53 protein-coding genes and 7 pseudogenes (1 of these 60 running past the window's edge) are annotated in these 57,032 nt (G+C 49.7%); 28 read left to right on the top strand and 32 right to left on the bottom strand.

Going from position 1 to position 57,032, the window contains the following annotated elements; genetic code table 11:
- The 4 genes from ACMGGE_RS22515 to ACMGGE_RS22500 all read right to left on the bottom strand — a co-directional run.
- On the bottom strand, positions 1-180 hold the start of the coding sequence (locus tag ACMGGE_RS22515; RefSeq protein ID WP_420290664.1) for a hypothetical protein. The gene continues 378 nt to the left of window position 1, outside the view; the window shows 180 of its 558 coding nt (coding positions 1-180); it begins with the start codon at positions 178-180; its stop codon lies off the left edge, out of view.
- A gap of 70 nt (positions 181-250) precedes the next feature.
- Entirely contained in the window at positions 251-5,185 is a 4,935-nt protein-coding gene (locus ACMGGE_RS22510; protein ID WP_420294204.1) for an AIDA repeat-containing protein, read from the bottom strand.
- A gap of 11 nt (positions 5,186-5,196) precedes the next feature.
- A complete protein-coding gene (locus ACMGGE_RS22505) occupies positions 5,197-6,366 on the bottom strand; it encodes an autotransporter strand-loop-strand O-heptosyltransferase (RefSeq protein WP_420290662.1) in 1,170 nt (389 codons plus the stop codon).
- Positions 6,367-6,601: 235 nt separating this feature from the next.
- Positions 6,602-7,399, bottom strand: a complete 798-nt coding sequence (locus ACMGGE_RS22500) for an EAL domain-containing protein (protein WP_420290661.1) — start codon at positions 7,397-7,399, stop codon at positions 6,602-6,604.
- Positions 7,400-7,724: 325 nt separating this feature from the next.
- On the opposite strand from ACMGGE_RS22500, the gene ACMGGE_RS22495 reads away from it, so the two are divergent.
- The 5 genes from ACMGGE_RS22495 (at position 7,725) to ACMGGE_RS22475 (ending at position 11,786) form a co-directional block, all read left to right on the top strand.
- Entirely contained in the window at positions 7,725-8,549 is an 825-nt protein-coding gene (locus ACMGGE_RS22495) for a winged helix-turn-helix domain-containing protein (protein WP_420290660.1), read from the top strand.
- Positions 8,533-9,021 (top strand): hypothetical protein, encoded by a 489-nt coding sequence (locus tag ACMGGE_RS22490; protein WP_420290659.1) that lies wholly within the window; start codon positions 8,533-8,535, stop codon positions 9,019-9,021. Before ACMGGE_RS22495 ends, ACMGGE_RS22490 begins: the two co-directional genes overlap by 17 nt.
- A gap of 441 nt (positions 9,022-9,462) precedes the next feature.
- Positions 9,463-10,437 (top strand): diguanylate cyclase domain-containing protein, encoded by a 975-nt coding sequence (locus ACMGGE_RS22485; protein ID WP_420290658.1) that lies wholly within the window; start codon positions 9,463-9,465, stop codon positions 10,435-10,437.
- Positions 10,438-10,841: 404 nt separating this feature from the next.
- Positions 10,842-11,075 (top strand): hypothetical protein, encoded by a 234-nt coding sequence (locus ACMGGE_RS22480; protein ID WP_420290657.1) that lies wholly within the window; start codon positions 10,842-10,844, stop codon positions 11,073-11,075.
- Between the two features lie 36 nt (positions 11,076-11,111).
- Positions 11,112-11,786, top strand: a complete 675-nt coding sequence (locus ACMGGE_RS22475) for an SOS response-associated peptidase (RefSeq protein WP_420294203.1) — start codon at positions 11,112-11,114, stop codon at positions 11,784-11,786.
- Positions 11,787-11,837: 51 nt separating this feature from the next.
- Here ACMGGE_RS22475 and ACMGGE_RS22470 read toward each other — a convergent pair.
- A pseudogene (locus ACMGGE_RS22470) lies at positions 11,838-12,039 on the bottom strand (cold shock domain-containing protein).
- Between the two features lie 299 nt (positions 12,040-12,338).
- Here ACMGGE_RS22470 and ACMGGE_RS22465 point away from each other — a divergent pair.
- On the top strand, positions 12,339-12,557 hold the full coding sequence (locus ACMGGE_RS22465) for a cold shock domain-containing protein (protein ID WP_042719078.1): 219 nt from the start codon (positions 12,339-12,341) through the stop codon (positions 12,555-12,557).
- Between the two features lie 241 nt (positions 12,558-12,798).
- On the opposite strand, the gene ACMGGE_RS22460 is transcribed toward ACMGGE_RS22465, so the two are convergent.
- On the bottom strand, positions 12,799-12,963 hold the full coding sequence (locus tag ACMGGE_RS22460) for a YnfU family zinc-binding protein (RefSeq protein WP_420290655.1): 165 nt from the start codon (positions 12,961-12,963) through the stop codon (positions 12,799-12,801).
- A 148-nt stretch (positions 12,964-13,111) separates the two neighbouring features.
- Here ACMGGE_RS22460 and ACMGGE_RS22455 point away from each other — a divergent pair, with 148 nt between their 5' ends.
- Positions 13,112-13,339 carry a hypothetical protein gene (locus ACMGGE_RS22455; RefSeq protein ID WP_420290654.1) on the top strand — a complete coding sequence of 76 codons (228 nt, stop codon included), beginning with the start codon at positions 13,112-13,114 and terminating at the stop codon, positions 13,337-13,339.
- A 172-nt stretch (positions 13,340-13,511) separates the two neighbouring features.
- Entirely contained in the window at positions 13,512-13,850 is a 339-nt protein-coding gene (locus ACMGGE_RS22450) for a hypothetical protein (RefSeq protein WP_420290653.1), read from the top strand.
- 375 nt (positions 13,851-14,225) lie between these two features.
- On the opposite strand, the gene ACMGGE_RS22445 is transcribed toward ACMGGE_RS22450, so the two are convergent.
- From ACMGGE_RS22445 to ACMGGE_RS22395, 11 genes and pseudogenes are all read right to left on the bottom strand, one after another.
- Entirely contained in the window at positions 14,226-15,494 is a 1,269-nt protein-coding gene (locus ACMGGE_RS22445) for a Y-family DNA polymerase (RefSeq protein ID WP_420290652.1), read from the bottom strand.
- A 2-nt stretch (positions 15,495-15,496) separates the two neighbouring features.
- Complete coding sequence (locus ACMGGE_RS22440; RefSeq protein ID WP_420290651.1) at positions 15,497-15,916, bottom strand: translesion error-prone DNA polymerase V autoproteolytic subunit; 420 nt, start codon at positions 15,914-15,916, stop codon at positions 15,497-15,499.
- 172 nt (positions 15,917-16,088) lie between these two features.
- Positions 16,089-16,445, bottom strand: a pseudogene (locus ACMGGE_RS22435) (recombinase family protein); the annotation flags it as partial.
- A gap of 116 nt (positions 16,446-16,561) precedes the next feature.
- Positions 16,562-17,107 (bottom strand): annotated as a pseudogene (locus tag ACMGGE_RS22430) (terminase small subunit); the annotation flags it as partial.
- Between the two features lie 451 nt (positions 17,108-17,558).
- A complete protein-coding gene (locus tag ACMGGE_RS22425) occupies positions 17,559-17,972 on the bottom strand; it encodes an Ivy family c-type lysozyme inhibitor (protein WP_248223303.1) in 414 nt (137 codons plus the stop codon).
- Between the two features lie 328 nt (positions 17,973-18,300).
- Positions 18,301-18,876 (bottom strand): annotated as a pseudogene (locus ACMGGE_RS22420) (hypothetical protein).
- Positions 18,877-18,926: 50 nt separating this feature from the next.
- Positions 18,927-19,034, bottom strand: a pseudogene (locus tag ACMGGE_RS22415) (lysozyme); the annotation flags it as partial.
- Positions 19,035-19,111: 77 nt separating this feature from the next.
- Positions 19,112-19,405: a hypothetical protein gene (locus ACMGGE_RS22410; RefSeq protein ID WP_420290650.1), complete on the bottom strand. Its 294-nt coding sequence runs from the start codon at positions 19,403-19,405 to the stop codon at positions 19,112-19,114.
- A gap of 1,055 nt (positions 19,406-20,460) precedes the next feature.
- A complete protein-coding gene (locus ACMGGE_RS22405) occupies positions 20,461-21,075 on the bottom strand; it encodes a histidine phosphatase family protein (protein ID WP_407859543.1) in 615 nt (204 codons plus the stop codon).
- A 204-nt stretch (positions 21,076-21,279) separates the two neighbouring features.
- Positions 21,280-21,882 carry a site-specific integrase gene (locus tag ACMGGE_RS22400; protein WP_420290649.1) on the bottom strand — a complete coding sequence of 201 codons (603 nt, stop codon included), beginning with the start codon at positions 21,880-21,882 and terminating at the stop codon, positions 21,280-21,282.
- A 69-nt stretch (positions 21,883-21,951) separates the two neighbouring features.
- Positions 21,952-22,860, bottom strand: a complete 909-nt coding sequence (locus tag ACMGGE_RS22395) for a LysR substrate-binding domain-containing protein (protein WP_420290648.1) — start codon at positions 22,858-22,860, stop codon at positions 21,952-21,954.
- Between the two features lie 165 nt (positions 22,861-23,025).
- Between ACMGGE_RS22395 and ACMGGE_RS22390 the strand changes: the two genes are divergently transcribed.
- The 3 genes from ACMGGE_RS22390 to ACMGGE_RS22380 are packed head-to-tail and all read left to right on the top strand — an operon-like array spanning position 23,026 to position 24,743.
- The gene (locus ACMGGE_RS22390; RefSeq protein ID WP_420290647.1) at positions 23,026-23,559 is read left to right on the top strand and encodes a sugar ABC transporter; all 534 of its coding nucleotides are present in this window, start codon (positions 23,026-23,028) and stop codon (positions 23,557-23,559) included.
- Between the two features lie 4 nt (positions 23,560-23,563).
- Positions 23,564-23,890, top strand: a complete 327-nt coding sequence (locus ACMGGE_RS22385; protein ID WP_420290646.1) for a hypothetical protein — start codon at positions 23,564-23,566, stop codon at positions 23,888-23,890.
- A gap of 13 nt (positions 23,891-23,903) precedes the next feature.
- A complete protein-coding gene (locus ACMGGE_RS22380; protein ID WP_420290688.1) occupies positions 23,904-24,743 on the top strand; it encodes an MBL fold metallo-hydrolase in 840 nt (279 codons plus the stop codon).
- A gap of 142 nt (positions 24,744-24,885) precedes the next feature.
- Here the strand turns inward: ACMGGE_RS22380 and ACMGGE_RS22375 are convergent, their stop codons facing one another.
- Both ACMGGE_RS22375 and ACMGGE_RS22370 read right to left on the bottom strand, forming a co-directional pair.
- Positions 24,886-26,418, bottom strand: coding sequence for an EAL domain-containing protein (locus tag ACMGGE_RS22375; RefSeq protein ID WP_420290645.1), 1,533 nt, complete (start codon positions 26,416-26,418; stop codon positions 24,886-24,888).
- A 197-nt stretch (positions 26,419-26,615) separates the two neighbouring features.
- Positions 26,616-26,920, bottom strand: a pseudogene (locus tag ACMGGE_RS22370) (hypothetical protein); the annotation flags it as partial.
- Positions 26,921-28,203: 1,283 nt separating this feature from the next.
- Between ACMGGE_RS22370 and ACMGGE_RS22365 the strand changes: the two are divergent.
- Both ACMGGE_RS22365 and ACMGGE_RS22360 read left to right on the top strand, forming a co-directional pair.
- The gene (locus ACMGGE_RS22365; protein ID WP_412730771.1) at positions 28,204-28,422 is read left to right on the top strand and encodes a hypothetical protein; all 219 of its coding nucleotides are present in this window, start codon (positions 28,204-28,206) and stop codon (positions 28,420-28,422) included.
- A 441-nt stretch (positions 28,423-28,863) separates the two neighbouring features.
- On the top strand, positions 28,864-29,298 hold the full coding sequence (locus ACMGGE_RS22360) for an SRPBCC family protein (protein WP_420294202.1): 435 nt from the start codon (positions 28,864-28,866) through the stop codon (positions 29,296-29,298).
- 65 nt (positions 29,299-29,363) lie between these two features.
- Here ACMGGE_RS22360 and ACMGGE_RS22355 read toward each other — a convergent pair whose 3' ends face one another.
- The 4 genes from ACMGGE_RS22355 to ACMGGE_RS22340 form a co-directional block, all read right to left on the bottom strand.
- Positions 29,364-30,107 (bottom strand): SDR family oxidoreductase, encoded by a 744-nt coding sequence (locus ACMGGE_RS22355; protein ID WP_248059275.1) that lies wholly within the window; start codon positions 30,105-30,107, stop codon positions 29,364-29,366.
- A gap of 57 nt (positions 30,108-30,164) precedes the next feature.
- Complete coding sequence (locus ACMGGE_RS22350; protein WP_420290644.1) at positions 30,165-31,268, bottom strand: alkene reductase; 1,104 nt, start codon at positions 31,266-31,268, stop codon at positions 30,165-30,167.
- A gap of 55 nt (positions 31,269-31,323) precedes the next feature.
- Positions 31,324-31,905, bottom strand: coding sequence for a TetR/AcrR family transcriptional regulator (locus ACMGGE_RS22345; protein WP_420290643.1), 582 nt, complete (start codon positions 31,903-31,905; stop codon positions 31,324-31,326).
- A 64-nt stretch (positions 31,906-31,969) separates the two neighbouring features.
- Positions 31,970-32,611, bottom strand: coding sequence for a TetR/AcrR family transcriptional regulator (locus ACMGGE_RS22340; protein ID WP_420290642.1), 642 nt, complete (start codon positions 32,609-32,611; stop codon positions 31,970-31,972).
- Positions 32,612-32,698: 87 nt separating this feature from the next.
- Here ACMGGE_RS22340 and ACMGGE_RS22335 point away from each other — a divergent pair, with 87 nt between their 5' ends.
- The 7 genes from ACMGGE_RS22335 (at position 32,699) to ACMGGE_RS22305 (ending at position 36,684) form a co-directional block, all read left to right on the top strand.
- Positions 32,699-33,349: a TVP38/TMEM64 family protein gene (locus tag ACMGGE_RS22335; RefSeq protein ID WP_420290641.1), complete on the top strand. Its 651-nt coding sequence runs from the start codon at positions 32,699-32,701 to the stop codon at positions 33,347-33,349.
- A gap of 1 nt (position 33,350) precedes the next feature.
- Positions 33,351-33,734: a nuclear transport factor 2 family protein gene (locus tag ACMGGE_RS22330; protein ID WP_420290640.1), complete on the top strand. Its 384-nt coding sequence runs from the start codon at positions 33,351-33,353 to the stop codon at positions 33,732-33,734.
- Positions 33,735-33,803: 69 nt separating this feature from the next.
- Positions 33,804-34,190 (top strand): nuclear transport factor 2 family protein, encoded by a 387-nt coding sequence (locus tag ACMGGE_RS22325; RefSeq protein WP_420290639.1) that lies wholly within the window; start codon positions 33,804-33,806, stop codon positions 34,188-34,190.
- A gap of 48 nt (positions 34,191-34,238) precedes the next feature.
- On the top strand, positions 34,239-34,898 hold the full coding sequence (locus ACMGGE_RS22320) for an NAD(P)H-binding protein (RefSeq protein WP_248059284.1): 660 nt from the start codon (positions 34,239-34,241) through the stop codon (positions 34,896-34,898).
- 1 nt (position 34,899) lies between these two features.
- Positions 34,900-35,580 (top strand): NAD-dependent dehydratase, encoded by a 681-nt coding sequence (locus ACMGGE_RS22315; RefSeq protein ID WP_248059285.1) that lies wholly within the window; start codon positions 34,900-34,902, stop codon positions 35,578-35,580.
- A 34-nt stretch (positions 35,581-35,614) separates the two neighbouring features.
- Complete coding sequence (locus ACMGGE_RS22310; protein WP_342124039.1) at positions 35,615-36,055, top strand: SRPBCC family protein; 441 nt, start codon at positions 35,615-35,617, stop codon at positions 36,053-36,055.
- Between the two features lie 20 nt (positions 36,056-36,075).
- Positions 36,076-36,684: a flavin reductase family protein gene (locus ACMGGE_RS22305; RefSeq protein WP_420290638.1), complete on the top strand. Its 609-nt coding sequence runs from the start codon at positions 36,076-36,078 to the stop codon at positions 36,682-36,684.
- Between the two features lie 24 nt (positions 36,685-36,708).
- On the opposite strand, the gene ACMGGE_RS22300 is transcribed toward ACMGGE_RS22305, so the two are convergent.
- Positions 36,709-37,578, bottom strand: a complete 870-nt coding sequence (locus ACMGGE_RS22300; protein ID WP_348556753.1) for a LysR substrate-binding domain-containing protein — start codon at positions 37,576-37,578, stop codon at positions 36,709-36,711.
- Positions 37,579-37,780: 202 nt separating this feature from the next.
- Here ACMGGE_RS22300 and ACMGGE_RS22295 point away from each other — a divergent pair, with 202 nt between their 5' ends.
- Together ACMGGE_RS22295 and ACMGGE_RS22290 are read left to right on the top strand one after the other, a co-directional pair.
- Positions 37,781-38,206, top strand: a complete 426-nt coding sequence (locus ACMGGE_RS22295; protein WP_004946583.1) for a VOC family protein — start codon at positions 37,781-37,783, stop codon at positions 38,204-38,206.
- A 110-nt stretch (positions 38,207-38,316) separates the two neighbouring features.
- Entirely contained in the window at positions 38,317-39,576 is a 1,260-nt protein-coding gene (locus ACMGGE_RS22290; protein WP_348556752.1) for a cation:dicarboxylate symporter family transporter, read from the top strand.
- Between the two features lie 220 nt (positions 39,577-39,796).
- Here ACMGGE_RS22290 and lpxP read toward each other — a convergent pair whose 3' ends face one another.
- From lpxP to ACMGGE_RS22275, 3 genes are all read right to left on the bottom strand, one after another.
- Positions 39,797-40,705 (bottom strand): kdo(2)-lipid IV(A) palmitoleoyltransferase, encoded by a 909-nt coding sequence (lpxP, locus tag ACMGGE_RS22285; protein ID WP_023329314.1) that lies wholly within the window; start codon positions 40,703-40,705, stop codon positions 39,797-39,799.
- Positions 40,706-40,907: 202 nt separating this feature from the next.
- Positions 40,908-41,180, bottom strand: a complete 273-nt coding sequence (locus ACMGGE_RS22280; RefSeq protein WP_016239704.1) for a hypothetical protein — start codon at positions 41,178-41,180, stop codon at positions 40,908-40,910.
- A 79-nt stretch (positions 41,181-41,259) separates the two neighbouring features.
- Entirely contained in the window at positions 41,260-41,436 is a 177-nt protein-coding gene (locus ACMGGE_RS22275) for a YnfU family zinc-binding protein (RefSeq protein WP_213842549.1), read from the bottom strand.
- Between the two features lie 153 nt (positions 41,437-41,589).
- Here ACMGGE_RS22275 and ACMGGE_RS22270 point away from each other — a divergent pair, with 153 nt between their 5' ends.
- A complete protein-coding gene (locus ACMGGE_RS22270) occupies positions 41,590-41,823 on the top strand; it encodes a hypothetical protein (RefSeq protein ID WP_004132711.1) in 234 nt (77 codons plus the stop codon).
- Between the two features lie 19 nt (positions 41,824-41,842).
- On the opposite strand, the gene ACMGGE_RS22265 is transcribed toward ACMGGE_RS22270, so the two are convergent.
- From ACMGGE_RS22265 to cspF, 3 genes are all read right to left on the bottom strand, one after another.
- A complete protein-coding gene (locus ACMGGE_RS22265; RefSeq protein WP_420294201.1) occupies positions 41,843-50,425 on the bottom strand; it encodes a GH36-type glycosyl hydrolase domain-containing protein in 8,583 nt (2,860 codons plus the stop codon).
- A 155-nt stretch (positions 50,426-50,580) separates the two neighbouring features.
- Complete coding sequence (locus ACMGGE_RS22260) at positions 50,581-50,745, bottom strand: YnfU family zinc-binding protein (RefSeq protein ID WP_263755406.1); 165 nt, start codon at positions 50,743-50,745, stop codon at positions 50,581-50,583.
- A gap of 81 nt (positions 50,746-50,826) precedes the next feature.
- On the bottom strand, positions 50,827-51,039 hold the full coding sequence (gene cspF, locus ACMGGE_RS22255) for a cold shock-like protein CspF (RefSeq protein ID WP_071601025.1): 213 nt from the start codon (positions 51,037-51,039) through the stop codon (positions 50,827-50,829).
- A gap of 266 nt (positions 51,040-51,305) precedes the next feature.
- Here cspF and ACMGGE_RS22250 point away from each other — a divergent pair, with 266 nt between their 5' ends.
- From ACMGGE_RS22250 to ACMGGE_RS22235, 4 genes and pseudogenes are all read left to right on the top strand, one after another.
- The gene (locus ACMGGE_RS22250) at positions 51,306-51,524 is read left to right on the top strand and encodes a cold shock domain-containing protein (RefSeq protein ID WP_016239707.1); all 219 of its coding nucleotides are present in this window, start codon (positions 51,306-51,308) and stop codon (positions 51,522-51,524) included.
- A gap of 299 nt (positions 51,525-51,823) precedes the next feature.
- Positions 51,824-52,051 carry a hypothetical protein gene (locus ACMGGE_RS22245; protein WP_010434226.1) on the top strand — a complete coding sequence of 76 codons (228 nt, stop codon included), beginning with the start codon at positions 51,824-51,826 and terminating at the stop codon, positions 52,049-52,051.
- A 562-nt stretch (positions 52,052-52,613) separates the two neighbouring features.
- On the top strand, positions 52,614-53,018 hold the full coding sequence (locus ACMGGE_RS22240; protein WP_323283376.1) for an H-NS family nucleoid-associated regulatory protein: 405 nt from the start codon (positions 52,614-52,616) through the stop codon (positions 53,016-53,018).
- Positions 53,019-53,070: 52 nt separating this feature from the next.
- A pseudogene (locus ACMGGE_RS22235) lies at positions 53,071-53,233 on the top strand (arsenical resistance protein ArsH); the annotation flags it as partial.
- Positions 53,234-53,387: 154 nt separating this feature from the next.
- On the opposite strand, the gene ACMGGE_RS22230 reads toward ACMGGE_RS22235, so the two are convergent.
- Positions 53,388-54,371 (bottom strand): HNH endonuclease, encoded by a 984-nt coding sequence (locus tag ACMGGE_RS22230; RefSeq protein WP_420290635.1) that lies wholly within the window; start codon positions 54,369-54,371, stop codon positions 53,388-53,390.
- On the bottom strand, positions 54,328-55,458 hold the full coding sequence (locus ACMGGE_RS22225) for a DNA cytosine methyltransferase (protein ID WP_420294200.1): 1,131 nt from the start codon (positions 55,456-55,458) through the stop codon (positions 54,328-54,330). The genes ACMGGE_RS22230 and ACMGGE_RS22225 overlap by 44 nt, the downstream gene beginning before the upstream one ends.
- Positions 55,459-55,789: 331 nt before the next feature.
- Between ACMGGE_RS22225 and ACMGGE_RS22220 the strand changes: the two genes are divergently transcribed.
- Positions 55,790-56,365, top strand: coding sequence for a hypothetical protein (locus tag ACMGGE_RS22220; protein ID WP_420290632.1), 576 nt, complete (start codon positions 55,790-55,792; stop codon positions 56,363-56,365).
- The last annotated feature ends 667 nt before the right edge of the window (positions 56,366-57,032 follow it).

Raw genomic sequence — 57,032 nt, 5'->3', positions numbered from 1 at the left:
CAGGAAATATATTTTCTGCTCACGATGTAAATTCGCATCCTTCATGACCTTCAATAATTCATATAGCGAATAATATGAATCGATATCCACTACACAAATATCTTTGCATTTATATTCGCTCAGGATTTCCTGAAACGCATGACAGATAAATACATTCCTGGTGAGAATGATATTTTTCATAAGGAGACCGTAATTAAATAAAAAAGGGGGCACAGTGAGAGGCATATCCTCTCACTGTGACTGTCAGCGATTAAAATCCAAACCGGATCCCCACCACGCCCTGGACCGGCGCCTCGACGTGGCTGCCCTGACGGTAGTTTGCCTCACCGTACAGAGTCACATCTTTGCCCACGTCAACCGACGCGCCCAGGCCGTACCTGCCTGACGTGCCTTTGACGTTGTTGTCAAAGCGGTTACGCCCGTTGATCGTTACTTCATTCGAGTCAGCAAACTCATGCACCACCGCAGCGGACAGGTAAGGTTTGAACTCAGTTGCTCCCAGGCTGAACTTGCCGGCAAGCTTCGCACCCGCCTCACCCGTGACGGAACGCGGGGTCCCGGTACTGCCCTTCATGCCGTTACTGAGCTTCACGTCCTCACCGGTCATCTGCACGAACGACATCCGGGCATAAGGAGTGAGGCTCAGGTCGTCACTGATGCTGAACTGGTATCCCCCTTCCACGGCGGTACTGAGCGCATACTGCGTCCAGTCGCCACCGGTAATGCCCCCGTTGGTCATGACCGCCCTGAGCTTGTTGTTCAGGCGGTTACCCTTCACCACCCCGTCAGCGTAGAAGCCGCTGGCATCAAACCAGGTCGCATACAGGCCGAGGCCGTAGCTGTCGATTTTGCTTTTACCGCCGCGGGCATGCTTCACCGTGTTGTCGCTGTAAGACATGAACGCACCCGTGACAAGGCTGCCGCGCTCAAAGTCAGTCCGGATGTCGGCACCGATTTCCAGTCCGTTCTGGTTCAGGGTGTAGGCTGCGCCGTTGCTGGTATCCGTGTGGTTCTTGCTGCCGAGATAATGACCCCAGACGCTGCTTTCCGGTCCGGTTTTGTCCAGGCTCGCGCGATACGTGCGAAGACCATCCAGCTCGCCATGGATCACGTTCAGACCGGCATTGGACATGGCCAGAACAGCGTCGGTTGCTGGGGTGGTCATCGGCTTCTTGCCGCCGCTGCCGTTACCGCCCGCGTTGCCGTTGTCGCCACCGCCAGGATTTTCACCTCCGCCAGGATTTTCACCTCCGCCAGGGTTTTCACCACCGCCAGGGTTCTCACCACCGCCAGGGTTCTCACCACCGCCAGGGTTCTCGCCACCGCCAGGGTTCTCGCCGCCGCCCGGGTTCTCACCGCCGCCAGGGTTCTCACCGCCGCCAGGATTTTCACCACCGCCAGGATTTTCACCGCCGCCCGGGTTCTCACCGCCGCCAGGGTTCTCACCGCCGCCAGGGTTTTCGCCGCCGCCCGGGTTCTCACCACCGCCAGGGTTCTCACCGCCGCCAGGGTTCTCGCCACCGCCAGGGTTTTCACCGCCGCCAGGGTTTTCACCGCCGCCAGGGTTCTCACCTCCGCCAGGGTTTTCACCTCCGCCAGGGTTTTCACCACCGCCAGGGTTCTCACCACCGCCAGGGTTCTCACCACCGCCAGGGTTCTCGCCACCGCCAGGGTTCTCGCCGCCGCCCGGGTTCTCACCGCCGCCAGGGTTCTCACCGCCGCCAGGATTTTCACCACCGCCAGGATTTTCACCGCCGCCCGGGTTCTCACCGCCGCCAGGGTTCTCACCGCCGCCAGGGTTTTCGCCGCCGCCCGGGTTCTCACCACCGCCAGGGTTCTCACCGCCGCCAGGGTTCTCGCCACCGCCAGGGTTTTCACCGCCGCCAGGGTTTTCACCGCCGCCAGGGTTTTCACCGCCGCCAGGGTTCTCACCTCCGCCAGGGTTTTCACCTCCGCCAGGGTTTTCACCACCGCCAGGGTTCTCGCCACCGTTATCCATGGCACCGAGATACCAGACGTTACCGCCGGTATGGCCGTCCTTATCCTGCTGGCTGTACAGGGTGTACATGTAGGTACCGCCATCCACGAATCGGGTGCTTCGGCCGGACGCCGTGACCAGTTCAAAGTCAATGTCACCACCCTTCTCATGAATCAGATTCAGCGTCAGGTCATCGTGGCTCGATATCTCTTTACCGGAGTCAGCCACGGCAAGACCAAACTGGCCTGAGCCCTGCTCAATCGTGACGAAGTTGCCGGCTTTATCAGCCAGTGAGGTGTTCAGGAGGAAGTTCCCGGTGCCGTTCAGCTCCATAATCGTCAGCTTTGCAAATTCACCGTCGCTGTTGCGCAGGAAGTTGACGTTGCCGCCGTCCATGGTGAGCTTACCGACCTGAGCCGTGTCCAGGCTGGCTGTGGCATCAGTAAGGTCGCTGACTGAGAGAGTGCCCCCGGAGATGTTGACGTCCGTTGCGAGAGCGCCGGCGTCCATCAACAGTTCGCCACCGGCGTTCACGCGGGTTTCGCCGTCGGCCACTGCACCGTTTCTCAGCCAGGACTGGCCGCCGTTTATAGTTGTGTCGGTGGTTTTACCGCCGCTGGTGATATACTGATAACCACTATTGATGGTGGTATCAGTGACCGAGCCGCCACTGTAGACGGCCTGATAACCAGCGTTGTGGATTGTGGTAGAGGTGGCAGAGCCCCCGGAGACGTACTGAGCACCACCGCTGTTGATGGTGGTATCAGTGACCGAGGCGCCACTGAGGACAGTCTGATAACCAGCACTGTTGATTGTGGTCGAGGTGGCCAAGCCGCCGCTGGAGACGTACTGCCTGCCACCACTTTTTATATCAGTAGAGTCGACCCGCCCACCACGAGAGACATGTTGAGCACCACCGCTGTTGATAGTTGTGAAAGTGGCCGATCCACCACCACCCAGGACGCCGATGACCTGAGTACCAGCGTTGATGGTAGTAGAAGTAGACAAACCTCCATCATAAATATCCTGAGAACCACTGTTGATGGTCGTTGAGAAAGCCGAGCCACCAAAGAAGATACTCTGAATACCACCACTGATGGTTGTGTCAGTGGCCGAGCCTCCACTGTAGACGTACTGAGCACCACCGCTGTTGATAGTGGTAAAGGTGGCCGAACCTCCACCGGAGACATGCTGATTCCCTCTACCATTGATAGTGGTATCAGTGGCCGAGCCGCCATTGCGGACGTGCTGACCACCACCACTGATGGTTGTGTCAGTGGCCGAGCCGCTGACGTACTGATAACCACCGCTGTTGATGGTGGTATCAGTGGCCGAGCCGCCATTGTAGACGTGCTGTTGCCCACCGCTGCTGACGGTTGTAATCGAGGCAACGCCGCCGCTGGAGACGTGCTGAACCCCCCAACCGTTGACAGTGGTAGAGGTGGCCGAGCCGCCATTGGAGACGTGCTGATAACCACTAATGATTGTGGTAGTGGTGGCCGAGCCGCCACTGTAGACGCGCTGTTGCCCACCACCATTGATAGTGGTAGAGGTGGCCGAGCCGCCGTTGTAGACGTACTGAGAACCACTATTGATTGTGGTAGTGGTGGCCGAGCCGCCGCTGGAGACGCGCTGTACACCACTGTTGATAGTGGTAGAAGTTGCCGAACCTCCACTGGAGACGTGCTGACCACCACCATTGATTGTGGTAGAGGTGGCCGAACCTCCACTGGAGACGTACTGATAACCACCACTGATGGTTGTGTCAGTGGCCGAGCCGCCACTGAAGATGTGCTGCTCACCAGCACTGTGGATAGTGGTGTCAGTGGCCGAGCCGCCATTGTAGACGTGCTGTTGCCCACCGCTGCTGACGGTTGTAATCGAGGCAACGCCGCCGCTAAAGACGCCTTGAGCCCCGCTGTTGATTATAGTAGAGGTGGCCGAGCCATAGACGTGCTGAGAACCACCACTATTTATGGTAGTAGAGGTGGCTGAGCCGCCGCTGGAGACGTGCTGAGTACCACCATAGATTGTGGTCGAGGTAGCCGAGCCGGCGCTGGAGACGTACTGAATACCACCACTGATGGTTGTGTCAGTGGCCGAACCGCCACTGGAGACGTACTGAATACCACCACTGTTGATTATAGTAGAGGTGGCTGAGCCTCCACTTAATACATCCTGATAACCACCATTGATATTGGTAGAATTGGTCGAACCTCCATTGGAGACGTACTGACCACCACCATTGATTGTGGTAGAGGTGGCAGAGCCTCCATTAATGACGTACTGACCACCGCCACTGATGGTTGTGTCAGTGGCCGAGCCGCCACTGGAGACGAACTGAGCACCACCATTGATAGTGGTAGAAGTTGCCGAACCTCCACTGGAGACGTGCTGATAACCACCATTGATGGTGGTGTCAGTGACCGAACCTCCACTGGAGACGTGCTGACCACCACCATTGATAGTGGTAGAAGTAGCCGAACCTCCACTGGAGACTTGCTGACCACCACCATTGATAGTGGTAGAAGTAGCCGAACCTCCACTGGAGACGCGCTGATAACCACCGCTGTTGATGGTAGTAGAAGTGGCCGAGCCGCCACTGGAGACGCGCTGACTACCACCGCTGTTGATGGTGGTATCAATCGCTTTACCACCGCTGCCAATGTCCTGTAATCCACCGTCGATAATCGTGGAGGAGGCAATGCCGTTGCCAAAGATAGCCTGGATACCACCGTTGCTGATGGTCGTAGAGGTGGCCGAGCCGCCAATATAAACGTGCTGCCTGCCGCCACTGCTTACTGTGGTATCTGTGGCAGAGCCGCCTTCAACATTCTGAGTGCCATCACTGTTAATGGTCGTGACAGTAGCTGTACCGCCATCGTAAACGAATTGCTCTCCGCTGGAGTTAATAGTAGTGGACGTAGCAGAGCCAAGGGCGTCGATGAGCAGCTGACCACCGCTGTTAATGGTCGTTGAGGTGGCCGTATCGCCTGAATACAGCTCCTGAGTACTCCCGTCTAACGTAACCCCTTCATAATTCACAGCCATAGCTGGCCCTGAAGGCAGCAGCATTGCACCCAGCAGCAGTGCCAGCGCGCTCTTTTTAGGCGTCAGCTTTGGGCGACCGGACCCGGTTGCCAGTTCAGAGGTGACAATCCACTGCTGGCGCGACTCGCACCAGACCGTGGTATATATCTTGTTCATGTTTATTTTCCTTACTTATCAACTAATCCTGAATGCAGACGATCCACCATGCCGATGACCTGTTTACCGGTTATCAGACTCGTGCACTCGTACTGTCGGGGGGTATTCTTGTGATGCGGACACCACAAATAATCCACGTGGTCAAAATCAACGGACGTGTCATCCCAGCAGCCGTTACAGCCATGGCTGCTGAACACTCGCCAGGGAGTGTAAAATTCGCTATTGGGGAGGCTGAATCCGCTGATTAACACCACCGGGATACCGGAAGCCCAGGCAAGCCATGACAGCCCGCTGCCCAGCCCGATAAAGAAGCTCGCATGCTTTAACAGGTCCACCCGCTCCTGAAGCGGAATATTGCCCGTGAAGTCTTCGGCACCCTGTGGAATGTGATTCCAGATGAAGCCCTGGCCATAATGTGCATGGCGGTCAATGCACAGCACCCGGTATCCCAGAGACTTAAGATGAGCAACGACCTCTGCCCAGCCATGGCCGTTATTCCAGTACTTTGCCTGGTTGGTTGACTGCGCGGCGATGCAGACGTACGGTTCCGCAATTTTCCGCTCCGCATCAAGCTTCAGGCGCGGCGGGCACTCCCGCGGATCTACTCCCAGGATGTAGCCGGCATTACGGTGGAAGCCGACCTTCCTGAAATCGATGGGCTGATGAGTGGTGTCGCCCTTAAAGAAAAGGCCGACATACCAGGACGCGTAGGGATTGAGCGTCTGCAGATTGTCCTTTGTGGAGAACGTGATCTCGGGATACTGCGCGCTGAGCAACTCGATGATTTCCTGCCCCATGACGCATTCGAGCTGACAGCGGTGCAGCTGGCGAAAGCGCTCTGCATAATGAAACCAGCCAAGCATGTCGCCCAGCGTGCCCGTCGGGAAAAAGATGACAACGGGCTTGTCTTTCATGTTCAGCGTTTCATCCAGGAGCGGAATCGCTTCTCCCTGGTGGAATACCTGGATACGAAAACGGACGTAATACTTTTTATTGCTGGTAACCCACCCACCTTCTGAATCGCAGCTGAAAAGAATATTGCCACTGTCATCATCCATTAAGATGACGTGCCATTTTCCTTCTGGCAGGTAAACGCGGGCGCCGTAATTAAAATCAAACAGAATACCTTCCGGCCCGGTACAGGTCGGCAACTCAGGCGGGTTCGGGAAGTTAGCAGACATAACTTATATATCCTCAGTAATAATTTAAATTGGTAGTGATGCAATAACCTGCACCACTGAATATTCAGTAATGTAATTTGTGGCAGCTTGAGAACTCTTTTATTTCAGATCTCAATGCGATTCAGACTTTACCTGTCTGCCTTACTGCAGGTGAGTAAAATGTTTTTGGCGTTTTAATTAATATTTAATCCAACGCCAGTGTTTGATGCTTAACGCGTTGTCATGATTCCAGAAGTCAAATGTGTCTACAAAACTCTCCCATGCTTAAAGGTTTTGAAAACAGATATCCCTGAAAAATCTGCACACCTCTCTCCTTTAAAAGCTCCAGCTGGACATTGTTTTCTATACCTTCTGCAACCACCTGGATTTGCAGTCTCTCGGACAGGGATATTATTGAATCGATGACAGCGGAATAAATCAGTGAACCATTACTGGCAACGGTCAGACATTTATCAATCTTGATTGTTGAGAAACCAGTATGCTCAATATATTTAAGGCACGCACTCCCGCTACCGAAATCATCAATAGCAAACCGAACGCCTGCATCGGAGAGTTGCTGCATTGTTTCAAGCGCAAAATCATCGAGAACCATTGTTCCACGCTCTACAATTTCAAGGATAACGGCTACCTTACCCTTAAAATGCTGATTAAAATCTTCAATAGCACTTATCACTCGTGGTGAGTTAAGTTGCTTTGAACAGATATTGAATGAAAGATGAAATCCTTCTGGTAACAGTTCCATATAGGGAGTGAAGTGATTTTTGACACTCTCAAGGAGCTCACACGTAACGTCGTTAATAATTTCACCAGACTCCATTAATGAAATATAACTTTCAGGCGTATACAGGATACCTTTCTTTTTTACTCTCAGCAGCACTTCCCCGCCAATTAGCTCCCGGGAGTTATATATTGGCTGTATATAAGGTATGAACTCTGCTTCGCTTAACTGGGCTGAAACAACCTTGTTTCTGACAGCTGTATGCCAGGAACTGAAGATGCTTTCAATTTTCATCAGTATCTTGATGAGTTTCATTTCTGTTAGCTCCTTATTCTCTACTGGCCACACCAGCCATCCTGCCCCAAGATTCGCTTAGTGAAGTCATCGCTTTTGCGTATTCTGGTGACTTCATTTTGTGGGGATATGGTATCCAGTCAATTCCTGAAGCGACAACATGTATCGCCAAACAACCTAATTACAAGTAAAAAATCCAAATTAAACACCAAATACAGATAATGTAACTACATAAAGTGCACAGCAAGGGGATTGTGGTATCATTGGAAACGAGTCGGCAGTATAAGTTTTCACCGGAAGTCTTCATCTTCTGGCCCCTTTAACCATGAGGCACGGAGAGTCGGAAATGGTTTATTTGATTGATATGCGGATTAAGTACCGTACTGAAGACGGCGCGATGTGGCTTAAGGACGATGAGGGTTCACTTATCGTCCTGACGGTGATAATGAACAGACTGCTTTCGTACCTGATTGAACAGCGTACTCAGGTTGTACCACGTGATGACCTGCTCCTTAACGTATGGGATTTACATGGCCTGCACTCTTCAAATCATACGCTGAACAAATACATTTCCGAGCTCAGGAAACAGTTCCGAATCTTTGGTGTCAGCACAGAGTGTATATCTACTATCCCCAAAATAGGTTTTATGTTTAACGGTGATGTGGACGTACAGATTATTGAAGATGCACCACAGGACATCATTACTGCCTCAGCCCCCGAAAGCGATACAGTTGAAATTGTTGACAGCACTGTAGAAAAAACAAAAGGGCCCTTTCTTTCCGGTCGCATATTTATAACAGCAGCAATGGTCCTGTGTGTCCTCGCAACGGCAATTTATTTTATGCTTGCTGGCGTAGTGCCCTGGAAAAACGTACAGATACCGAAGAACGATATGTCGACGTATTTTCTCTTCGACTATGGCCAGTGCCCGGTATACACCACTCAGAATAATTCCCCGGCGCTGTCAGAACGTAAAAAAATGATCTTCACCGAACTGGTCAAGGAGGGGGGGATTTCATGTCTGAATGGCACGACCTTCCTGTACCAGGTTTCCGAGGCTTATCTTTACGGCCGCGAAGGCCGGGCATTTATCAGCCGATGTACCTTGAAGGACAATGAATACATTTCCTGTCTGAATTATTACTGGAGTGGTTATGAACGCAGGATTTAAAAAAAAATGGATAACCTTATTTATCTCAGGGCTGATAATCATAGCCGCTGGGTTGACGTGGCTTAAGCGTTCACAGAAACCCGGCCTGACAATAAACTGTTCAACCATTCTTCATTATGATCATGCTAATCCGGATTATATTTCCACGCTGGAGTTAACATTCAGGCTGGACAGTGATTTTGAAGGGCTGGTTGTGCTCTCCGGTAGTATCGGGACCGCAAGTGGCAAGCAGACGGTCTCACGTAACATTATGTTTGACTATGACATTAAGACGCCGGGAGAAATAGTTGTGAGCAACATGCGTCATATTAAAACAGCACGGGATAATGCAGATGATGAGATTATCGAAAAGAGTTTTTTCTTTGTTCCTGAAGGCACAGAACGCCAGTTACGATTAAGCTCTACAGCCAATGCCTGGCTTTTGGGGAATCCGCAGTCACCTTTTGCACTGTGTGTGAATAAAAAAAACTGAGCGGAGCGCGTTCCTGCCGCAGGCTTGACGCGGACGTCTGAGTCCGGGTCAGGATTTATCGTTCCGGATGCGGATTAACCAGGCTCCAGAAATCTGACGCCTTACTCGCAAATGGAACCCTGTTCATTTTATTACACATAAACTTTCTTTCTGTGCTTCCGCAGCGCTAATGCCCATTCAGCAATAAACACCCCCCTTTTGTGCTCGGGCTGCATTAGTTCCGCTTTTCTTCCCTCTGGATCCGAAAATTGGCAAACAGGATCTGTGAGCCTGCAGTCTTAATGCGTGATTGTACCTTCAGGAACCGAAATTCCGAATACTGAACGTCTGCCACGGACAGGAATGGCGATAGTCACCGGCTCAAGTGCTGTGAACTATACTCAGCCAGACTCAGGCACATACTTGCCTGTTTATAAAATTCTGAACAGTCCAGGAGAGCACATGCAGGCACCCGGTATTCCGGAGAATGAAGAACAGAGACTGAAGTCCCTGTATATTACCGGTCTTCTTGATACCCGTGATGATGAACGCTTTGAACGCCTGACGCGGCTGGCCCGCAAAGCCTTTCAGGTTCCGGTGGCCCTGATTAGCCTGCTGGATCGCGAGCGCCAGTGGCTCCTCGCCTGTCAGGGCGTCGGCGTGCGCGAAACCCCACGTGATATTTCGTTCTGCGGGCACGCCATTCTGCAGAGGGGGCCTTTTATCATTCACGATGCGGCTGCCGATGCCCGGTTTCACGATAATCCTCTGGTCACCGGTGAGCCCCACATCCGGTTCTACGCCGGCCAGCCGGTGAGCCTGCCGGACGGCACGGTGGCCGGCACGCTGTGCCTGATCCACACCTCTCCCCGTGACTTCTCGGATGAGGACATTGCGTCCCTCCGGGACCTGGCCTGTATCGTAGAGGACGAATTCGAGGCCATCAGCATGACCATGACGGACAGCCTCACGGGCATTCCCAACCGGCGCGGGTTTTACCGCGCCGGCGAAAAACTCTTTCGCGCGATGAACCGGCAGGATGCGTCGTTCAGCCTCATCTATTTCGATCTGGACAAATTTAAACCGGTGAACGATCTCTGGGGACACGCTGAGGGTGACGAGGTGCTGAAGGTCTTTGCCGGCTTTTTACATCAGCACCTCGAACCGGGCGAAATTGCAGGCCGCCTCGGCGGGGATGAGTTTGCCGCCCTTCTTCGGCGGGACGGTAACACCGTCTCTTTTCTGGACGCACTGAGTGCCAGTCTCGATCATTACAATGACACCTCGGGTAAGCCCTACAACATCAATTTCTCCTTTGGCGAACTGATCAATAACGCAGACCAGTATGCGACGCTGGCGGAGATGATCGGTAAATGTGACGAAGTGATGTACCTGAAGAAAAAACGAAAGATCTTGTCACAGAAAACAGAACCTTGACCCCTATTTCCCTGCTGACCCCGCTCCACGGACCCGCGGTTCAGCCGTACAGCAAAACACACCTTTTTTTGATTTCATGACGCATAATTCATTTTTAGTTGCTTCTTGAGCAATAATGCGTTCCCGATAGTAATTTGCATTAATTAGTGCTTTATCTGCATGTGCGGCATCTTTTTGACGAACTAAGTTGAAGTAAGTCAGTAGCTAGCTAAAACCAAAGCATTAGCGCAAGACGAGTCACTGCCTTATGAGGTTTTGAGTTGTTTTGAGCTGATTTTTTGCCCCAACTATGCCCCATCATCAAAATCTTGCGAGCGTTTTTCCATTATCCACTTCCGGACGTTTACCCTCCATCCAAATCCGTTCAAACTCTTTGCATCACTCCCAACTACAGCATCAGGACGATGAAACAGAAAACCTACCACTACATCAGAGGCAGCGATGTTGTTCGCGACGGAATGTTCCTTGAGCTCATAGAGGCGGATACCTCCCCGCAAAAGCAACTCGCTGAAGTTTTCTACTCGGAAGTAACACACGAGCTAACCCTGACCTATCAGGAACCCGACATCCCAATCTCAGTGATGAACGATTTCATGGATGCCGCATTGAAACTTCTGCCGCCGGAAAAAACGGGATAACACCTATACTTTCAGTCTGACTGACTGGAGGTTTCTATGTGTGGACGTTTTGCACAAGCCCAAACCCGCGAAGAATATCTGGCATACCTGGCCGATGAAGCCGATCGCGACATCGCATACGACCCGGAACCCATTGGACGTTACAACGTGGCACCAGGTACCAAAGTCCTGCTGTTGAGCGAACGCGACGAACAGCTGCATCTCGATCCGGTTCTCTGGTCCTACGCGCCCGGGTGGTGGGATAAGCCGCCACTGATTAACGCGCGCGTCGAGACGGCGGCTACGAGTCGCATGTTCAAACCGTTATGGCTGCATGGACGGGCGATTTGTTTCGCAGATGGGTGGTTCGAATGGAAGAAGGAAGGAGACAAGAAACAGCCCTACTTCATTCACCGTGCCGACGGCCAGCCAATATTTATGCCATCGATCGGCAGCACACCATTTGAGCGCGGCGATGAAGCAGAAGGTTTTCTCATCGTGACATCTGCAGCTGATAAAGGTTTGGTCGACATTCACGACCGCCGACCACTTGTTTTGTCACCAGAAGCGGCCCGGGAATGGATACGGCAGGACGTTGGAGGGAAAGAAGCGAAAGAGATTGCATCTGACGGCTCTGTACCAGCTGAGATGTTTATCTGGCATGCTGTGACCCGTGAAGTAGGAAGAGTAAAAAATCAGGGGAGAAAATTGATAGAACAAATAGATATATAATCTGATGTACTTTTGATGTGCACTTTATATTTGGTTCAACATTATCTTACTTTAAGAAATAAATATATTTGCAGCCATCGAACCACTAAGCTCATTTATACGATAAAATTCAACACGAACGCCAGGTTTTAACGTTTGGCTTTCATTATTACTCAATGCAGAAATATGTAAAAAAAACATCTTTTCTGCCATCTGATGGGATAATCAATCCCTTTCCGCTCTTGAAGTCAAAACTTTTGACAATTCCTGTCATTTTACGAGAAAAATATTTTCCTAATGGCAATCCAGATTGAACTATACAGGATTGGTTAATAATAGCTAATCCTATTTTAACGGCCTTCTGGAAGGCTAAAATAAAATTTGCTTAATCATTCAACACGTGCCTTAATGGTTTGACTGATTCGTTGCGATGATGAATCTAACTTTTCCAAAAGCCGTTCTCATAACCAGGTGTTATCTCTGATACCTCCTCCTCTTGAGTCCATACGTATACCCTAATACGTTTCTTATCATGAGCTTGCTTGTCAGTTTAAATATTCATACGGAGTTTGTATGTCATCTAAAATCATAGGTCTTGTTAAGTGGTTTAACGAAGATAAGGGGTTTGGTTTTATCTCCCCACTCGATGGAAGTAAAGATGTTCTTGTTCACACTTCTTCCCTGCTGGGAGAAACATTTAATACTCTATTTGAAGGACAAAAAGTCAAATTCGCTATCATAGCTGGAACTAAAGGTCCAATCGCTGCCAATGTAACACTTTGCGATAGATAATTTTTAGATGGTTTACTTAAGCCAGCATGACTTTATCAGTGGAAGGTGATTGCTCGGTTACGCACATCATTACAACAGGCCAGCATATTTACTTACTATCAAGTTTGCTGACCGATGTGATGAAATGCAGGACTGCTGCATGAACAGTCTCAAAGCAGAAGCTAACTGCTTATAAAATATTAAAGTGCGTAAGAGGTTAGGCAGCCTCTAAAAGCATCACTTCTTATTTTTTATTAATTTTTTAGAAGCGCTGGGAAGATTTGAATAAAGCACAGCAGTACGGGCACACCAATTGAGCCCCCTTTTGTACACGATTGTAACTATGTTCGGAATCTTTTGAGCATTTTGGACAAAGACATTTTACTAAATAATTTCGGCGGAATTGAGTGTTTTTACGTGCAGACATAGACTTCTCCAGTTCAAATGGACCGTTACAGTACACGTTAAGGCAGTATAATGCTTGTTTTAATTTCGAAAGAGGCAAAAAAAATGGACAAAAAGAACCCTTTCGAACACCTGCAGGGGCTAAAAACCCTCAAAGTACATGGTGATATATGAAAAAAGTAATCATTTTTTTTAATGGTAAGCCAGGTAAAGTTATCACTGTGCTTAAAGGTGTGACATCAATACGCGAAGAATATCCTAATGGAGAAGTGATAAACCTTCAGATAATGTCAGCAGGTTTACCCTCTTTAACAGGTGACCATGAAGTGGCCCATGTGGCATCAGATCGAGAGCTTACCTCTCAGGAAATATTAGATGCTGCGCAGAAGTATCTTTGACGTTAGGGATTCAACACCGACATTCATGAAATCATTATTATAACTACGTTTAATTATTATAGCCTGCTTAACGCAGGCTTTTTTTACCCCCACACAAACATTTATAATTAAGACATATACATCCAACACCATGGCAATATGACTTTATTGCTGAAGCAACCATAAGGCTTCCATGAAAATCCTACATTACACAGTATTAATAGTAATTGAAGCACGAGCCTCAGATAATAATATCAACCCTCTTCTCTTGGGTCTCTTGCATGACCGGAACTATTCAAGTAAGTCAAACCGAGGTGTCAAACTTCCATCCCATGCATTCATTGGTTCAGAGGGTCAGGCAGTTTTAGAGTGGGAGTCTGAAAAAGATGGAGCAGAAAAACTAAAAAAAAGACTCTACCAGATGCTGCATGGAATTACACGTTTAGAAGAATCTCCCACAGCAATTTTTCTAATGATTTGCCCAGAAGACAAAACCTTAACCTTTGTTTCAAGACTTAAAGTCAAAAAATGAACATCGATATTTTAACCTTCGCCATCTGAAAATACTTTGACCGTGCAAACTGCGAAAAAAATCATGAGGCACATCAGTAATTATTGTATCATTTGCTAAGCATTGCTGTTACATTCGGTTTAATGATGAATCCTCCTCAGCGGCAGGGCTAATTAACCTGATGATTTGTATATCAAGCGACTCATCGTGAATTTCTGAAGCAGCGAGTCACGAGTGGTTAGTTCAATGACTCACCGGGAGGCACCCGGCATCATATCCATAAGCCCCTGTATAATTGCAGGGGCTTATTTACATTACAAAAGCATAGTAGTAGACATATTACTGTTAATACTCATACCCGATAATTAGATTCGAATGAATAGACCGTTTAAAGAATCATCTAACTTTTATTAGGTCTGAATACCTCGTAGTATATCGTGGAGATAACATATCCCGTTTCATCTGCCACTGTTGCTGTATGCCCTGCCCTGCAAAATAGAGCGTTCCTTTCCCGCCTTTTGCGTTCAGGTGATCGAGCACTTCCATCAACCTTTCACTGTCGGCCCGCGGCGCGTTCTCGTCAAACAGATTAAGCTGGGCCACACCTTGACTGAAGAAGTCCCCGAGCATAATACCGGCTTTCTGGTACCGGTGACCATTCTTCCAGATTTTATCCAGGCACTTTACCGCAGCGTTGATAATATCGCGGGAATCCTGAGTGGGGGTAAGAAGTTTCATAGATGCACTGTTACCGTAATACGGCTCATTTAGGGCAAAGGGTGATGTCTTCACGAACGCCGAGATAAAACGGCAATACTGGTGCTCACCACGCAGTTTTTCAGCACCCCGCGCTGCATAGGAGCAAATGGCCTGCCTCATTTGTTCGTAATCAGTGACGCGTTCACCGAATGACCGGCTGCAGACGATTTCCTGCTTTGCAGGCGCAAATTCCTCCAGATCGAGACAGGGCTCACCGCGCAGTTCTCGGACGGTTCGCTCCAGGACGACATTGAAGTGCTTTCGAATAATCCACGTACTCTGCTCAGAGAGGTCCAGAGCCGTTTTAATGCCCATGGCGTTTAGCTTCTTGCTGATACGCCTACCGACGCCCCATACGTCCTCTACCGGCACGATAGCCAGTAATCGGCGCTGGCGATCGATATTGGACAGGTCCACTACCCCGCCGGTCTGCCGCTGCCATTTCTTTGCAGCGTGGTTGGCCAGCTTCGCCAGTGTCTTTGTCTGGGCAATCCCGACTCCGACAGTAAGGTGCGTACGCTTCAGAACTGTAGCGCGGATCTCTTTGCCGAACTCAGTCAGGTCCCGGCAGTTGCGAACACCGGTCAGGTCGCAAAAAGCTTCGTCGATACTGTAAATTTCGACACGAGGGCTCATTTCCTCAAGCGTCGTCATCACACGGTTCGACATGTCTGCATAGAGCTCATAGTTGCTGCTGAAGCAAACAACACCAGCGCGCCGGAACAACTCTTTTTGCTTGAAAAACGGCTCCCCCATGGTAATTCCAGCGGCCTTGGCCTCGGGGCTGCGCGCGATTACACAGCCATCATTATTCGAGAGCACGACCACCGGCCGCCCCCTCAGATCAGGTCTAAACACCGTCTCGCATGATGCGTAGAACGAATTCACATCACAGAGTGCAAACATGCTCAGTTCGCAGATTTCACGATAAAAGTCACGACACCGAACACATCAAGCGTGTCCTCGCTGCCGACAATTATCGGCGAGTAAGCGCTGTTCATCGGTATGAGCTGGACTGTCGGGCGTAGCTGCAGGCGCTTAACTGTAAACTCCCCTTCTACCGCGGCGATAACGATATCTCCATGCTCAGCTGTGCGCGAACTGTCCACAACCAGCAGGTCACCGTCACTGATCCCTGCTTCTATCATTGAGTCGCCAGCGGCCTTAACGAAATACGTTGAACTTGGGTGAGCGACAAGTAACTCATTAAGATCAATGCGCTGTTCAACGTAATCAGCTGCAGGGCTTGGGAAACCACACTGCACTAAGTCACTGAAAAGCGGAAGAGTAATAATTTCTCGCAGTTCTGCAGGCCTGGTGAACTCCATAATGCACACCTCGAATACTGTTTTTATATACAGTAGTTTTATTTACCAGGGTACGCAAGACACCGGATACGCTGTGACTGTTTAAAGCTTCGCCGTTTCGTTTGTAAGTTTCTCTCTCACTTCAGATTATGGTTATTGTAAATTTTCCGGCTGAACGTTCATGTGAACAAAATTAAGCCTGTTTAGAAGGAGGGAACTTTTTATACAGTGTGCAGACAGCCACATCGTAAATGATCGCCACCTGCTTCCTTTCAACCCCATCAGCAATGAGCCTCCCGGCCTGTGCCCATTGTTCGGCTGTTAACTTCGGACGCCTGCCGCCAATTCGCACCTTTTCCCTCGCAGCCGCCAAACCTGACCGGGTGCGTTCAACTATCAACTCCCTGTCCATTTCTGCGAGAGCAGACATAATATGAAAAATGAAACGCCCCATCGGACTTAAGGTATCGATGCTGTCAGTGAGGCTCTTGAAGTGAATACCGCGCTTTCGAAGCTCGTCCACCAGCAGCACCTGATTTCGCATGCTACCGGTGCACAGGGAGCACCGGCAGACTCCTGTCATTTCTTCAGAACTGACCACACGATTAACTATACCCAGAACATCAACAATCTGAATGAACCTGGCTTGTTTCCGCAGATGATTAACTTCTCTACCGCCGTTACCCCCCCGAGCCACTGGTAGTGATGACCGAAGCCCCAGCAGTAACGACACGCGCCGCGACGATACTGCGAAAGCTGGTTTGCATCGAAGGTGGCTAGCTGCCACATCTGTTCGAGTACCTCATCGGCACTGCCAAGCGTGCGCGCAATGGACGCTTTTTGCTGCTGCGCAATAGCCTGCGCAACGTTAGGATTCGCTATAAGCTGACGACCGTAGTTTGGGTCACTATAACCAGCACGCGCAGCGGCGGCTGTGGCGTTATTGTCCTTCAGGTATTCAGCAATAAAGCGCTTTACCTTCGCGCTTAGCTTTATGTCCACCAGCTCATCTGCGCTTTTATCTTTCTGCGCAGTGCGCACTATCTTTCGCGGGTAAATTTTTGTATTTTGCGCAGCAGTTTTCTTGATATAGCGGCGAGCAGTTACATAATTAAGATTATGCGCCTCGCACCATTCCTTAGGGGATATGCCAGTAGCAGCGTGATCAGACAGGAACCGCTTCTGCAGCTCGCCCCAGTCCGGCTTAGCCATTGTTACCTCTAAACTGAATGAACTTTAGACGTCACTCACAGCTTCAGTATTTGAAGCAATGAAGTATTTTTCTCAAAGAAATCTTGAAATGAGGATTTAAGCTTATGAAATATGTATAACTACGATGACGTACAGAAAATCAAGACCAATCTCGAGTGGATAGTGCATCAAACCTCCGCCGAGTCTCATTTTCGCACTGAGCATGACCAATTAGTGATTTCCGATCTAATGGAACTCATCCAGACATATGAAACTCTTCTGGACCTCGTAAGTAAATTTGGTGCTTCTGTCTTAAACTCGGAAATCATAGCGGGACTATCAATAACAGAGGAGTTCATTGCTAAAGTTAAGCGAAATGAGGGTGCGATGTGAGCAACCAACACACTGAATGGCGATTGATTTGTATTTTGAAGCTTCAAACTAGTGGATTACAGTTTGAAGCTTGGGTTATTTAATTGCCGTACAGCCGATTGAAAAGCGCATTTTTCATCGCATCAGAATCAATCGGATCCACGTTTAACCAGGTCAATGTCTCACGATTCTTTTCTGCATTGAAATCAGAAAAAACACCATGGATATCACCGCTATCAGGTGAGTAGAGAACAGCAATATTCTGTTCTGGGCAACTGTGTGGTTTACACCCTGACAGGGCAATATACTTTTTGCCTGCAACTGTAACTTCGGTTGATGGCGTGCTCGTGCCACCATTTTTTACCCATGCAGGTAGTTTGTTTTTACTAATCAACTGAGAGTAGCTTTTAGAGGTGCTTTTTGCACTGGCGAAGTCAGAAAGATACTGCCCCTCGTTGGCAAGAGCACTGAACGAAACCAAAGCCATAGCAGCGATAATCACTTTACCTTTCATGTTAATCCTCATTCCATAAAGACACATCAACTCTATACCTTTGCAGTCGCTATGTCAGCCCTATGGATAATCAGAACATTTGATGTTTCTGCCCAGCCCAAATGATCAGGTAAGGATTATCCTAATCGCTACCGCTTATGCTTGTTGATTACTAGCTATTTGCCAGGCTGTTTAGGACTCTGATGAGGAGTTTGCCACTCCAGGGAAGCATCTATAAAAAGAGCAAGTGAAACTGAGACTCTGGTAGCCCTCCATGCGGGGGCTTTTTTTCAATGCTGTGCCACGCTTGTTAAATATTGAGTCTTTTCTACAATTTAATAGTGCTTTGCTATGTCAGGTAAAGCCGTCGTTCAGGAATACCCGTGTGCTCAAGGACGAGCCATCCCTGGTAATTTCTTTCCAGCTCGATCTGCCTTATGCCAGCGAAATTATTGTTGCCCTTCTCAATTACGGCCAGTAGCGGCATTATCCACGAGACCGCCTGACAGTACGTCATTGATCTGGCAGCAGCGGCACGATCATCGGCTGTGTCAGGTCTGTTGGTATCGGTGTGCAAGGCGCTGGCACGTAAACGGTGCGCGTATTCGAGCAACCCGCCAGCGATATCAGCAGAAACAGGCAGATCACAGGTTTTTTCACGGCGAAGAATCTCACGGTATTCGATTATGGTTTCTTCTGTACTGGTGTCGATCAGGGAGATAAGTCTGTTGGCATGTTCTGCAACCTGATTGAACCGATTAAAATTGAATGCCTGAGTAGCGATTAACTGCTCCTGCAGAGCATTGTCACTGCGAAGAACTTCGTTATCACTCTATAGGACATTGGCGTCTGAGCAACTTTTACCGAGTGCAGCTGATAGACCAGCATTAACCACAACCACGATTGGTAAAAGATTAAATTTCACTGGTCTATCCCCCAGCACGCCAACGCACTTTCCTGGTCTCGCCGCTCTACCTAACCGTAGCATCCATTCTTCTGGCCTTTAGTCATGCGGCAATCGCGACCACCGTCTTTAATCCACCAGCGAATTGCCTCGCATGCCCCGTGGCGGTCACCTGAATTATCGAGAATGACGGATGCCGGTGCACCAGCCAGTACGAGGCCCAGAACTGCTGTACTCGACTTTGCTCTGGATCCCATCACTCACCTTCCATTTGTAAGGCCTCAACGACCACGCTTGCAGCAGCTGGACGCTCGTTTAGGGATTTATCACCAACGCCTTTCAGGTAGTCATTGACCATTTTTGTTCGCTTCTCATCCTCTCTACGCCTGCGGTTTGCATCTACCCGCCCGTTAATGTAGGAGATAAGCAGACCAGCAGCGCCAAAGAACATGGACACCAGATCCTGAGTGGTAAATTCAATGGCTGACGCCAGAGCTGCTACCCACGCGAAGAACTGCGTGAAGATGTTCCCTGAATCATTCAATTTCATGGTCTCTCACCTCGCTAAGTGCGAGTGCTGTAGCTAGAAATAAAAAAGGCTGCCAAACGGCAGCCTGATGATGATAGATACTCTCCGGCGCTTCTTTCTTATTAGGAAAGCCATAGATTAAACAATCCTTAAGGAGAGTCATTTATACAAAAAATAATTAACTATCCACATAGTTTAAAAATGTTATTATTTACATTAAGTCATGGCTTTAGCTTTTGTGGATAAAAGAAAGACAAACGGGCAGAAGATGGAATTATTATTGCGGAGAGGAGTGATGTCGTTCTCCGCGCTTTTTTATCTCAAACGAGCTTGTATTGTTTCGAGGATCGTTTTGCTAAAACACATACTGAGGATTAGCACCCTTTCATAGCCCTGAGAACACTTACAAAACACAAAGGAAAAAAAAGCCTGCTCGGAAAAGCAGGCATAAATAGCTAAGTTGACAATAACTGAGGGAGTGGTGCCGGGTGCCTCCCGGTGGAAATGATCACAGCATTCATTTCCGCGCGCTGGTTAGACACTCTGGAGAAATGTCCTGCTGAACCGCCCCTCCGCTTAGGGAGATCCACCACAAAAAAGCTTTCAGAAACATCCATTCCGAAGGATGCTTAAGAAGCATATGTGCAGTATTGAGAATCTGCCACGTACTCGTTTGCTAACCAGATGGGACACACAAATTCCCAGATAGTTTTCAACGTCTATGGTAAATGGATGTCGGAACAAAACGGAGGCCGGGTAGCTCTGCTGAACAAAAATTTTGACTTCAATGCCCCACAGATGCCCCACAATAAAGTGGCCGGAATATTATTGAGTTATATTACATCCACTTATTCACATGTTAGTGTTTTATCATCACCAGTCTCACTTCTCCTCCGCCAGAATCCGTAAAATAACCAAGTCGGATCCCCACATAAAAGCCGGTTAAGCAAAAAGGTGAATGCGATTTTGGCGAGGCCTAATAGGAGGGATTACTGCAAGGGGGTATCGTCATTTATGAGCGAGGAGCGGACATCGTGTTACGGTAAGATCGCTGAACTCAAATGGCCACTAGAAACCTATCGTTCAAGTAGGTGTGTGGCAATTCCCCATCTGAGCGCAATGCATTTTCCATCAAAAAAATCTAAAACGGAGTAACTTGCATTGGGGTGAGCATATCGGGAAAAGTTATCGATAGTCCCTTCTTTAAGTATTGCCAGCACTCCCTGACTGACATGCCCATGCGAGACGATACATACGCACTGATGTTCTTTGGTGCCTTGCAGGTTTTGTAAGAAACTTATTACGCGTTGAGTTGCCTGTGCTAATGACTCTCCCTCTGGCGGACAATACTCTGCATCAAGTTTGAATAACGCATTTGCATCGTTCGGATGGTGTTGCAGGAACTGTGCCGTTGACATGCCTTCAAACTGACCAAATGCCTGTTCTTTAAGGGCGGTTTCAGCTACCAATGAGCAACCAAAGCACTCAGACAGGCTCTGTCCCATTTGCCAGGTACGACCAAGTGGAGAAGCGTAAACACGTTCAATCTGGTAATCACTTGCGGCAAATGCTGCCAGTAAGGCTGATGTTTGGCGCTCCCCCCGGTGGGTCAACGTACTATCGCTCTGCCCCTGAATAACGCCTCTCACATTCCACTCTGTTTCTGCGTGTCGAACAAGAATCACTTTCATCGTTATTGGACCATGCATGTTGTTGATTTAAATGTCCTGGAACAAACATACCAGCCTGCTGCAGCGGAATACTATCTGTTCATGATGAAAAACAGGAACAAGTGTAGCTGAAGGCGAACCGGGATGGCCTATCTTACGAGGGATGCATCGAACGTAAATAATGTCCGCTCTTGGCACAGGGCTGCTGTTGCAGCCCTGACAACCTTAGACTTCAATCGATTCAGAGATCTCTAACGCATCATCGACTTCAATGCCCAGATAACGGACTGTGCTTTCCAGTTTCTTATGGCCTAATAGAAGTTGAATCACCCGGAGATTCTTGGTTTTCTTGTAGATCAGATAAGGTTTTGTTCTTCTCATGGAATGTGTGCTGTAAAGCGAATCTTCGAGACCAAGCTTTTCTATCCACCCATGAAAGATTCGGTTGTATTGCCGGGTTGATATGTGCTGGTTAGTTCCGACTCGAGACCGGAACAAGAAGTCTTTGCTATGCAAATTGCCAAGCTTTATCAATGCAGCAACAGCTTCTCTTGTTCCTTTAGTTATCTCAAATTGCACAGGGCTACCGGTTTTCTGTTGCAACACCGTTGCTCTGCTTGAAACCAAGCTACCATATGCGACATCAGATACTTTGAGTTTGACCAGATCACAGCCTCGAAGCTTACTGTCCAGGGCCATATTGAACAGAGCTAAATCGCGCGTTTTACCTTCCAGTTCAAGCCGGATTCGGATCCCCCAGATATGAGATATCTGAAGTGGTCTTTTTTGGCCGATGATACGGTCTTTGTTCCACGGTGACATGTTCATACTCAAATCTCCTGCAATGTGGGAGATTTGAGTATGGTTGTCCCTTATTAGCGAGAAACAGACGTAATGTCATCGTTCGGCATTAAAGCTGATGGGCATATTCATTTCAGCAAGCAACCAGCATTCAAAACTTTCCAGCGCAGCCTCATTGATTCCCGTTTCCGTCGGTTTTACTAAACAGAATTTTTTACTCAGGCAGTCTGAGGCGGGCCATGGCGAAACAAGCATACCGCAACTTAATTCGTTCTCGACATACATACGCGGAACCAATGCTACGCCGTGTCCTGCGATGACGGCAGCGATAGCCATTTCATGAAGATCGTACCGCACACCCTGAGCCGGATTATCGAGGTGTATTCCACTTTCCCGGGCATAGTGATGCCATGCATCAGGATTCTGTCGACGGTGAATGCGCGGAAGTTCGTTTAACTGTCTATTGACATCAATATTAGTTAACAGTGCGGGATTGCAAACAGGAAGCAGATTTTCCTGAAACAGAAACTGCATACGCATGCCTGCCCATGCGGAATGTTCAAAATGAATGACCGCGTCAAAGCCACTGCCTGGCAATATGAACGGATCCGTTCTCGCCGCAATATTTAACGTTATATCCGGGAACAAAGAGTTAAACCCGCTCAGGCGGGGAATGAGCCAACGGCAGGAGAAGGTCGGCAGGACAGCAATATCCAGACTTTTACTGCCCTCAGGCATTCCCATTATGTACTGCGTATCTCTTTCGAGCCGATCGAGCGTTTCACGTACGTGATGTGCATAGCGCGCGCCAACAGGGTTAAGCTTTACCCGGCTTCCCATACGGTCAAACAATTTACAGTTCAGCAACGTTTCAAGACGCGCAATCTGACGGCTAATCGCCCCTTCCGTTAAGGATAACTCCTCTGCGGCACGAGCAAAATTGCCGTGCCTTGCGGCGGCATCAAAAGCCTGCAGGGACGCACTACTGGGTATTTTTCTGCGCATAAAACCTGTTCCTTGCTCAATGCCTGCAATGTGCTCTCATTGATTTAATGTCACTAACCAGTGACATATTATCGTTTTTAAGCGGCACATACAGTCTGTAGCATGACATAAAATCATTGAGCAAATCTGTTTGCTTGCGTTTATGACTCATAGAGAGATGGGCTTATGTTCTATACCGTGGAATGCTCGTATAACGATCCTGAAAGCGAGGCAGAATGGAATGCCTTTTACAGCCAGCAAAAACTGCCCGCATTGATATCTGTTGCTGGCTTCACGACTTCTCAACGCTTTCGCGCCTTAACATCCGGCTGTCCTGTTTACCTGGCCATTCATACGATTAATGATGCGGAGATTCTCAGCAGTGAGGATTATCGTTTAAAAGGGGGCGGTAATTTCTCTCATTGGCAGGTCTACATTACGGACTGGCATCGTAACCTCTATGAAGGCCAGGGCCTTGCTACACCCATCTCTTTCGATAACATTCTGCTATTGAGCGCAAAGCCAATAGACTTTTTAGAGACAGAACAGGGATATCAGGGGCTGGAAATGCATGCAGTGGGGCTGGATAAATCCCCTGACTATCGCGTTGCATATGTCTTGCCTGTTGAGATGGTCCCGCTGTTTACAGAGGTATCTGGAGTGTATCTCTACGAACCTCTGACACCTCAGTTGCAGAGCCCTGATAAAGGGAAGCCATAACATCATGCCTAATCTGACTTTTTATATTTCTGAAAATCACTCTGACAAGTTTAAAAATCTTGGTGATTTTACCTATAAATGCAGCGCCCTCTGCTGTGACATCCTTGATGCAGAGCCCAAAAACGTTCATATCGTTTTTGTCGATGTTAAGCCGGGATGCGGGCACCCGGTCTATGCCGAGCTCTTTTATCGTCTGACAACATTGCGAACCCATGAAGTCATGGAAAACTTTATGCTTGAACTGGAATTTGTCACTCATCAGGCCTCTGGTCTGACGACCCGTATTCGCTGTTTTGGCTATCCAGCAGAACACCTGTTCGCCCGCAACTAACCTCGAGGAAATGATGAGCCATCCCTTTCCGTTCTGCCAGATTGGCGATTTTCAAATAACTGCGCTGAGTGACGGCAATATGACGGCGAGTCTGGATTTGCTGTCAGGCATTGAAAAAGCTGATGCGGACGTTATTCAATGCCGTGCCGGAGTCAGTGAGCCCGGCGATATCCATATAAACTGTTATCTTATCCGCGGTCTGGGTCGGATCATTTTGGTTGACGCTGGCACAGGCCCGTTGAACAACATGGCAGGACAACTCAACGCGAACCTTGCTGCTGCGGGTGTAAGCCCTGACGACGTCGATACTGTTTTATTGACGCACTGCCATCCGGATCATATTGGAGGCCTGCTGGATTCTGAGAAACAGCCTGTTTTCAAACATGCTGAAATTTTTCTTCATCCTCTCGAAGCGAGACACTGGCAGGATGATAAAAAACTCAGCATCGCAAATGAGCGCGGACAACGTAATTTTTGGCTGGTCCGCCAAACCTTAGACGCTTATGCCCGTAAGGTGCGTTTTTTTAACGGCGACAAAATAGCAGAAGGTATTATGCCGGTATGGCTACCGGGTCATACGCCTGGGCATACCGGTTTTCGCATCGATGCGGATGATAAATGCTTATTAATATGGGGAGACATTGTCCATTATCCGCATATTCAGTCAGCGCAACCGGCTGTTTCTATTTTATTCGACACTGATGCCGCTCAGGCTGAGGAAACAAGAAAGAAAATTATGAGAAAAGCCGCCAGCGAAAAAATGATCATTGCCGGCATGCATTTAAGTCAGGCTGGGTTTGCCAGTGTTCTCAGGGAAGGCAGTGGCTACCGCATTTCATACTCTGAAAAATGATTGGGTAGGCCCGGCCGGGTTGTTATTCATTTTCATTGTTCAAGGTCAATAGTGTCCGTTTATGGCACGAAGCGGACAAGGCAGTTGAGTTGAAGGTCGGCAATGAGCGAGGAGCGGACGTTTCTTGTGAACATCCAACTGTTCATTCAACCTTCACTCTCACTTTAGGTTTAGATAACAAAATCATTATTAATTCAGAAAAAGGAACTGGCTTAAAGAAATAATATCCCTGCATAAATAAGATATTGTTCCTGATTAGATAGTCAAGCTGCTCTTGCGTTTCTACACCTTCTGCAACAATGCTTATTGAAAGTTTTCGCGCAAGGTCAAGGACAGAATCCAGTATGAGAGTCGAGTCCTCATGCTCATTAACCCGACTTACAAAAGTTTGATCAATTTTGATGTAATCAATATTGAGATCCTGTAGGTAGGAGAGCCCTGAGTAGCCGGTTCCAAAATCATCAAGTGCAATGGAAAAACCATTTGCATGCAGTTCATTCAGGGTTTGAGCAAGTTTTTCATCGATATTCAGGGGCTCACGCTCGGTTACCTCAATGACAAGTTTCAAATCGTGCCGACTGAAACAATTCTTATATTTCAAACACTCTTCCACAAATGTGGGCGCTGCGATATGAGAAGGGTTGTAGTTAATCCCAACATGGAATCCTTCTGGTATTTTACTGGCAACGGCGTTCAAATTAGACACTACTTGGGCCATAAGGCTTTGCGTTAACGGTACTATCAACCCTGATTTTTCCGCCAGAGGAATAAATGAAGCAGGAGAAATATACCCTCCGTTCGGATTCTTCCATCTGGCCAACACTTCAACACCACGAAGTGTGCCATCTTTGCCATTTACGATAGGCTGATAAAAAGGGACGATATCCCCCTTGGAAATGGCCCGACCAAGCGCTTCTTCAGGGAGAGTAGTTTTAGTAAGATATTTATTAAGGATGTAGGCGGCGAGACAGGACATCAGCAGTAAAAACAGCAGTATCCCCCCAGCCTGACTGATCATATTCTGCAGGTTCTGCATGCTGAAAAACGCAACGTAGTTGTAATCAATACTGAAGGGATATTCTGAGTCCCTAACGTGTGCAGAAAGATGTTGCGTTTCGTTTACCTTAGTGACATCACCGGACATACCTATTACGTTATTCCCTACCCTTAGGGCGTATCCTAGGCCTTTTAATGGGATATCCAGCGCATCCCTGATATGACTATCGCTTACTGTGACTATGATACGGCTGTCAGCGTATTTGGTCTGAACGAGAAGAACAGGAAGACCGTCAACTGTACTGCTGGAAGGCACAAGTAACAGTTGGGAATTCGGCAATGCGTTAATGTTAACCAGTAGTACGCGATTTCCCGGTAGGGATGAACACCAGACTGCTCCCCTCCTGACTATAATGATAGTTCTGAGATGGGGGAGGAGTGCTGCTAAAGTACCAAGCTGATATTGCTCTTCCGGGCCACAGCCTTTTTCGGCAATACCCATCGCCGTCCGGTTAGCAAGGCGGGCTTCATTCAGAATCACTGTCATATTGTTTGATACATACCTTGCCCCAGCAAGACCGTCTGCGCGAGTGGTGTACCAGACCTGTGTATTAAGAATGAATAACCCCAGGATAAACATTGCCACGGCTACGGCGATGGGAAGAATTGCATTGCGCATTTACGTATCCTGGGATGTCTGATTAGACTACTATGGAGCATCGAAGTGCCCAATTCTGTAATTACAAAAAGCATGGTTGATAAGATAAAAATTAACCATGACAAACATAGAAATATTTTGCACAAAGCGAGCACTTTTCCTGAGACTTCGTTTTCAGATACAGGGATGTGATGCTACCCTGATCGCCTTAGAAATCTTTACTTCCGCTTATGGCGCAAGGTTGCTGTTATAGCCCTGACAATCTTATACTCCATCGACTCAGATATCTCTAACGCATCATCGACTTCAATGCCCAGATAGCGGACTGTGCGTTCCAGTTTGTTATGGCCAAACAGAAGATGGATCCCCTTGAGATTCTTGCTTTTCTTGTATCTCAGTTAAGATTTTGTTCTCCTCACGGAATCAGTGCCTTACAGCGTGTCATCAAGACCAAGCGTTGCTGCCCATCCATGATAATGCGATTGTATTGTCGGGATGAGATATGTTGGTAAGAACTGGCCCGCTATTGGAACATAAAGTCTTAGCTGTGCAGAAAATAGCCTCCCCTTTAATTGATTTTAAAAATTAATAGTTTTCTTGTTATTGTTTTATATATAACACAAAAGAATTACTAGATTGTTAATCATGGCTCGTCGTGTATATTGTATAAAGAAGATAAAGAATATTATCGATGTGAAATTCTTGACGGGATATTCGATGTCGATTATCCCGTTTTTTTTTGAAAAAAATCCTCTAGATTTTTGTATAAAAAAATCGAACAACTGCTTAAGGAAAAATGTTCTTTTATAAAGATACGTTAAGATGTGGTGCCGGGTGCCTCCCGATGTATCTTTACCAGTCCTGAGATACGCGAGCATATTGCATTTTGACTGGTTCGCCCCGCCGCTGAGGGGGATTCACCACTTGATAAAGTTAGAATAAGATCATGTTTTCGTCAATATGCAATTCTTCGAGAGTTAATGGACGCATTTAATATTTTTTGTCATCTAACGGTCGTTTGATTTAAAGAAATAACCATCTGCAGATGAGTGTAGAGGTTGCATGAATTTCCGATTTTATTGCAAAAAAAGAATTCTAATATTTCTTTTAAAATTCACACACTAACTTTTTGAGTGCGTGCAAAAAAAACCGTGTGCTTAACACGGTTTCTGAAAATCAGAAAAGGTTGCTTTACCATTCATGTGCTTCATAAGAAGCTTATTCATTATAAGCTACAATCAAAAAGTATGCTGAATTTTTATAATAAATGTAAGTACCGATATCTTTTCTTTTCCCCTCTTAGTAGGCAGCAAGATTGCAGTTAGCCTCAACGAAAGATTATTTGTATTATAGAACAATCGCTTGCTATCTTTTTTGGTGACATCAACGATGTAAGCACAACTCGATAAGGGTTTCGTTCAACTTTAGCGGGCAACAAAAACCATTCACTGCTTTTGAGTTTTTCCCGTATCGATTTTGAATTGTTTGATATTAATCCTCCGCTGCGACCTGCTCTCCGTTAACTAGCAAGGACTTACATTAGGAACGTCTGCTCATGGCACAAAGCTGACATCCCAACCTGTATCAGATCATTAAAATTGCCATAAGTTAAGCTAGTAACTCTCTGGTATGACGTATCGCTTGCGCATCAGGCTGGGCAACCAAATTTGATGTTCGCTGAAAGCTGGTTGATCCTAGGCTAAGCGCTTCATGCTAAATTTTAGGCGAAGGAATAACAGACGTCCTGTCCATTGCGTGTTATAACCGAGGTTGAAAACCGGCACACTGGCGGTTGAGAGGCATCGCATGAAATTTCAAATCACAAGAGCAATTGGCCTCAGTAAGCTTTCTCCACGTTGGGTTAAGGTTATCTGCTTACGGCTAATTAAAAATGATATTGAACGCTCTCTCAACGCTCTTCTGGTCAAAATTGATGAATCTGAACTCTCTACGGAGCAACTTAAAGCGTTTAGGGAATGCGTTGAAAGAATTAATCTGGCACGGGGTAAGGGAATGCAGGCGTGAGCACTTTTAATTAAGCATTTTTCGATGTTGCTTTGGTAATGATGGCTTTTATCCAAAAAATTTGGCAGGCGAATCGTAGTCTAAGCGTTTGATAAAAGGTAAGCCCAAACCGTATATGCGCGGCGCGTTTGCTGCGCAAGTTTCGCGGACAGGCTGGCACCAGCGGAGCTATCGAAAGCCACATATGAACCAATAAAGGCTGATGGAAGCGCATAGAGATGAAACTGTCCGCTATGAGCGAAAAGCGGAAGTAGTGTTGTAGATAGTTATCAGGTCTGAGTTAATTAATTATCAGTAAATCAGCGTTTGTGAGTACTCAAAGTATCTGGCTGAGAGACAATCCAGTTGACTTATTATGTATCGATCACTAAAAATATAAACACATTACATAGTGACCGATACAAAAAGATTTGTGGTCGTAATCAAATTGAAGAGAGAATCATGGAAAGCACTGTCGCATCGCTGGTTATACCGCGCAATATTGAAGAAGTCTGGGAAATTATTGAAAAGTTTCACGCTCTGTCAGCATGGCATCCTGCCGTAGTCAGCAGTGAGTTCGAAGAGGGTTGCACAGAAGATGTGGTAGGAGCCGTTCGCCGCGTAACCCTTGGAAACGGAGCCACGGGAACCGAAAAGTTAATCCGTAAAGACAGCAAAGCATATCTGCTGACCTATTCCTTTGAAACAGCACCTCTGCCTGTTGAAAATTATCTCTCCACCATTCAACTGCTGCCAACCTGCACTCCGGGACACACGCATGTTGTCTGGTCAGCCTCTTTTAACTGCAAACCGGACTTATGCAGCGAGATGCGCAGGGTGCTGGAAAATGATGTTTATCTGGCTGGAACTAAAGCCTTGCAGACCGCGTCGGTCTGATGACGATAGGCTGACGACTTTTATTTCAGAGATGAAGTGGCAGCCAGCCGGCTGCCATTGTTGATTTACCAGTTCTGCTTAGTAGGGGACACGATGAGATCGTTAACGGTCACGTTTCTGGGCTGGTTGAGTGCATAGACCACCGCATTTGCCACATCCTGCGGGCTGATAGCAATTTTTGTCAGCTCCTGCGCCACCTTACGCCCTTCCGGATCGCTCACTTTATCAGCCCATCCTGTGTTAATTACGCCAGGACTGATGGTATTGACCCGGATGCCTTTATTCACGCCCAGGTCTTTACGCATTGATTCTGTCATGGCGTGAACAAAGAATTTGGTCGAACTATACACACCCGCGCCGGCGTCAACCTGGTGGCCTGCCACAGAAGCCATGTTCAGGATCTGGCCGTCACTTTTGCTGAGCATAACCGGGAGTACGGACGCAATGGCGTTCAGATAGCCCTTGATGTTGACGTCGACCATCTTGTTCCAGTCGTCCCACGCGATGTCACTCCAGGCTGAAAAGAGCATCAGCCCGGCGTTGTTAATCAGGATATCAACGGTACCGAAGGTATCGGTAGCATGCTTTATCAGCGCCTGTGTATCTTCAAGACGAGTCACATCCGTCACCAGACCGGAAGCATGGCCACCGGCTGACTCAATATCCTTTACCAGCTTATCGAGACCGGTCTGATCAAGTGCCGCGGCTACGATATTCACACCATGACGTGCAAGTTCCAGCGCGGTCGCGGCACCAATGCCCGATGACGCACCAGTAATTACCGCGGTTTTGTTCTGCAGATGATTCATATTCTTATCCTTTGGGATGAGGTACAGGCGGCGGGCAGATCCCGCCGGTTGTATTTATCAGTAATTCGCTTCCGGCCAGTCGGTGTAACCTTTCGCGCCGCCACCGTAGTAGGCTTCCTTAGGCGCGATGGTCAGCTCGGCGCCATAACGCAGACGCTTAACCAGATCCGGATTGGAAATAAACAGGCGGCCAAAGGCAACGGCATCGATGACCCCTGCATTACGGCGGCTGATCGCCATTTCGAGGTCATAGTTGTTGTTACCGATGAACGGACCGCTGAACTGCGCACTCAGCGCATCCATATCCACGTCGGCAGGCACGTCACGCGACGTTGCAGTGGCACCCTCAACGAAGTGCAGGTATGCCAGATTAAAACGGTTAAGTTGCTGGATGAGATAGCCATACATCGCCATCACGTTGCTGTCCGGCGGCGTGTTGCCTGCGTCAGGAGTTACCGGTGACAGGCGGATGCCTACGCGGTCATTGCCCCAGATGTTGACGATCGCTTCAGTGACTTCCAGCGTCAGGCGCGCGCGGTTTTCTACAGAGCCGCCGTAGGCGTCGGTACGATGATTGGTTGAGTCGCGCAGGAACTGATCGAGCAGATAGCTGTTTGCAGAGTGCACTTCCACGCCGTCAAAACCTGCGCGCAGGGCGTTTTCTGCGGCACGCTTATACTGCTCAATAATGCCCGGGATCTCGTCGGTTTCGAGCGCGCGTGGCGTCGATACCGGTACGAAGCCATTGACGGTATAGGTCTGGCCTTCGGCCTTGATTGCGGAGGGGGCGACAGGACGCTCGCCGTTGGGCTGCAGTTCAACGCTTGAAAAACGGCCTACATGCCAGAGCTGACAGACGATTTTACCGCCTTCTGCGTGAACGGCATCGGTGACCTTTTTCCAGCCTGCGACCTGCTCTTCACTCCAGATACCCGGCGTTGCCGCATATCCGCGGCCCTGAGCTGAGATATTTGTCGCTTCTGAAATAATCAGTCCAGCGCTGGCGCGCTGAGCGTAGTATGTTGCATGTAACTCATTTGGTACACCATCTTCACCATAGCGGCTACGGGTGACAGGCGCCATAACGATACGATTAGCCAGCTGAAGTTTCCCCATAGTCACAGGGGAAAAGAGATCGGTACGGTTACTGTTGTCAGTCATGATTACTCCTAAATAGTTGACCGGTCGTCTAGTAAATTGGCAGAAAAAAATGCGGCTACGCGAGCAGCCGCTTTGTTGCACTCATTGCTTTGTCGAACGCCTGTTCAGGCGTATGAATTTTTGCCATCAGGGATGCGCCCAGCCACAGCTGGTAAAGCTCTTCTGCAAGAGCCTCTGAATCCACACCTGATGGCAGGGAGCCATCCTCCTGCCCCTGTTGTATGCACGCCGTGATCCTAAGGATAATCTCATGGGTTCCGTTTGCCAGGACGCTTCGCATTTTGTCGTACTGGTCGCAGACTTCTGCCCCGAGTTTGACGACAAGGCACTTGCTTTCCGGCAGATCTGCTCCCTGTGTGGCCTTCCAAAACGTAAAGTAGCGCAGCAGCCGCTCTCTTGCGGGTTGGCTGCCGCACAACTGCTCTTCAACCTGAACGAGATAATGAGTGAAGTAATGTTCCAGCAAAGCTTCAGCAAACTCTTCCTTGGACTGGAAGTAGTAATAGAAGGATCCTTTAGGAATGCCAGCGGCTTTGACAATCTCAGCAAGGCCGACGGCGCTATAACCTTTATGGGTGATAAGCGTTCGGGCAACATCAATGATGTGCTGACGCACGTTAGCCGTTTGTTTTTTCATAGTCCGTATAGCTTAGCTATAAAACTGACCGGTCGTCTAGTGTTACAGTTCGCATTTTGTGCGGTCACTGTTTTCTGCAAGGCAGCAGACGCGACGCATACTGGCCGGTTGCTCTGAGGCTTTCCAGTGTGGCGCCATCTTTCGCCTCGATCGACATCCCCTCCAGAAGCGTATTCAGCGCGGTGGCCAGCGCGGCGGTGCCGGTACCTGCAGGTAACTGCTCTTCATGTACAGCCCTGCGCAGTCGCTTTTCAAACAGGTCTTTTCCTTCCTGCCTGAGTATGCTTACCGCCTCCACAACGTCAGCAGACTCCTGAGAGACGTTGATGGCCGCAAGGACCACCATGCAGCCACAAGGTGCGGAAGGCGAAAGCAGAATATCAGCCGCTTCGCTGAAGAACTTATCAATCGCCCGCGTGATATCTGGCTCTTCTTCAAGCCGCTCCCAGGTTGCCTTCCAGTAGACCCTCTCGTAATAGCTCACGGCCTCCAGGAAAAGTTTTGCCTTGTTACCGAAGGCGGAATAAAGGCTGGGCGGATTGATTTCCATCGCAGCGCAAAGCTCGGCTACCGATGCTGGCTCAAACCCTTTACGCCAGAAAATGTCCAGCGCCCTGAGCAGGGCCCAGTCACGATCAAAGCTGCGCGGCCGGCCTTTTGGCTTCTCGCCAGTGGCACCTGCGTTTTTCGTCTTCATGTCGGGCATAAAATCATTCTCTTGACATATTACATAGCGATCACTATACAATAATAACATTACTTAGTGACCACTACACAATTATATGAGCCCCCTATGTCAGAACTCGCGTTCTCCTTCAGCCATTATCTGCAGTCCTCCGGAGAGGCAGGGGTTGTGTTGTATTTCGTTATTTTTGTCACGGCCACGCTGATGTTTTTCCCGGCTTCTCTGCTGGCCGCGCTGTCCGGGTGGCTGTTCGGCGCTATCGGAGGAGCCGTGCTGGCTCTGCTGGCGGGCACCACCTCCGCTCTGGTCGCGTTTTGCCTCAGTAAAAGTCAGTTATTTCCGGTCGCATCGCGCGCTGCAGGCCGGAACCGCTATCTGAAAACCCTGCTTTCACTGTCGCATAACAATGCCCTCCTGCTGATCTTGTTGCTACGTCTGAGCTCGGTCCTGCCGTTCACGCCGCTAAATTACGTGCTTGGGGTCAGCGGTGTATCGCTACGAAAGTACGCCGCAGCGACGGTGTTTGGCCTGATCCCCGGCACGTATGTGTATGCCGCTGCCGGGAGTGTTATTTCTGACGTCCAGGTGCTTCTGCACGGCGGTTTCAGCGCCGGGGATATTTTACAGCGAGCGGATGTGTTAACCGGCATGGCAGTTGCTGTGGCGGGTCTGATGCTACTGTTTGTCATAAAAAAGATTTTCAACCGCATAGCGGGCATCCGTGCGGATACCCGTAACAACACAATCGGAGACAGATGATATGACCGACTTAACTTATGTGCAGGAATATAACGCTATCGTGGAAGTCCTCAGCAAATATAACGAAGGCGGAAAGCAGGCAAAGAGTGAGGTAATGAAGCCCGCTTTCAGCGACCAGGCCACGATTTTTGGTGTTGACGCTGATGCAAATCTCACGGGCGGTCCGATCCAGGGCCTCTTCGACACCATCGATACCGCGTTCCGACCTTCACCGGAGGCGAAGGCCGCCATTGTATACGTCGACATCGTGGGCACCGCGGCAAGCGCGCGTATCGATACCGACGATATTTCAGGCTTCCGTTTTACGGACTTTTTCAACCTGCTGAAGGTCAACGGGCGCTGGATCGTAGTGAGCAAAATTTACCATACCCACGCCGCTTCCTGACATCCGCCATTCTCCCTTCATCCGTCGCGTCTGACCGCCAGACGCGGCGAAACCCAGAGAGGAAAAAACATGAGCCAGAATATCAAAACCGTCCCTGTTTCTTCCTATGAGGCCGTTCTCGACACGGCGCGTCGCTACGTTGACGGCCTGAAAAAAGGCTGCGCCGAAACGGTGGCAGAAGCGTTTCACAAGGACGCCGTCATGTATGGCTTTACTGACGGTGAACTGCTGGGAGGGTCTGTCGACAACCTGTATAAATTCGTCCGTGAAAACGGCAGTGCGCCAGAGATTGAAACGCATCTGGATGTGCTGGCCATCACTCCGACCACGGCGGTGGTGCGCGTGGACATGGAAAAGGATGCTATCGGCGCCGACTATAACGACTACCTGACCCTCATCCGCATCGACGGTCGCTGGCAGGTGATTGCGAAAGTCTATCACCAGTTTACGGGCTGACTGGCGGCAGTTTTTTAGCAAAAAACAGGTCTCGCAAAGGAGTTATCCATGAGTACGGTGTTTATTATCGGCGGCGCAGGCAAGGTGGGCCGGCGCCTGGCCAGAATTCTTACGGAGAAAGGGCACGCTGTTCATGCGCTGCACCGTCAGCCGGAGCAAGCGCAGTTGATTCGTCTGCAGGGAGCAAAGCCCGTCAGCGGGAGCCTGACGGAGCTGGATGCCGCGGCTCTGGCGACCATGATGAGAGGCTGCGATGTGGTTGTCTTCTCGGCCGGTGCCGGCGGCAAAGGTGGCCCGGAAATGACGAACGCCATTGACGGAGAAGGGCTTAAGACGGCCGCAGAGGCGGCCGCGATGGCCGGCATTTCCCGCTTCCTGCTGGTTTCGGCCTTTCCGGAGGCTTCAAGAAATGAATCCACCTCGGCGTCGTTTGAAAACTATATGCGCGTGAAAAAGCAGGCAGAAGTCGTGCTGGCCGCAAGCTCGCTGGACTGGGTCATTCTGCGCCCCGGCCTGTTGCTGGATGACAAAGGTTCAGGATATGTCCGCGCCGGGCTGGCCATACCTTACGGGGAGGTCGCCCGGGATAACGTGGCGGCCACGCTGGCTGAAATTATCGCTCAGCCCCGCGTCAGCCGCGTCATCATTGAGCTGACCGACGGTGAGGTGCCGGTACGAAAGGCGGTTCAGCAGATGGCGGAACGCTGAGATGGACTGGTCCGCTGATTCAGAACCGGATATGCGGCTACTGCTGCTCGGTGCAACGGGGCTCGTGGGCAGTCATGTCCTGCAACAGGCGATGTCCAGCCCGCACATCGGTACCGTTATTGCGCCGACGCGAAAACCTCTCGCATGGTGCGCCACAGGCCATACCCGGCTTATTAATCCCCTGATCGACTTTGATGCCCCCGACGCTGACGCTCTGGAGTGGCGCGTTGACGCGGTTATCTGTGCGCTCGGCACAACAATTGCCAGAGCCGGCAGCCGGGAGGCATTCCGGCGGGTTGATTATGACTATCCTCTGATGTTTGCCCGGCTGGCACGTAATGGCGGCGCCTCAGCGTTCGCGCTGACCTCGGCGACCGGCGCAAATGTCGGCTCCCGATTCTTTTATAACCGGGTGAAGGGGGAGCTTGAACAGGCGCTAAGGCACGAAAATTTCCCCTCACTGACGCTGGTCCGTCCCGGCGTTATTGCCGGCGATCGGGCTGAATCCCGCCCGGGTGAAACGGCGCTGAAGCAGGCGCTCAGGCTCTTATCGCCGGTTCTGCCACGCAGCTGGCAGCTCAGCCCGGCTGAAGACATAGCCCGCCATCTCCTCAGAGCTGTGACCACACCCAGGTCGGGCATTCATATTGTTTCTGCGGGTGAAATAAATTCTGCAAGATAATTTTCTGAAGATGAATGATTAAGAAGGAACCGTAATGTCAGTAGTGAACTTTAATGCCGTGGTTAACGCCCATGCGGACCGCGTATGGCAGACGCTCAGCCAGTTCGGACGCATCAGCGACTGGCATCCTGCTATCTGCAGCAGCGAAATCGAAGATAATCAGCCCGACGGTCGCCCGGGCTGCCGGCGCCGACTGGTACTTGAAAACGGCGATGTCCTGCGCGAAGAGCTCCTCATGCTGGATGCAGGTAAGCGGGCCTTCTCATATCGCTTTATTGAAGCCCCGCTGGCCGTAGATGGCTATGTGGCAACAGTCAGCCTCATTCCTCTGAGCGATAGCGACGAAACGGTCATTGCCTGGCAGGCGAGTTTTGAAGCCCGGTCCCGCAACGAGGTGCAAGCGATGGAGGCGAGCGTTCTGGAGCTGATAGCGTCAGGCCACCGCAGCCTCGCTGCCTACCTTGAAAACCTGTAACGTATTAACGGAGCCCGGAAATGCTTGACTACATTGTGCCCGTAGAGCCAGCAAAGGCCTACAGGCTGATAAATCATGGACCGGCAACGCTGGTCTCTGCGCGCTATAACGGAACGGACAACGTCATGGCTGCGTCATGGGTCTGCGCCCTGGATTACGAACCGGCGCGACTGACCGTCGTGCTGGACAAGACCGCATTCACCCGCGGGTTGATTGAAAAAAGCCGTTCCTTTGTTATTCAGGTCCCGGTGGCAGGCCAGGCCTCACTCGTGCACTACCTCGGTTCACATTCACTGTCCTGCGAAGCGGATAAACTCGCTCAGTCCGGGGTGTTGCTGTTTGAACTGCCCGGCGCGGATGTGCCAATGGTGTCAGGATGTGCCGCGTGGCTGTATTGCGAACTCATCCCTGAAGCACATACCCAGCAGGCCTATGATTTATTCATCGGAGAAATAAAAGCGGCCTGGGCTGACAGTCGCGCTTTTAAGGACGGACACTGGCAATTTGAACGGGGAGCGGCGGACTGGCGAAGTCTGCACTATATCGCGGGCGGCCACTTTTACACTACCGGCGATCCGCTGGACGTGCCGGACGCGCCGCTGCAAACGCCCGGAGAGCCGCAAGGCTGAGTCTCACGCTGTTGCCGGTCGAGTTTACCGCCCCGCCTGCAGGATAATCTGCTCGGAGATCCGCCTGACGTTATCGTCAAGGTTTTCAAGCGGGCGGTGAATAAGCCCGACGTCCCGGTAAAAAACCTTCTCATTCAGACCGATGGCCCTGACGGAGGCCGGCCAGCGCCGCCAGTTGGCCGTCCGGGGCAGCAGAGCAACCCCCATGCCATTACTGACGAGCTTGAGGATGGCCTCCAGCTCGTCCACCTCGCAGATTTCGTTGACCGAGAGATTCATTTCGCGAAGAAAGCGATCAACCTGGCGTCCACCGAAGGACGAACGATCGTAGCGGATAAAAGGCTGGTCGCTCAGCAGAGCGGCAATATCGTTACCTGCCACATTTTTCGGCACGATGAGGTGAAAAGGTTCATGTGCCAGCGCACTCCACTGCAGCCCTGTCGGCAGCGCAAACGGAGGTTTCAGCACCGCGGCCATATCTATTTCACCGGCGTCCACAAGGTTAATCAGTTCCATCGACAGGCCCGGTATAACGCGGATACGGCAGCCGGCGCTGTGTCTGCAAAACGCCGTCAGCGCATCCGGCAGCAGCGTACGCTGTATTGAGGCAATTGCGCCTATCGTGATGGTCTTACCGGGGGTAGCCAAATTCAGTCGCTCACCCAGCCCGTCATACAACGCGAGGAGTTCCTGTGCCTGAGAGATCAGTTGTAGCCCTTTCTGGTTCAGACGTGCGTTTCTCCCCGACCGGTCAAACAACGGGAAGTTTAAGTCGGCCTCCAGCCTCTGCATTTGGGCGCTGACGGCCGCCTGCGTCAGACCAATTTTATTGCCAGCCGCCGCAAAGGTCCCTTCCTTTGCCACCATCAGAAACGTTTTCAGTTCACGGATCATCGCGCTCACGATACACAAATATTATTTGTTATATATAAAGATATAAATTGATTTTAATCAAATTAAATTATCCATAAGCTCATTTGTGACGGTAATGTTAATGCGGGAAAGTACTGAAACCCGGCTGTGCATTGAACATTACGCCTCCCTAAATTATCGATCTTGCCGCAAGCAGGCTGATCTTCTTACTGAGGATGCATAAATGAGCCTTTCCCCCTTCCATCTGGCGATTCCTGTCTATGATCTGAAAGCAACACGTCGTTTTTACGGCGAGACCTTCGGCCTGAGTGAAGGCCGTTCGAGCGAACAGTGGGTTGACTTTGACTTTTACGGTCATCAGCTGGTCATTCACGAACATCCTAAAACCGCATCGCAGGAGAGCGTGCATTCCAACTCCGTCGACGGTCACGACGTACCCGTCCCGCACTTTGGCATCATCCTGAAGTGGGAGGAATGGGAGGCACTTGCAGAACGCCTCAGATCATTTAACACCAAATTTGTAATCGAACCTTACATCCGCTTTAAGGGACAGGTCGGAGAACAGGCCACCATGTTTTTATTCGATCCCTGTGGCAACGCGCTTGAGTTCAAAGCGTTCAAGGATATGAGTCAGCTTTTCGCAAAATGATTACCCGGCACGGCCTGAGGCCGTGCCATACCACTCCTTCACCCGAATTTTTTAAGCGTGGCTTCTGCCTCTTTCGGGCAGAAGTTGCCCCTGTTTAAACTGAGGGCGTAATGAAAAAAATAACACTGGTCTGGCAGATAGTTATTGGACTTGTACTTGGAATAATTGTGGGATGGTATTTTAATACGCACCCTGAGTATCAGCAGTGGGTCAGCCACGAAATCCTTAAACCGCTGGGCGATATTTTCATCAAAATGATGAAAATGGTCGTGGTGCCTATTGTCTTCTGTTGCATGATTCTGGGCATAACCGGAAGCGGTGACAACAAGTCGTTCGGACGAATGGGCGCGAAAGCGCTCGGTTACTTCTTTATCGTCACGGGGCTGGCCACCATCTTTGGACTGGTGCTGGCTAACCTTATTTCCCCAGGCGAAGGCACCAGTATTCAGGGAATGGCGCACGGCGACGGACACATGAAAATGGAGCCGGCGCGGGGCGCATTGATTATTCTCCAGAATATCGTTCCTGATAACCTGTTTGTTGCGCTCTCCGAGGGCAAACTGCTGTCAGTTTTGTTCTTTGCCGTGCTGTTTGGCCTGGCGCTTAATGGCCTTCCCAGGGATAAAACAGCCCCGATCCTCAGCGTTCTCCAAAGCGTATCAGATGGCATGTTCAGGGTGGTGTCCATTGTCATGGCCTACGCGCCGGTTGGCGTCTTCGGCATGATTGGTGCCACCGTGTCCACTTTTGGTTTCGCTTCCCTTCTGCCGCTGATTAAGCTTGTAGGCACCGTTTATCTGGGTCTGGTTTTATTCGCCCTGATCGTGCTGGGCGGTATCTGCGCGCTGATCGGGGAAAACGTCTTTAAGCTGATAAAACATTTTCGTCAGGAACTGGTGCTGGCATTCTCAAGCGCCGCTTCTGCAGCGGTTATGCCACAGCTGATGTACAAGCTTGAACGCTATGGCGTACCGGGTCGGATCGTCAGCTTTGTGGTGCCCGTGGGATATGCTTTTAATCTTGACGGCGCGTCGATATTTCTCGGTGTGGCGACCATATTTGTGGCTCAGCTTTACGGCATTGACCTGACGCTGATGCAACAGATCATTTTAGTTGTCACAATGGTGCTAACGTCGAAAGGAGCAGCCGGTGTGCCGGGGTTTGCCATTCTGATTCTCTCAGCCACTCTGGCGTCTGCGGGATTACCGCTTGACGCCGTTGCCTTGATAGCCGGGATATTCCGTATTATTGACAGCGGAACAACAACCCTCAACGTCCTGGGAAATGTTGTTGCTCCATTAGTCATTAACCGGTGGGAAAAAGAACCACGAGCCTTTGAAGGCTCTCAGCCGGACCTGAATAAACGCTGATACGAGAATTAAATGGGAACATTGTATGTTCCCTGTAACGCTACCTTACTTGTGCTTTGAGCGAAAAACGGACCTTCAAATCCGAACCGGTTCAATTGATTAACCTTGGCTGTCAGTCAAGCCATCGTTAACATGAATCCGATCGAAAATTCCTTATTGCATTTTTACAAATACGCAGTGGCAAGAAAGATAGATTCTGGCTCATGACAAGTTGAGTTGTTCATTTGTATAAAGAGACTTCGCCTTCAGGACGCGTTTTGAACCTGCGATGCATCCACAGGTATTGCTCAGGAGCACGGAGAATTTCACGCTCGATGATCTTGTTCATATAAGCCGCTGCGGCGACCTTATCTTCCCCTGGATAACCTGCCAACGGATTGCTGATATACATGTGATAACCTTTTTTATCGCTACGTCGAACCATGCTAAGTGTGATCAAGTGTGCACCAGCGAGTTTTGACAGAGCATACGTTCCGTTCGTCGTGGCTGCTTTTTTTACCGAGAAAAAAGGTGCAAAAACGCTTCCCTTAGACCCATAATCCTGGTCTGGTGCAAACCAAACGGCTTCACCTGCTTTTAGCGCATGAACAAAACCTGATAAATTACGTCGATTAATCATAGCCTTATTTGAACGCATACGACCTTTTGTCTGTACCCATTCCATTAATGGATCATTGTGTGGGCGATACGTTGCCATCATAGGATGGCATAACCCCATTACTCTTCCACACAACTCAAGGGACATAAAATGAATCCCGACAACCATTACTCCTTTTGTCGCGCCGGTCAGGTTTTCAAGCCCTTCGACATCAAACCATTTTTTGACTCTCGCATCGCTCCAGAACCAGGCCATTCCTGTTTCCATCAGTCCCAGCCCGAGAGAAACAAAGTTTTTATTGACCATCTGGCTCCGGGCAAACGGTGTCATCTCGGGAAAGCACAGTTCGATATTTCTAATCGCAATTCCTTCCCGGCGTTTCAGAAAGGGTCTGGATATTTTTCCAAGGCCAGAGCCCAGAGTATGTAAAACCGGGTAAGGAAGTTGAACGAGAAGCCACAGCAGACCCAAACCAGACCAGGTAAGCCAGTGGCGAGGATGAAGTAAATTATGAGTAAAAGTCTGTGCCATAAATTTCCTTAATGCTAATGAAGGTTATAACGCAAAAGGAAAACAATGAAGCAATTTGTCTTTAGCGATACATTTTGTTTTAGACAATTTAAAGTCATCTAAATTCAGAAAAAAATAACTTTGCAATGACTGGTAAAGAATTTAAAGAGTCAGGAATGAATTGTAAGCCAGCAAAGTTATTCTGTTATAAATCCATGTTTTATCATTGATACTCAAGAAATTGTCTTCTTGATTCATCATCATCAAGGTACTCAAAAGAAAGAAGCCGAATTTTGGTAAGTTTATAAAACCACTCACAATCGTTTCGTTGAATAATTTCCCCTGGTTTGAAACATATCCCGGATGCCACCCGAATAATCGCATATTTACCATTACTAAACCTGACCCGGTGAATACAGAAAGGTTGGCCAGCCTGCCCGTGACAGCTGTTCGACAGGATATGTCCTTCAATAAAAACAGATTTTTTAGATTTCATTATCATACCCTCGACAACTGCAGTACAGGAGGAACGTTGTCATTTTCCGACATCACTGACGTTACGTGGCAGAAGCCGTTCAGCCGCCGATACACCAGCATTCTGAAGGTCTGAACAACAGTCCGCAGGCAGGGCACTCAAGAACCGCATCTTTTCTTAGTTTACCTGCTTTCTGATCGGCTCTGTATGCGCATACCGGGCAGGCAACATGAACCGGTCTTTCTTTAAAATACCTGAGCCCATTTGTATAAGACATAAATAATTCTCTGAGAAATATAGTAATTATTATACGCTTTAATATAAAAATAACTGGCATAAGTTATGTTAAGTTGTGTCTGAATGAGGTTATCAGATATTGAAAATTGAACGTCTGATTTATGGTACACTACCCTTCCGTGAGAAATTTAAGATGAAATCAGAAGACACCCTTGACTGGTATCCGGCACAACTACCGCCTGTGAAAATTATTCTTGGCGAAGCCGTGCTGGCTGTGGGTAAACAGGGCCGACCGATTAATACCCGCACCTTGCTGGAATACCTTCAGGTCATGCAGGACAAACAAAAAAGGCGGGATGACAAAATCGCCATGCAGACTGCGATTGATGTTCTCAGGGATAATCAGCGCATTAACGGCAGACGTTAATGCACCTCCGGGATCAGTGTCAGTTCTGAATGATCTCAACCGTATGGTTTTGTCCATCATCCTTCAGCGGTATTCTGTCATCAGGGAGGAGAACACCATCCAGCGTCACGCAATATTCTGCATCGCCGCGTGAAACACTAATCTGATAATGGCTTTCACCATATTGATATGCCATAGAAAAAGACGACCACTCATCCGGTAACCTGGCATGAACACTAAAGTCAGTGCCGGAACGTTTTATCCCCAGTAATTCCTCGGTAAGTAAACGCCAGGCCCAGCCTGCGGAACCGGTATACCAGCTCCACCCTGCACGTCCGGTATGGGGAGCGACGCTGTAGACATCAGCACTCATGACATAAGGCTCAGCTTTATAAATCCCGACAGAGTCCGCATTCAGGGTATGATTTACAGGGCTGAGCATTGACCAGAGTTGCCAGGCTCGTTCGGCATTCCCCATTCGGGCAAAGGCCATCACTGCCCAGATGGCGCCATGCGTATACTGCCCTCCGTTTTCCCGCACGCCGGGCAGGTACCCCTGTATGTAGCCCGGATTTGGACCGTGTCCGTCGAAAGGAGGCGTTAACAGTTTGATCAGCCCTCCTTCGTTATCCACAAGGTGCTTATCCAGCGCCTGCATGGCCTTTGCGCACCGTCCCGGGCTCGCGGCGCCGGACAATACAGACCAGCTCTGCGCAATCGCATCAATCCGGCAGTCCTGTGAGGTTTTCGATCCCAGGGGAGTACCATCGTCAAAATACCCGCGCCGGTACCATTCCCCATCCCAGGCGTGGGCTTCGAGATTACTTTGCAGGCGCAGAGCCTGTGAACGGCACATCGCGGCGACGCTTTCATCCAGCCTGCGCTCCGCCAGCGCTGCAAACCGCTGCAAAATGTCGTACAGGAAGAAGCCCAGCCAGACGCTTTCACCTTTGCCTTCGATACCCACCCGGTTCATCCCGTCATTCCAGTCACCAGCCCCCATCAGCGGCAGGCCATGCTCCCCGAAGCGAAGTCCATAGTGAATAGCTTTGACGCAGTGTAACCAGAGTGTCTCTTCGGTGCCGCTGATGACCGGCGTGTCATAGACAGACTCTTCACCAGGCTGAAGCGAGCGTCCCTCCAGATAAGGAATGCGTATTTCCAGTGCATCCATATCCCCCGTTGTTTCAACATAGTGGCAAGCAGCAAGCGGCAGCCAAAGATAGTCATCGGAGCAGCGGGTACGCACACCGTTGCCGTGTGGCGGGTGCCACCAGTGCTGCACATCCCCCTCGATAAACTGCCGTGATGCACAGAGTATTATCTGTTCACGCATCCGGTCCGGAGCAGCGTGGCTCAGAGCCAGCGTATCCTGCAGCTGATCGCGAAAACCAAATGCACCGCCAGACTGATAGTAGCCACTCCGGGCCATAAGACGGCAGGCGACCGTCTGATACAACAGCCAACCATTAACCAGTAAATTTACGGACGTGTCGGGGGTGTTAACTACGATTTTATCGAGAACATTGTGCCAGTGATTATGAATCCGGTTCAGCTCCTGGCGGACCGTATCCTCGTTCATGTAGCGGGCCAGCGTCTCCTGAGCACAGACATCATTCTCCTCTGCGCCGAGGATAAAAATAAACGTCCTCTGGTCCCCGTCAATTAATGTAACCGCCGATTGCACCGCTCCGCAGGGATCCAGACCGGCCCCCGTCTTACCAGAAAGCTTTTGCAGTTTCATGGCCGAAGGGGCGTGAAGGGAACCATTACGGCCAATAAACTCCCGGCGATCCCCTGTCAGAGAACAGTCATTACCGCTGACGGCAAAAAATGCAGTTCGGCCGCCACCATTATCACCATAAAAGTTATTCGCAAGCACCCCGCAGCCGCCGGGCGTTCTGGCCACATGTGTCACAATGTGAGGGGCTGAGCGCGTTCGTGTTTCTCCGAGCGTCCACTCTACATAGCCTGTGACGGAAAGTTGACGTGTCCGTCCCGAAGAGTTGCTGAGCGTCAGGAGCACCAGTTTAACCGGATCTTCTTCAGCAACCAGGACCGTCAACTCGCTGTCTATACCACTCTCACGATGGGCAAAAACGCTGTAGCCAAAACCATGGCGGGTCAGGTAATCACCGTGTCCGCGAACAGGTAAAGCCGTCGGCGACCAGCACTCCCCGCTCTCTTCATCGCGCAGGTAAAATGCCTCGCCGCTGCGATCGCTCACCGGATCGTTCTCCCACGGCGTCAACCGGTATTCATGGGCATTCTCATACCAGGTATAGGCCTGCCCTGCCTCTGAGATCACACAGCCAAAACGAGAATTTGCCAGTATGTTCGACCAGGGAGCCGGTGTAAGCGCATTTTCCCGAAGGACGATCTGATACTCCCGCCCATCCTGAGAAAATCCACCGTACCCATTGAAATGGCATAACTGACTGGTATCAGGGCTCCAGTCCGTATGTTGATTACGGTCGCGCACAGCACGCGGAATGAATGCCCTTGCCGGCGATTTCAGGGTATGAATACGCTGGTTAAGCTGCTCATTAATACCCCCTGCGCGGTCATCAAGATAAAGACAGGCCACGCTCATCAAAAGCAACTTATCCTCAGCGGAGAGATGCTCACCGTTCCGGACAAAAAGCCCGCCCTTTTTATCCAGCAGACTGGCTTCAGACCCGGCATAAATTAACTCCATAATCTGATTTTGTAATCCCTGCTGGTAGCCGCCGGGGCTGTTATTCAGGATAACCAAATCAACATCCAGCCCTTTCTGTCTCCAGTAACGGTGTGCCTGAATCAGTGTGGTCACTGAGGTGATACTTTCCTCGCTGGTTATACTCAGCAGCACTATCGGCAGATCCCCTGAAATTGCCCAGCCCCACAGTCCGGACTGGCCACGCCGGTTGCGGCCGATCGCCTGGCCTTCGGCTCGCAGCTCCTGGACAGGATAAAGCACAGCGCTGGCGAGACTATTGAACAACGTGGCATCATCTTCACTGGCGTTCATCTGGCGCAATACCACCAGACTGTGAGACCAGGCCAGTTCAAAGACGCGATCGGCGATAGGGTAATCGCGATATTTCTCCAGCAACGCCAGGCTCTGCTGACGGGTCTCGCTGATGCCATAAATGATATCAATCGTAACCGGCTGCCCCGGCTGCAGAATGATGGCGTGGCGAATTGCCAGTATCGGATCCAGCACCGAGCCCGACGTGTTGCTTAGCGTCCCTCCCGCCTCTATTGCCAGGGCATTCGCAGGGTTTCTGCCACGTCCAATAAAGCTTGCCCTGTCCGTTTCAAACGACACGTTATGTCGGTTATCGCCGTGCACCACCATCATGTGAAACAGGCAAGGGCCCGGTTCATCCGGTGAGCGCGGGCGCCGGTGGCAAAGAATAGCGTCACGCTCAGGAGCCAGCTCAGTCTGAATAAACAAATTGCTGAATGCCGGGTGTGCCAGATCGCTGACATCAGGTGCCAGTACCACTTCAGCATAGGTTGTCAGCTCCAGAGAGCGAGGTTTGCGACCACGATGAATCAGTGTGAGCCGTCGCAATTCAACATCATCCTCCGGAGAGATCACCACCTGAGTTTTGACGCTGAGTCCCCCGAAGCTGCGTCTGAATTCTGCCCCCGCATCGGTGAATAACACTTCCTCGTCTTGTCCGCTGGTGTAGCCTGTCGGTTGCCAGGTATTGCTCCACACATCTCCCGTCTGGGTATCGCGGAAGTAGCAAAATGCTCCCCAGTTATCACGGGTGGTATCACTGCGCCAGCGGGTTAGTGCAATATCATTCCAGCGACTGTAACCACCGCCCCCCGCGGTCAACATCAGATGATAATGGCCGTTGGACAGCAGTTGAATATCCGGGGTGGGGGTATCCACGCTATAGAAAATACGGGGTTCATAGCGGACGGGTTTGACCCTGCCCTCATGAGATTCAAAATGACGGCGCGGACTGTACAGATCGACCGCATCCGGCACGCGCTCCTGTAACAGCAGACTCGCTGACCGGAATACCGTACTGGACATAAAGCGTTCAGTCATGGGGGCGTCAAGCAGCACATGAGCCAGCGCCTGAAATGCCATACCCTGGTGATGCGCCATCCAGGACTGTACCACCGCATAGAGCTGGCCGGTTGCAAGACGTGAGGGGGTATAGTCCAGCGCTTCATAAAAACCGTATTCTCCGCGTGCACCATTTTTTTGCAGCCTGAACAGGTTCTCACAGGCTCTCTGTGGGGAAACCATCAGCGCCAGCAGCGTGGCGTAAGGAGCAACCACCATGTCATCGGCAAGCCCCCTGCGCAGACCGAGACCCGGTACGCCAAATGCCTGATACTGATAATTATGCTGAACATCAAAAGCATGATAGCCAGACTCTGAAACACCCCACGGTACCCCGCGTTCTTTCCCCCAGTGAATCTGGCGCATAACCGCCGACTGACTCATTTCATCGAGCAGGCTGCCGGGGCTGGTGGGCATCACCAGATTCGGCATCAGGTATTCAAACATGGACCCGCTCCATGACATCAGGGCAGTTTCGTTATCAATCGAGGTAAACAGTCGACCCAGCGCGTACCAGCTTTTAAGAGGCAGTTGATTAGTCGCAATGGCAAGAAAACTGGTCAGCCGGATTTCAGACGGCAGGAGATCGTAGTGGCTCTTGTCAGGCATATTGGTGTCACAGTTATAACCGACGCTGAGCAGACTGGTTGCTTCACTGTACAGAAAGGCGAAATCCATCCGGGCATGCTCATCCAGCCGCTGTTCCAGCTCGGTGATAATATTGAGTCGCATTCGGGCCTGCTCCGCCGCTAACGCCGGAGGCGTTCCTGTACCGGTTAATGTCGGACGGGCAAGCTCGCTCAGCGTCGGCAGCGTCTGTTCATTCCAGCATGCAGGTAACCAGCCAAGCAACAGAGACCACTCATGGCAAAGCTGAACCAGTTGATGCTCCAGATGTCCAGCCCAGCGCATCTGAAGAGGAGATCCCTGATGACATGCGCTGGTCAGATGGTTACACTGGGTGCGCATGCTTTTCAGTTCGCTGAAAAACGCCTGCGGAGAGAGCGACACCGCGTTCAGGCAATGCTTGCGCAGCAGTCTCAGGCTGTCAGGTGGGTTCTTACCCCACTGTTTTTCCAGAATATCCAGCGTATCGTTCAGTCCTGCCAGTATCTGTTGGCTGCTTAAAACAGGCTGATGACGCATGGCGGACAAGCCTGCACGCAGGGTCAACAAATGCCCGGCCATGTTGCCGCTGTCGACGCTTGAGATATAGCGTGGACTGAGGGGGACCAGTGTCCGGGTGTCATACCAGTTGTAGAGATGGCCCCGGTAGTGTTCCATTTTATCCAGCGTGTCGAGCGTGAGCGACACGCGCCGGAGCACCTCTCCGCCGGGCAGGTAGCCAAAGTCCCATGCCGTCAGGTTAGCCATAAGGGAAAGACCAATATTGGTAGGAGAAGTTCGGTGTGCCACCGTCGGTTGTGGTATTTCCTGATAATTATCAGGCGGAAGCCAGTTCTCTTTTTCTGTGGCAAACGTTTCAAAAAAAGCCCAGATTTCACGGCTTGTCTGGCGTAACAGCTGTTTTTGTTCCTGAGTTGGCGAAAACACCTTACGCACGGGCTGGCGACTCAGCCAGCTCATCAGCAGCGGGGCCACACACCATACCAAACCGATCGGTAACGCAATCCCCAGCAGCTGTGGGGCAAACTGTCCGGTCAGTATTGTCAGCGTCACGCCACTGGCAACGTTTATCCACATGGCCTGATAAAAGCTTGCAACAGCGGGTCTGGCACGATCGCTGTCCTGGCTGTGGCTGACCCACTGGCTGAGGTGACGCCTGCTGATCCCCAATCGCCATAGCGTCACGGCGATCGCTTTCAGCGAATATCCGGCTTCGTGCGGCAGTATCGCAAAATTAAGGCTGATACCTGACAAACGCTTCAGCGCGCCCGCCCCCACCAGTAACAGATGCGGCTTCACGCGGCGACGCAGAGGTTTATGCAGAAGGTCATGGCTGATGCAGAGGATGGCTGGCAACAGCCATATCAGCAACAGTATGCCCAGCCAGTAAACAGGATTGGGTACCCAAAGCAGAGTGAAGAACAGCAATATCAGTAAAGAGGGGGCGACCAGACTGCGACGTAGATTATCGAGTAATTTCCAGTAAGAAAGCGCGGTCAGCGGATTCCTGACATGGGTTCCATCGGCTTTTCTGACGCGTGGTTTCAGCCAGTTAAGCAGTTGCCAGTCACCCCGGATCCAGCGTGAACGTCGTGCAACATCCGACAGATAATTATTAGGGTACTGTTCGTAGAGTAACACCTCGCTCAGCAGACCCGAACGTGCATAGCATCCTTCAAGCAGATCGTGGCTGAGTACCAGATTTTCCGGGCAGATGTTGGCAGTGGCCTGCATAAAAATATCAACATCGTAAATCCCTTTGCCCACAAACGAGCCTTCCCCAAAGAGATCCTGATAGATATCCGAAGACATCATCGAATAAGGGTTATTGCCCGGTACGCTGCTGCGCAGGGCTGCGTAACGCCCCTGACCGTTGCGTGGTATCTCCTCCGCAAGACCGGGCTGTAAAATACCGAATCCTTTGACAACCCTCTGGCGTACCGGATCATACTCTGGCGTATTCAGCGGATGGGCCATCGCCGCGACGAGTTTGTGTGCCGTATCGCGCGGGAGCACCGTATCGCTGTCCAGGGTAATGACGTATTTTATGTGACCCGGTAAAAGATGGGCAGGCATGTCTGCAACGCTGACGAATTGCGTTCCGGGATGGCGCAACCAGCTGTTAAGTAACGCCAGTTTTCCCCGCTTGCGTTCATAGCCCATCCACGCTCCTTCCGAGGGGTTCCATTCAGGCTGACGATGTAACAGATAAAAACGTGGTCGGCCGGAGGGGTAGCGGCGATTAAGCGCCTGCGTATCGGCGATAGCCTGTCTGAGCAGCGCGTGACTTTCCGGCGAGGGTTCATTTTCAGAATCAGCGAAGTCTGTGAGCAGCGCGAACCTGAGATTTTCGTTTTGATTCCCCAACCAGCAAACTTCAAGACTGGTGAGGAGCTGGCTGAAACTTTCGTGGCTGGTCAACATGCAGGGAATGACTAACATGGTGGCATTGTCAGCGGGAATACCGGCTGAAAAATCCATCCCCGGCAAGGGTCGAGGAACGCGAAAACGGGTGGTTGCATCACTGAGTAAATCGCTCATTAACTGAGTTAAAGCAATAATCAGAGGCAATATCACCGCGATCAATAGCCAGTCTGCGCCCTGCATGGCGGTTTCGTGCATTATTGCTGCGGTCGCTGCGGTTGTCAGCAACGCCAGGCTTCCAAGCCATGACAGCAGGGTTATTCTGTTGAAACTGTGCCGCAAGCGTATGAGCCTTGAGGCGTCTGCCAGGAGATGAATATCCAGCGCCTGTCGACCTTCGCCCGCAAGATAATAACCAACATGATGTTCCGGTGTATCGGGCGCTTTTTCCTCTGAAAGCGCCAGCACCTTCTCAGCAACCTCAGGCTCGCTGAGACCGCTGTCTCTGGCCAGAACCTCAACTACGTGCCGGTAATGATCCCGGGTATTGAAGTGCATACGGGGATAAATGCCGGCAGGATCATTGCGTAATGCCTGTTCGACAACGCTTATCGTTTCGGCGAAATCAGCCCAGTCCGTTTCACTCAATAATCGCAGGCCCGCGATGCTGTTACTGACGGACAGCTGGCTGGCGGCAAGCTGCTGATTGAAACTATGTATGAGAACGTCAGTGGTGATCCCCTGTTCCCGAAGGCACTGATCAACCCAGGTCAGAGGTAACGACAGCGCGTTGCCATGCCCCTGCAGGCGCCGCACCAGCTCTGCGACAAACGCACTGGTTAACGGAGGTCGGGAGCGCGCCATATCGGCAACCACCATAATTAAATCACCAGGCGCACTCTCTGCGCATTCGACAATCCTTGTTATCCACGTATCGGCAAGGTTTCTGTCCTGCTGCGCTTTTATCACTTCCATACTGATACGACGAAGATTTTCAATCAGCGCCAGTCGCAGCATTCCCGGTAACGCCCAGACTTCACCCAGCGTCAGCGGCGTCACCTGTTGATAGGCTGTGAGATAGCTGGTCAGGCTGGCGGCATCCCAGCGGCCATCGCCGTGAGCAATGGCCTCTGATGCAATATGATAAATTCGTGGGCAATTCAGCGGCGATACCAGCGACGGAAGACCTTTGCCAAAGCTTTTCGGCAGGTGCTGGCGGACAGTGCGGATTTGTTCCTCAATCAGATAATAATTGTCCAGCAGCCATTCACCGGCGGGCATGATACTGGTCTTTTTACCAGCGTTAAGCTCATAGCAGTTTTGGGTAATGACGGCCTCATTGTCGCCAAGCCGTTTCAGAAGATAATAAGGATGCTTATCTGGTGATACTTTATGAGTCCGCGCCAGCTTCTGGCCGTAGCGTTCCATCTGGACGGTCGAAAAGAGTTCTGACCGCGGGGTGCTTTCACCGGCAGGATCGTTCGCCGAAAACGTTATGTTTTCGGCAGCATTAATCAGAATACGGGAGCGGTTAAACCACGCTCTTGGGTTCATTTTCATAGCATTGCTCTGATGCGACGTTAGCGCGCAGGAGCAGTTGCGAAATCAGATCAGAAAAGTTCTCTCAGGATGGGCGTCAGGCATCAGGGATTTAACAGCTGCCGGAATCTAACATAAGTATAGGACATAAGCTCTGTTCTGCGGTTTTGGTCGAGCTAGCGTCGGGAGATAAACAGAGCCTTACATCCGGGGCAAAGCATGGTCTGGTTGAGCCGGATTTTTGACAACGATTGTGCTGATTTTAAGCCACAAACAGGACAGGCAGCAGCGGCAGTAGACGCACTGCTGAAGAGTTTCATTGCGTAATTGATAACAGACATAACCATTAACCTTTCAATGAATGAGATTCACCGTACCACGTGTGGTTAAGTTTTAATCTATTTATTTTGACACAATGAAAATCAGGAAAGATAAATGTTCGCAGCCACAGGCCCCCTGAGACCGTTTATCCGGCAAAATTCTATGCGCCTTCCAGGGATGAGTAATTCTGATTCGCGGGAGTTAACGGCTGAAATGTGAAGCAGAACGTCTTTTCGTCCATCAGATGGGATGATGAGGCCTTTACCACTAAGAATATCAAAGCTTTTGACAATTCCTGTCATTTTATGGGACAAGTCAATTCCTTATTGAAAACAAGTAAAGACTATACACTGAAAATGGCATTCAGCCACTTTTATTTTCCCTACAGGACCTCTGGACGGCTAAAAGATAATTTGCTTATATCGATTCCCTGTGCCTTAATGAATCCCATCAGTTCGATGTACTAATGAAAGTTAGAAATTTTCCGGGCAGTTCTCATTACCAGGCGCTATCGTTGATATCCCCTCTTTTTGAGTCCATACGTTTACTATCAATACAACGATGTATAACAGGAGTCAGTATGACCTCTAGAATTACAGGCCTGGTAAAATGGTTTAACGAAGACAAAGGTTTTGGCTTCATCTCTCCTCTTGATGGCAGCAAAGATATCGTTGTCCATTTTTCTGCGCTTAATGGCGACAACTTTAAAACTTTATTTGAAGGACAGAAAGTTGAATTCGCCATTCAGATCGGAGACAAAGGTCCTGCTGCTGCAAACGTAATACTTTGCGATAAATAAATCAATGTGGATCTGCGATAACGATGAAGGATTATTCCTGAGTAGACAGATCCATAACTTAAATCAGATAAAAATCGTTTATTCTTAATATCTGATCAGCATATTTTTCACAATTATGAGTGCGCTGACCGATGTAATGGAGTGCAGGACTACTGCATAAAATTTTAAAAGCACAAACTAACTGCTTGTTAAATAAGAAGTGCGTAATGAGCGAGGCTATCTCCGAAAGCACCTCGTAATGGCTTTGACCTTAATGACATCTGCCAGATAACACCCACGAGAGAACAGGGTAATAGAATATGATTAAAGTCCTTGTTTTCTTTAATGCTGAATCCTGTAAAGTTATGACCGTTCTGGAAGGTATATCCTCTATCAGGCAGGAATATCCAAACGGTGAAGAAACACATCTTCGGATTATGTCTGCAGGTTTTCCTTCCTTAACTGGCGATCATGGTATTGTTTACGTGGCTACTGACAGGGAGTTAACGTCACAGGAGATACTTGATGCGGCCAGGAAATATTTATAGCATTTTTTATGCTCTCTGCTCCACGTTTAATTGCATGCTTACCCTATTTATCAGAATCGAACAAAAAATGAGTTAAAAACATTTATGGCCTGCTAACAGCAGGCTTTTTTTTAACATTACACTTTTTTAGAAACACCTCTATAAAGAGAAAGTAATTCGCTACCCTCTGACAAAATACAGGTGTCTCTCACCTGCGTGCCATCTTGCCATTTGTGAAAAATCTTACTAAGTGGCCGCGCTAATTCACTAAATGTCTCTCCTGATTTAAAACTCATCAGGTATGACTGAAGCAATAGTTATGAGGCTATAAAAAGGCTCTCCGGATGGCTCCTGGCATCATAGTTTTTAGTACCCTCAAAAATGCAGGGACATTTCGTAGGAGTTAAGATTTAGTTCTTGCACATTCCTCTTAATTTTGTCTTGCGATAAGAGATTTATATCAGTAGTCTAAACCTCGTTAATAACAATATGTACCAATCGGATTAAAATGCTCATTAAGAAAAATCGGGTTGATGAGCAACCGTCGACATTGGTATTTGCTGAAATTTTAAGAGGTCTCTTTATGTCAGATGCTCTGACACAGTTAAACAATATCCGTACCTTACGTTCCCAGACTCGTGAAATGTCCTTAGATGTGCTGGAAGATGTTCTGGAAAAGTTTAAAATTATTCTTATAGAACGACGAGAAGAAGAGACATTACGTCTTGCAAATGAAAGTCAGCGCCGCGATAAACTGGAATCACTTCGTCAGATGATGCTTGATGAGGGTATCGACCCATCCGAACTTATGGCTGCTATTGGCTCTCCGGGTAAGGCTAAAAGAACGCGCTCCCCCCGCCCCGCGAAGTATCGATATACTGACGAAACTGGAGAGTCAAAAACATGGTCAGGTCAGGGGCGAATGCCGAAGCGGATCTCAAATCTGATTGCTGAAGGTGGGGAATTAAAAGATTTTGAAATCAGCTAAAAAGAGCCGGGTATAACCCGGCTCTTTTTTGTGTAGGCCGCAAGTTGCCTTAGAGAATAGTCGAGAAACATTTAGTTCCGTTGATGTAGCCGAGAAGCTGATTTAAAATCACAGTGCTGCTTAAGGGACAAACCGGTTATCTTGCAGATCGTTACAGCGAGCAAAAAGAGAGCCATCAGAAGCTTTCATCCCGAGTTAATCAGGACAATATATAATGTATGTTCTGCGTGAATCCATACTGCATGAGCTTAACAACGTCCGTTATTGGCACAAAGCGGACGTATCAAATAGAAATATCCCGCAAGCACTTTACTACAGCTACACCAATGAATGACCTGCCCGTAACAAATTACACTATCACCTGCGAATTTAGTCTCCCTTCAACAGCTGTAAAAGCGCATCCCCCGACACTTTACGGCGGTGCACGTCATCATGGCAGACATTACAGAGGGTAATTAAGTTACCCAGCTTATTTTCACCGCCGTCTGCATGATGCTCTATATGATGCAATTCAAGAAACGTTCGGGGGTCATTTGCTGTTCTACGGGCGTGCGACCAGCCGCAGTTCCGGCAAGAGTGATGATCACGCTCAAGGACGGCTACACGTACCGGGTCAGGGATTTTGCGGTCATGTACCTCAGCCTGACGATCTTCTTCGAGCAAATATGCGCCCACTTGAAGCTCCGGTCGGCCTGAATTCCTGGTGGCAATCGGCCAGCCCTCTTCGGTACGCAACTCGCGTGTACGGCGGGCCCATTCCTTACTGTCGTTCGCAAGATAACGTAACTCTTCGCCCGTTACCGGGCGACCAACGTTTTTACGCAGATAGGAGAGAATTTTGTCTTTCGTCGAAAGCTTACTTCGACGCAGAACATTAGCCTCATTCCAACGCAGAGCGGCCTCCCTGTCCTGTTCCGTCGTCATCAGCGCATAGACATCCGTTTTAAGGACGGTCGTTGTGCGGGCCTGGAGTTCCTCCAGTTTTATCTCATCTTGTTCAATCATTTCCTTCAGCGTGGTACCGCTTAACACGGACCAGCCAAACTGAACCCGAAGCTCTCTTATCCGCCGCGCATACTCGCTTATCCCGGCCACTACCATCAGTTCATCACCGTGAATGATGAGGCGGGGATATTTGAGGAGGTAAGCCAGAATGCGGTCGCGTGCCGAATTGCAGCCCTCCTCATGCATCAGAGAGCTGCCGAGATCCCGCAGTAAATGATTGGCCGGGATGAGGAAGAGGACCTGTTCTCGCAGGGAGTCATCCGCGAGCCTGTGTTCAAAATCGGTAATTAACGCCAGAAGCTGTTTACGCAGCGTTTCCGGTTCGCTCTTCTTCGATCTTCTCGCCATGTTGAATCTGATATTCCATTAAAGTAAGCACATAGGTCGCAATCTTTTGCGCAAAGACTGGCGGAACCGCGTTTCCAATCTGACGTGCGATCTCGGTTTTTGATCCCAGGAAAACAAAATGATCCGGGAAACTCATCAGGCGCGCCGCTTCCCGGTGCGTAATAGGACGATGAGCTTCAGGGTGGAGATAACGCCCTTTCTCAGGTTTGAAGAACTCGGTGCGGATCGTTACGGAAGGACGTTCCCACCACAGCCGTCCAAACAAATCCGTACCACCGGACGTTTTTTTGATCCAGCAGGCAGGCGTAATATCGGGTCTGTTTTTTTGTAAGTCAAAACGGTTCCCGCCCACCGGCACAGCGCGATAACGTTCCTGAGACAGTGCTGTCGGATTTCGCCCAAAATGCAGATCTAAGGGCGGAGGCAGATCGCGCATTTCCGTGCCGACCGGCTCAGGTAAATCACCAATGAATTCTCTGACCGTCAGCCAGGCAGGAAGATCTCCAGCTTTATCAGGATGCTGGTGCGAAGGCGCAGGGGGAAACGCAGGAATCCCCCCCCGCACAAAACGGTCTTTCTTAATGCCAATCGCAATAGCACGCTTACGCGTCTGAGGGGCACCATAATCTGCCGTATTCAGCACAGAAGGGTTGAGAAGCATAAAGCCCATACTCTCCGCACGTTCGCAGATGTCCTGGAATTCATCACTGGTTAACAGACCCGGGACATTTTCCATCACAAAGACTGAAGCGCCCGATCGCTCAATGATATCCATGTACGGTTCCCACAGAGCGCGTCGATGATCCCCTTCCCGGTTCTTATTGAGTAGACTGAACCCCTGACAAGGCGGCCCACCGATAACAACATCCGCTTCTGGCACGGTATTTTCCGTGATCCACTCTTCTATGTTGGCGACCATGCCATGCTCGCCAAAGTTGGCATTGTACGTTCTGATGGCCGCCTTATCATTGTCCAGAGCCAGAACGCTTTCGAAATGAGCACCATTCTTCCCTTTCATGAAACCGCAGGACAAGCCGCCAGCGCCACAAAACAGATCAATGACCTTTAATTTATTGGTTTTACTCATTCAGATAGTATCCCGCTTAAGTCTCGACAGATAAGTCTATCATAAAGAGAATCTGTATGTATGCACAGTACCACCTGTATAAGATACTTCAGAAGAGGTGTAAACACGCGTATGGACTGCACGCAGTCATAGGAACACTGACTTAACTTAACGATGCGTGGTTCATGTCTAGTAATGAACCATAACGTTCGGCTGCAAAATTTGGCAGTGCTCATCACCTTCGCTGGTGCGTTAGCATGTACCCCTGATGCCTTTCACTGATATTAACTTCAGGTGCTATGAGAGAGGTTCTGCTCGTGTCGAAAGGCCTGACGGGTTAAGGAAGAGATGTATGAACGAGGAATTTTCCAGAAAAAGACTGCTTCAGGGCATTATCTTTACCCTTCTGATTACCTTTGCAACCGGGATGGGGAATGTCTTATCGGCTTTTTTTATGCTGAATGTGAAAAAGCAGGAAGTAGAAGATACTCAGCTTGCGGAAACCAGACGCCGGGCGACAGAGCTGCATTGTCTCAAGCTCCAGGAAAGCGCCTCACTGGCTGCAGAGATTGTTTTTCGGGCAGATCGAGGCTATCCCAATAACGTCTCCTTGTATGAACTAATGTATGAAACGAGCACTCCGACTAAGCGTGTACCCGACGATCAAATCAAAGAAGAACAAAAAAACTTCGAACATCAGGTCTTCGGTTTGCTTCCCTATCTTCAACCTGACGAAGCTCAGGTAATGAAGCAGGTAACTCTCCAGCATTTTATCGTTACGGCCATGCGGACCAGTAAGGTTCCTGCCGAACATCGGACATCCCCTGCAGAGGGCGGATTCGATTTTAACAAGGAAATGCAGAAGCTACGTGATGGAGGGGATTTCATGGGTCAGATATTCAGGGAAAGATGTATGCGGATTAGGTAAGACGGATTTGTGACATGAACGGTGTGAGCCATTGGCGCAACAGAGTGGAGTTGCCTAGTCATGAGCAAGCGCTTAATGACCCATTTCCTTATTATCGTCATAACGATCCCACGCGTTTAGCTAGGTTCCATTCCTTGATGTGTGCGTCTTGCTGGCACTGCGACCCACCAGGCAAAATCTGATCAGTCCCAGAGGGGGAAGACGAGAAATCCCTCGAAGCATTAGCCGTCTTTAGCGGTTAAGATCGTTCTCGTTTCTGTTATCTCAGGTTTGGCACGTTAGTACATGTGCCAACCTTCTAACAAGATTCAGCTATTTCAAATAGTTATCCACATATACATTGACTAGATCCAATAAGATGATCCTTTAATAGATCCAAATTGGATCCATATAGTTCCAAACAGATCCCCGATCGCTACAGGCCGCGCCACGTAAGGCTCTCAGAGCTTTCAGGTGTGTCACATTATGCAAATAGTGTGTCACAGCATGCAAAAAGTGGGTCGTAACATGGTAAAAGTGGGTGACAACATGTATAAGGTGTGTCATAACATGCCTGAAGGTGTGTCGTAGCATGTAAAAAAATAACTTATCCACCGTATGTGGATAACCCTATATGGAAGTAACTTACGGTGGCGTAACCCTATGTCGGATAACAATTTTTTACCTG

The sequence above is a fragment of the Enterobacter sp. BNK-22 genome (genome assembly GCF_048684805.1).
GTDB lineage: Bacteria > Pseudomonadota > Gammaproteobacteria > Enterobacterales > Enterobacteriaceae > Enterobacter > Enterobacter quasiroggenkampii.
Note: the sequence above shows the minus strand (reverse complement) of the source record. Positions and strands in the feature narration are given on the sequence as shown.

Coding starts and splice junctions, on each gene's coding strand:
- ACMGGE_RS22510 (WP_420294204.1), bottom strand. CDS start 5,185: ATGAACAAGATATATACCACGGTCTGGTGCGAGTCGCGCCAGCAGTGG.
- ACMGGE_RS22505 (WP_420290662.1), bottom strand. CDS start 6,366: ATGTCTGCTAACTTCCCGAACCCGCCTGAGTTGCCGACCTGTACCGGG.
- ACMGGE_RS22500 (WP_420290661.1), bottom strand. CDS start 7,399: ATGAAACTCATCAAGATACTGATGAAAATTGAAAGCATCTTCAGTTCC.
- ACMGGE_RS22495 (WP_420290660.1), top strand. CDS start 7,725: ATGGTTTATTTGATTGATATGCGGATTAAGTACCGTACTGAAGACGGC.
- ACMGGE_RS22490 (WP_420290659.1), top strand. CDS start 8,533: ATGAACGCAGGATTTAAAAAAAAATGGATAACCTTATTTATCTCAGGG.
- ACMGGE_RS22485 (WP_420290658.1), top strand. CDS start 9,463: ATGCAGGCACCCGGTATTCCGGAGAATGAAGAACAGAGACTGAAGTCC.
- ACMGGE_RS22480 (WP_420290657.1), top strand. CDS start 10,842: ATGAAACAGAAAACCTACCACTACATCAGAGGCAGCGATGTTGTTCGC.
- ACMGGE_RS22475 (WP_420294203.1), top strand. CDS start 11,112: ATGTGTGGACGTTTTGCACAAGCCCAAACCCGCGAAGAATATCTGGCA.
- ACMGGE_RS22465 (WP_042719078.1), top strand. CDS start 12,339: ATGTCATCTAAAATCATAGGTCTTGTTAAGTGGTTTAACGAAGATAAG.
- ACMGGE_RS22460 (WP_420290655.1), bottom strand. CDS start 12,963: ATGTCTGCACGTAAAAACACTCAATTCCGCCGAAATTATTTAGTAAAA.
- ACMGGE_RS22455 (WP_420290654.1), top strand. CDS start 13,112: ATGAAAAAAGTAATCATTTTTTTTAATGGTAAGCCAGGTAAAGTTATC.
- ACMGGE_RS22450 (WP_420290653.1), top strand. CDS start 13,512: ATGAAAATCCTACATTACACAGTATTAATAGTAATTGAAGCACGAGCC.
- ACMGGE_RS22445 (WP_420290652.1), bottom strand. CDS start 15,494: ATGTTTGCACTCTGTGATGTGAATTCGTTCTACGCATCATGCGAGACG.
- ACMGGE_RS22440 (WP_420290651.1), bottom strand. CDS start 15,916: ATGGAGTTCACCAGGCCTGCAGAACTGCGAGAAATTATTACTCTTCCG.
- ACMGGE_RS22425 (WP_248223303.1), bottom strand. CDS start 17,972: ATGAAAGGTAAAGTGATTATCGCTGCTATGGCTTTGGTTTCGTTCAGT.
- ACMGGE_RS22410 (WP_420290650.1), bottom strand. CDS start 19,405: ATGAAATTGAATGATTCAGGGAACATCTTCACGCAGTTCTTCGCGTGG.
- ACMGGE_RS22405 (WP_407859543.1), bottom strand. CDS start 21,075: ATGAAAGTGATTCTTGTTCGACACGCAGAAACAGAGTGGAATGTGAGA.
- ACMGGE_RS22400 (WP_420290649.1), bottom strand. CDS start 21,882: ATGAACATGTCACCGTGGAACAAAGACCGTATCATCGGCCAAAAAAGA.
- ACMGGE_RS22395 (WP_420290648.1), bottom strand. CDS start 22,860: ATGCGCAGAAAAATACCCAGTAGTGCGTCCCTGCAGGCTTTTGATGCC.
- ACMGGE_RS22390 (WP_420290647.1), top strand. CDS start 23,026: ATGTTCTATACCGTGGAATGCTCGTATAACGATCCTGAAAGCGAGGCA.
- ACMGGE_RS22385 (WP_420290646.1), top strand. CDS start 23,564: ATGCCTAATCTGACTTTTTATATTTCTGAAAATCACTCTGACAAGTTT.
- ACMGGE_RS22380 (WP_420290688.1), top strand. CDS start 23,904: ATGAGCCATCCCTTTCCGTTCTGCCAGATTGGCGATTTTCAAATAACT.
- ACMGGE_RS22375 (WP_420290645.1), bottom strand. CDS start 26,418: ATGCGCAATGCAATTCTTCCCATCGCCGTAGCCGTGGCAATGTTTATC.
- ACMGGE_RS22365 (WP_412730771.1), top strand. CDS start 28,204: ATGAAATTTCAAATCACAAGAGCAATTGGCCTCAGTAAGCTTTCTCCA.
- ACMGGE_RS22360 (WP_420294202.1), top strand. CDS start 28,864: ATGGAAAGCACTGTCGCATCGCTGGTTATACCGCGCAATATTGAAGAA.
- ACMGGE_RS22355 (WP_248059275.1), bottom strand. CDS start 30,107: ATGAATCATCTGCAGAACAAAACCGCGGTAATTACTGGTGCGTCATCG.
- ACMGGE_RS22350 (WP_420290644.1), bottom strand. CDS start 31,268: ATGACTGACAACAGTAACCGTACCGATCTCTTTTCCCCTGTGACTATG.
- ACMGGE_RS22345 (WP_420290643.1), bottom strand. CDS start 31,905: ATGAAAAAACAAACGGCTAACGTGCGTCAGCACATCATTGATGTTGCC.
- ACMGGE_RS22340 (WP_420290642.1), bottom strand. CDS start 32,611: ATGCCCGACATGAAGACGAAAAACGCAGGTGCCACTGGCGAGAAGCCA.
- ACMGGE_RS22335 (WP_420290641.1), top strand. CDS start 32,699: ATGTCAGAACTCGCGTTCTCCTTCAGCCATTATCTGCAGTCCTCCGGA.
- ACMGGE_RS22330 (WP_420290640.1), top strand. CDS start 33,351: ATGACCGACTTAACTTATGTGCAGGAATATAACGCTATCGTGGAAGTC.
- ACMGGE_RS22325 (WP_420290639.1), top strand. CDS start 33,804: ATGAGCCAGAATATCAAAACCGTCCCTGTTTCTTCCTATGAGGCCGTT.
- ACMGGE_RS22320 (WP_248059284.1), top strand. CDS start 34,239: ATGAGTACGGTGTTTATTATCGGCGGCGCAGGCAAGGTGGGCCGGCGC.
- ACMGGE_RS22315 (WP_248059285.1), top strand. CDS start 34,900: ATGGACTGGTCCGCTGATTCAGAACCGGATATGCGGCTACTGCTGCTC.
- ACMGGE_RS22310 (WP_342124039.1), top strand. CDS start 35,615: ATGTCAGTAGTGAACTTTAATGCCGTGGTTAACGCCCATGCGGACCGC.
- ACMGGE_RS22305 (WP_420290638.1), top strand. CDS start 36,076: ATGCTTGACTACATTGTGCCCGTAGAGCCAGCAAAGGCCTACAGGCTG.
- ACMGGE_RS22300 (WP_348556753.1), bottom strand. CDS start 37,578: ATGATCCGTGAACTGAAAACGTTTCTGATGGTGGCAAAGGAAGGGACC.
- ACMGGE_RS22295 (WP_004946583.1), top strand. CDS start 37,781: ATGAGCCTTTCCCCCTTCCATCTGGCGATTCCTGTCTATGATCTGAAA.
- ACMGGE_RS22290 (WP_348556752.1), top strand. CDS start 38,317: ATGAAAAAAATAACACTGGTCTGGCAGATAGTTATTGGACTTGTACTT.
- lpxP (WP_023329314.1), bottom strand. CDS start 40,705: ATGGCACAGACTTTTACTCATAATTTACTTCATCCTCGCCACTGGCTT.
- ACMGGE_RS22280 (WP_016239704.1), bottom strand. CDS start 41,180: ATGAAATCTAAAAAATCTGTTTTTATTGAAGGACATATCCTGTCGAAC.
- ACMGGE_RS22275 (WP_213842549.1), bottom strand. CDS start 41,436: ATGTCTTATACAAATGGGCTCAGGTATTTTAAAGAAAGACCGGTTCAT.
- ACMGGE_RS22270 (WP_004132711.1), top strand. CDS start 41,590: ATGAAATCAGAAGACACCCTTGACTGGTATCCGGCACAACTACCGCCT.
- ACMGGE_RS22265 (WP_420294201.1), bottom strand. CDS start 50,425: ATGAAAATGAACCCAAGAGCGTGGTTTAACCGCTCCCGTATTCTGATT.
- ACMGGE_RS22260 (WP_263755406.1), bottom strand. CDS start 50,745: ATGTCTGTTATCAATTACGCAATGAAACTCTTCAGCAGTGCGTCTACT.
- ACMGGE_RS22250 (WP_016239707.1), top strand. CDS start 51,306: ATGACCTCTAGAATTACAGGCCTGGTAAAATGGTTTAACGAAGACAAA.
- ACMGGE_RS22245 (WP_010434226.1), top strand. CDS start 51,824: ATGATTAAAGTCCTTGTTTTCTTTAATGCTGAATCCTGTAAAGTTATG.
- ACMGGE_RS22240 (WP_323283376.1), top strand. CDS start 52,614: ATGTCAGATGCTCTGACACAGTTAAACAATATCCGTACCTTACGTTCC.
- ACMGGE_RS22230 (WP_420290635.1), bottom strand. CDS start 54,371: ATGGCGAGAAGATCGAAGAAGAGCGAACCGGAAACGCTGCGTAAACAG.
- ACMGGE_RS22225 (WP_420294200.1), bottom strand. CDS start 55,458: ATGAGTAAAACCAATAAATTAAAGGTCATTGATCTGTTTTGTGGCGCT.
- ACMGGE_RS22220 (WP_420290632.1), top strand. CDS start 55,790: ATGAACGAGGAATTTTCCAGAAAAAGACTGCTTCAGGGCATTATCTTT.